This window comes from Dysgonomonas sp. 511 (genome assembly GCF_010501105.1).
Taxonomy (GTDB): Bacteria; Bacteroidota; Bacteroidia; order Bacteroidales; family Dysgonomonadaceae; genus Dysgonomonas.
This window is the reverse complement of sequence record NZ_QVMQ01000021.1, coordinates 1-57,671: the sequence shown is the minus strand read 5'-3', so window position 1 is coordinate 57,671 and position 57,671 is coordinate 1. Positions and strand designations below refer to the sequence as shown.

The 57,671-nt window shown below is 41.1% G+C and carries 42 protein-coding genes (1 of these 42 running past the window's edge); 20 read left to right on the top strand and 22 right to left on the bottom strand.

Annotated features, from left to right (window positions below; all coding sequences use genetic code 11):
* The 4 genes in view from D0T57_RS10495 to D0T57_RS10480 are tightly spaced (at most 18 nt apart) and all read right to left on the bottom strand, a layout consistent with a single transcriptional unit that may run on beyond the window.
* Positions 1 to 671, bottom strand: partial view of a DUF6044 family protein gene (locus tag D0T57_RS10495; protein WP_163273449.1) — the start only. 1,012 nt of this gene lie to the left of the window's left edge; the window shows 671 of its 1,683 coding nt (coding positions 1–671); the start codon lies at positions 669 to 671; its stop codon lies beyond the left edge, outside the window.
* Positions 672 to 1,805, bottom strand: a complete 1,134-nt coding sequence (gene rffA / locus D0T57_RS10490) for a dTDP-4-amino-4,6-dideoxygalactose transaminase (protein WP_163273448.1) — start codon at positions 1,803 to 1,805, stop codon at positions 672 to 674.
* A gap of 18 nt (positions 1,806 to 1,823) precedes the next feature.
* Positions 1,824 to 2,525 carry a GNAT family N-acetyltransferase gene (locus tag D0T57_RS10485; RefSeq protein ID WP_163273447.1) on the bottom strand — a complete coding sequence of 234 codons (702 nt, stop codon included), beginning with the start codon at positions 2,523 to 2,525 and terminating at the stop codon, positions 1,824 to 1,826.
* Positions 2,526 to 2,539: 14 nt separating this feature from the next.
* Positions 2,540 to 3,469, bottom strand: a complete 930-nt coding sequence (locus D0T57_RS10480; protein ID WP_163273446.1) for a glycosyltransferase family 2 protein — start codon at positions 3,467 to 3,469, stop codon at positions 2,540 to 2,542.
* Positions 3,470 to 3,718: 249 nt separating this feature from the next.
* Here D0T57_RS10480 and D0T57_RS10475 point away from each other — a divergent pair, with 249 nt between their 5' ends.
* Together D0T57_RS10475 and D0T57_RS10470 are read left to right on the top strand one after the other, a co-directional pair.
* Positions 3,719 to 5,998 carry a cation:proton antiporter gene (locus D0T57_RS10475; protein WP_163273445.1) on the top strand — a complete coding sequence of 760 codons (2,280 nt, stop codon included), beginning with the start codon at positions 3,719 to 3,721 and terminating at the stop codon, positions 5,996 to 5,998.
* 44 nt (positions 5,999 to 6,042) lie between these two features.
* A complete protein-coding gene (locus D0T57_RS10470) occupies positions 6,043 to 8,259 on the top strand; it encodes a lipopolysaccharide assembly protein LapB (RefSeq protein WP_163273444.1) in 2,217 nt (738 codons plus the stop codon).
* 54 nt (positions 8,260 to 8,313) lie between these two features.
* Here the strand turns inward: D0T57_RS10470 and D0T57_RS10465 are convergent, their stop codons facing one another.
* From D0T57_RS10465 to D0T57_RS10455, 3 genes are all read right to left on the bottom strand, one after another.
* On the bottom strand, positions 8,314 to 9,483 hold the full coding sequence (locus D0T57_RS10465) for a glycosyltransferase (RefSeq protein WP_163273443.1): 1,170 nt from the start codon (positions 9,481 to 9,483) through the stop codon (positions 8,314 to 8,316).
* A gap of 134 nt (positions 9,484 to 9,617) precedes the next feature.
* Complete coding sequence (gene lysA, locus D0T57_RS10460; protein WP_163273442.1) at positions 9,618 to 10,775, bottom strand: diaminopimelate decarboxylase; 1,158 nt, start codon at positions 10,773 to 10,775, stop codon at positions 9,618 to 9,620.
* A gap of 15 nt (positions 10,776 to 10,790) precedes the next feature.
* Positions 10,791 to 12,104 carry an aspartate kinase gene (locus D0T57_RS10455; RefSeq protein ID WP_163273441.1) on the bottom strand — a complete coding sequence of 438 codons (1,314 nt, stop codon included), beginning with the start codon at positions 12,102 to 12,104 and terminating at the stop codon, positions 10,791 to 10,793.
* A gap of 213 nt (positions 12,105 to 12,317) precedes the next feature.
* Between D0T57_RS10455 and D0T57_RS10450 the strand changes: the two genes are divergently transcribed.
* From D0T57_RS10450 to D0T57_RS10435, 4 genes are all read left to right on the top strand, one after another.
* Positions 12,318 to 13,487, top strand: a complete 1,170-nt coding sequence (locus D0T57_RS10450; protein ID WP_163273440.1) for a lactonase family protein — start codon at positions 12,318 to 12,320, stop codon at positions 13,485 to 13,487.
* Between the two features lie 33 nt (positions 13,488 to 13,520).
* Positions 13,521 to 14,381 (top strand): hypothetical protein, encoded by an 861-nt coding sequence (locus tag D0T57_RS10445; RefSeq protein WP_163273439.1) that lies wholly within the window; start codon positions 13,521 to 13,523, stop codon positions 14,379 to 14,381.
* Positions 14,382 to 14,746: 365 nt separating this feature from the next.
* Positions 14,747 to 16,363 (top strand): ABC-F family ATP-binding cassette domain-containing protein, encoded by a 1,617-nt coding sequence (locus D0T57_RS10440; protein ID WP_163273438.1) that lies wholly within the window; start codon positions 14,747 to 14,749, stop codon positions 16,361 to 16,363.
* 90 nt (positions 16,364 to 16,453) lie between these two features.
* Entirely contained in the window at positions 16,454 to 16,933 is a 480-nt protein-coding gene (locus D0T57_RS10435) for a hypothetical protein (protein WP_163273437.1), read from the top strand.
* An 86-nt stretch (positions 16,934 to 17,019) separates the two neighbouring features.
* Here the strand turns inward: D0T57_RS10435 and D0T57_RS10430 are convergent, their stop codons facing one another.
* From D0T57_RS10430 to mfd, 3 genes are all read right to left on the bottom strand, one after another.
* Positions 17,020 to 17,832: a hypothetical protein gene (locus D0T57_RS10430; protein WP_163273436.1), complete on the bottom strand. Its 813-nt coding sequence runs from the start codon at positions 17,830 to 17,832 to the stop codon at positions 17,020 to 17,022.
* 16 nt (positions 17,833 to 17,848) lie between these two features.
* The gene (locus D0T57_RS10425) at positions 17,849 to 18,793 is read right to left on the bottom strand and encodes a hypothetical protein (RefSeq protein WP_163273435.1); all 945 of its coding nucleotides are present in this window, start codon (positions 18,791 to 18,793) and stop codon (positions 17,849 to 17,851) included.
* Positions 18,794 to 19,092: 299 nt separating this feature from the next.
* The gene (mfd, locus tag D0T57_RS10420; protein ID WP_163273434.1) at positions 19,093 to 22,425 is read right to left on the bottom strand and encodes a transcription-repair coupling factor; all 3,333 of its coding nucleotides are present in this window, start codon (positions 22,423 to 22,425) and stop codon (positions 19,093 to 19,095) included.
* Between the two features lie 304 nt (positions 22,426 to 22,729).
* Here mfd and panB point away from each other — a divergent pair, with 304 nt between their 5' ends.
* From panB to meaB, 12 genes are all read left to right on the top strand, one after another.
* A complete protein-coding gene (gene panB / locus D0T57_RS10415; RefSeq protein ID WP_163273433.1) occupies positions 22,730 to 23,548 on the top strand; it encodes a 3-methyl-2-oxobutanoate hydroxymethyltransferase in 819 nt (272 codons plus the stop codon).
* Positions 23,549 to 23,885: 337 nt separating this feature from the next.
* On the top strand, positions 23,886 to 25,970 hold the full coding sequence (locus D0T57_RS10410) for a DNA topoisomerase 3 (RefSeq protein ID WP_163273432.1): 2,085 nt from the start codon (positions 23,886 to 23,888) through the stop codon (positions 25,968 to 25,970).
* Between the two features lie 51 nt (positions 25,971 to 26,021).
* Positions 26,022 to 27,419, top strand: a complete 1,398-nt coding sequence (locus tag D0T57_RS10405; protein ID WP_163273431.1) for a DHA2 family efflux MFS transporter permease subunit — start codon at positions 26,022 to 26,024, stop codon at positions 27,417 to 27,419.
* A 250-nt stretch (positions 27,420 to 27,669) separates the two neighbouring features.
* Positions 27,670 to 28,632, top strand: a complete 963-nt coding sequence (locus tag D0T57_RS10400; protein ID WP_163273430.1) for an ROK family protein — start codon at positions 27,670 to 27,672, stop codon at positions 28,630 to 28,632.
* 152 nt (positions 28,633 to 28,784) lie between these two features.
* Positions 28,785 to 29,417, top strand: coding sequence for a hypothetical protein (locus D0T57_RS10395; RefSeq protein WP_163273429.1), 633 nt, complete (start codon positions 28,785 to 28,787; stop codon positions 29,415 to 29,417).
* A gap of 89 nt (positions 29,418 to 29,506) precedes the next feature.
* Positions 29,507 to 30,379: a peptidoglycan DD-metalloendopeptidase family protein gene (locus D0T57_RS10390; RefSeq protein WP_163273428.1), complete on the top strand. Its 873-nt coding sequence runs from the start codon at positions 29,507 to 29,509 to the stop codon at positions 30,377 to 30,379.
* A complete protein-coding gene (locus D0T57_RS10385) occupies positions 30,376 to 31,143 on the top strand; it encodes a DUF1570 domain-containing protein (protein WP_163273427.1) in 768 nt (255 codons plus the stop codon). Before D0T57_RS10390 ends, D0T57_RS10385 begins: the two co-directional genes overlap by 4 nt.
* Positions 31,144 to 31,305: 162 nt before the next feature.
* Entirely contained in the window at positions 31,306 to 31,827 is a 522-nt protein-coding gene (locus tag D0T57_RS10380) for a shikimate kinase (protein ID WP_163273426.1), read from the top strand.
* Positions 31,824 to 33,671, top strand: coding sequence for a trypsin-like peptidase domain-containing protein (locus D0T57_RS10375; RefSeq protein ID WP_163273425.1), 1,848 nt, complete (start codon positions 31,824 to 31,826; stop codon positions 33,669 to 33,671). The genes D0T57_RS10380 and D0T57_RS10375 overlap by 4 nt, the downstream gene beginning before the upstream one ends.
* Positions 33,659 to 35,026 (top strand): DNA repair protein RadA, encoded by a 1,368-nt coding sequence (radA, locus tag D0T57_RS10370; protein WP_163273424.1) that lies wholly within the window; start codon positions 33,659 to 33,661, stop codon positions 35,024 to 35,026. Before D0T57_RS10375 ends, radA begins: the two co-directional genes overlap by 13 nt.
* Positions 35,027 to 35,177: 151 nt before the next feature.
* Complete coding sequence (locus D0T57_RS10365; RefSeq protein WP_163273423.1) at positions 35,178 to 36,464, top strand: folylpolyglutamate synthase/dihydrofolate synthase family protein; 1,287 nt, start codon at positions 35,178 to 35,180, stop codon at positions 36,462 to 36,464.
* Positions 36,465 to 36,606: 142 nt separating this feature from the next.
* On the top strand, positions 36,607 to 37,707 hold the full coding sequence (gene meaB, locus D0T57_RS10360) for a methylmalonyl Co-A mutase-associated GTPase MeaB (protein ID WP_163273422.1): 1,101 nt from the start codon (positions 36,607 to 36,609) through the stop codon (positions 37,705 to 37,707).
* Between the two features lie 84 nt (positions 37,708 to 37,791).
* Here meaB and D0T57_RS10355 read toward each other — a convergent pair whose 3' ends face one another.
* The 4 genes from D0T57_RS10355 to D0T57_RS10340 all read right to left on the bottom strand — a co-directional run bounded on the left by D0T57_RS10355 (position 37,792) and on the right by D0T57_RS10340 (position 40,823).
* Positions 37,792 to 38,430 (bottom strand): HAD family phosphatase, encoded by a 639-nt coding sequence (locus tag D0T57_RS10355; protein WP_163273421.1) that lies wholly within the window; start codon positions 38,428 to 38,430, stop codon positions 37,792 to 37,794.
* Between the two features lie 4 nt (positions 38,431 to 38,434).
* Positions 38,435 to 39,199, bottom strand: a complete 765-nt coding sequence (locus tag D0T57_RS10350; protein ID WP_163273420.1) for a porin family protein — start codon at positions 39,197 to 39,199, stop codon at positions 38,435 to 38,437.
* Between the two features lie 21 nt (positions 39,200 to 39,220).
* Positions 39,221 to 40,303: a PCMD domain-containing protein gene (locus D0T57_RS10345; RefSeq protein ID WP_163273419.1), complete on the bottom strand. Its 1,083-nt coding sequence runs from the start codon at positions 40,301 to 40,303 to the stop codon at positions 39,221 to 39,223.
* A gap of 166 nt (positions 40,304 to 40,469) precedes the next feature.
* Positions 40,470 to 40,823 carry a DUF3836 domain-containing protein gene (locus tag D0T57_RS10340; RefSeq protein WP_163273418.1) on the bottom strand — a complete coding sequence of 118 codons (354 nt, stop codon included), beginning with the start codon at positions 40,821 to 40,823 and terminating at the stop codon, positions 40,470 to 40,472.
* Between the two features lie 478 nt (positions 40,824 to 41,301).
* On the opposite strand from D0T57_RS10340, the gene D0T57_RS10335 reads away from it, so the two are divergent.
* A complete protein-coding gene (locus D0T57_RS10335) occupies positions 41,302 to 42,948 on the top strand; it encodes a diphosphate--fructose-6-phosphate 1-phosphotransferase (protein ID WP_163273417.1) in 1,647 nt (548 codons plus the stop codon).
* 185 nt (positions 42,949 to 43,133) lie between these two features.
* Here the strand turns inward: D0T57_RS10335 and D0T57_RS10330 are convergent, their stop codons facing one another.
* The 5 genes from D0T57_RS10330 to D0T57_RS10310 form a co-directional block, all read right to left on the bottom strand.
* Positions 43,134 to 44,420, bottom strand: a complete 1,287-nt coding sequence (locus D0T57_RS10330; protein WP_163273416.1) for a hypothetical protein — start codon at positions 44,418 to 44,420, stop codon at positions 43,134 to 43,136.
* Positions 44,421 to 44,453: 33 nt separating this feature from the next.
* Positions 44,454 to 47,051, bottom strand: coding sequence for a DNA gyrase subunit A (gene gyrA / locus D0T57_RS10325; RefSeq protein ID WP_163273415.1), 2,598 nt, complete (start codon positions 47,049 to 47,051; stop codon positions 44,454 to 44,456).
* A 177-nt stretch (positions 47,052 to 47,228) separates the two neighbouring features.
* A complete protein-coding gene (secA, locus tag D0T57_RS10320; RefSeq protein WP_163273414.1) occupies positions 47,229 to 50,534 on the bottom strand; it encodes a preprotein translocase subunit SecA in 3,306 nt (1,101 codons plus the stop codon).
* Positions 50,535 to 50,618: 84 nt separating this feature from the next.
* Positions 50,619 to 52,205, bottom strand: coding sequence for an alkaline phosphatase family protein (locus tag D0T57_RS10315; RefSeq protein WP_163273413.1), 1,587 nt, complete (start codon positions 52,203 to 52,205; stop codon positions 50,619 to 50,621).
* Positions 52,206 to 53,483 (bottom strand): DUF4105 domain-containing protein, encoded by a 1,278-nt coding sequence (locus D0T57_RS10310; protein WP_255490570.1) that lies wholly within the window; start codon positions 53,481 to 53,483, stop codon positions 52,206 to 52,208.
* A gap of 200 nt (positions 53,484 to 53,683) precedes the next feature.
* On the opposite strand from D0T57_RS10310, the gene D0T57_RS10305 reads away from it, so the two are divergent.
* Positions 53,684 to 54,289 carry a SagB/ThcOx family dehydrogenase gene (locus D0T57_RS10305; RefSeq protein ID WP_163273412.1) on the top strand — a complete coding sequence of 202 codons (606 nt, stop codon included), beginning with the start codon at positions 53,684 to 53,686 and terminating at the stop codon, positions 54,287 to 54,289.
* 90 nt (positions 54,290 to 54,379) lie between these two features.
* On the opposite strand, the gene D0T57_RS10300 is transcribed toward D0T57_RS10305, so the two are convergent.
* The 3 genes from D0T57_RS10300 to D0T57_RS10290 form a co-directional block, all read right to left on the bottom strand.
* Complete coding sequence (locus D0T57_RS10300; protein WP_163273411.1) at positions 54,380 to 55,291, bottom strand: dihydroorotate dehydrogenase; 912 nt, start codon at positions 55,289 to 55,291, stop codon at positions 54,380 to 54,382.
* Positions 55,279 to 56,064, bottom strand: a complete 786-nt coding sequence (locus D0T57_RS10295; protein WP_163273410.1) for a dihydroorotate dehydrogenase electron transfer subunit — start codon at positions 56,062 to 56,064, stop codon at positions 55,279 to 55,281. Before D0T57_RS10295 ends, D0T57_RS10300 begins: the two co-directional genes overlap by 13 nt.
* 204 nt (positions 56,065 to 56,268) lie before the next feature.
* Complete coding sequence (locus D0T57_RS10290) at positions 56,269 to 56,766, bottom strand: helix-turn-helix transcriptional regulator (RefSeq protein ID WP_163273409.1); 498 nt, start codon at positions 56,764 to 56,766, stop codon at positions 56,269 to 56,271.
* Positions 56,767 to 57,671: the final 905 nt, after the last annotated feature.

The window sequence follows — 57,671 nt, the reverse complement described above, 5'->3', positions numbered from 1 at the left end:
ATCAGACTCAACAAAATAATACCCATAAACAAATATTTGCTATTTTTTCTTTTCCTAATCAAGTCCCAGACCCATAAACATGACATGGTGACCAGCAAGAAAAATCCGACAAGTATTAATGAAGAATAAAAAGCATATATAATAAGAATCAGCCAGTTATAGTACCGTATGTTTCCCTGCCTAAGATTAAGGAAGGCAAAAAGAACAGCAGGTATACCGGCAATATGAGGCGAAAACGACCAAAAAGGCAATAACCCAAAAAGTACAGAAACAACAATGGAAATATATAAAGGCGTATCCTGGGGTAACATATGTTTCTTCAACAGCAAATACATACCGAAGAATCCAATCAGAGCAACCAGATATTTGCTGAAAGCATATCCCCAAAACATACCAAATATCTTGAACCACAAGTAGCTTATGTCATATACCGGACATATGGAAGATAGGGGTACTCCATCCATCATTTGGTCGATAGTTGTATCTAATGGAAGGAATGGACCACCTTGGTCTAATACCATTTTAGCCCATACGAGATTAGAATCAAGATTGTCCCAAATAGGTATATGGATGTTTTCTCCCAAAAACAGATATGGAGAGAACACAACTGTAATCAGCAGAAAACCTAATAGTAGAAGATTCTTCTCTTTTGTAAAAAAAATATGAAACATTTATATTTGCTTAATTATATTAATAACCTTGGCTATATCATTATCAGTCAATTCATAATAAAAAGGCAATCGCACCAGAGTATCAGTATATCTATCAGATTCAGATAGTATTCTGCCGTCATGTTTATCCTTGGCAAAAGGGCTAGAATGCAAACTTAGGTAATGAAAAACGCTGAGGATATCATTCGTCTTCAATCTGTTTATTATCTCTGTACGCTGTTGCAGACTTTCACAAACCATATAAAACATATGCGCATTGTTTGTAGAATAACTGGGAATGTCCGGCAATTTTATGTTATTTTTTTGAGCATAATCTTTTAGTCCCTCATGATAAGTATTCCAAATAGACTTTCTTTTGGCTTGTATGTCTTCCATGTTTTCAAGCTGCGCCCATAGGAATGCTGCTATTACTTCCGATGGCAAAAATGAACTGCCAACATCTACCCAGCCGTATTTGTCAACTTCTCCCCGGAAAAAAGCTGAACGGTTAGTCCCTTTTTCCCAGATTATCTCTGCCCTTTGCTCAAATTTCTTGTTGTTTACAACAAGCATGCCTCCCTCACCCGAAATGATGTTTTTAGTTTCATGGAACGAAAAAGCGGCAAGGTCGCCGATAGAGCCTAAAGCCCTTTTTGTTCCATCCTTACTAATATAATAGTTGTCTATAGCCTGTGCCGCATCCTCTATTACATATAAGTTATATTTACGTGCCAGTTCCATAAGCTTGTCCATATCGCATGCAAATCCTGCATAATGTACAGGAACTATCGCCTTGGTTTTGGGTGTTATCAAAGCTTCTATTTTGTCAACATCCATATTTGGATTATTTGCCATAGAGTCGGCGAATACAATCTTTGCCCCTCTCAACACAAAAGCATTTGCAGTACTTACGAATGTATATGATGGCATAATAATTTCATCACCTGGCCGGGTATCTATAAGTATAGCAGCCATTTCGAGAGCATCGGTGCAGGAAGTAGTAAGAAGGCACTTGTTGAAATTATAATGCTCTTCAAAGAAGCTTTGGCATTTTTTTGTAAAGATACCATTCCCGGAGATTTTTCCCGATGATACAGCCTGATATATATAATGGGCTTCTTTGCCTGTCAGGTAAGGCTTGTTGAAAGGTATCATAAATCCAATTATTTGTGGTTATAACCAAAAATGGTATATGTTGTTTGTCTCTTTTTCTGTTAATCCGCATTTGCGATAAAAATCACATGCATTTTTGTTATCCTTTTGTGTAGCTACCTCCCAAAAGGATATACCATTATTGTACAGATATATTTGTACAGCATTCATTAATTTTCGCCCCAGTCCTCTTTTTTGTAAAGAGCTATCAGTTGCAATAAGACCTATAGTACCAGTGTCTATGCTTTTTTTTACAGTGACCAGACCGACAATCATATTCTCTTTATTATAGGCTACAAATGTTTTGTCTGCAATTTCTTTTTTTAAAGAATTTTCTACCCATGTCCTATAAAATTTTTTAAATTCGGCTTCTGTAAAATGATAATCAGTCTTATATCGGGAATAACTGCCACTAAGGTATGCCAGATTCAATAACTCTTCGTTGACTATTGTACCTTCAAATTCTTTTATATCTGAAATATCTTTATTTGTGATATTTGTTATCCCTTTAAATATGATTTTCTGATCTACCAGCGATCCGTTAAATCTATCAAGGATAGTGTTTTCTATCAGAAGAGATTCTTTTGTAAAACAATATATAAGATTGTATCCAGACTTTCTAGCATTGTCTAATAAATCAGATAGATTTGATTTATTAGTAATGCTTATCCGTCCAATTTTTCTTTTGAAAAAGCCTGAGTCCCATTGTAAATATTCAACCATCTTCTCTAACTGGTTTAAATCTCTTTTCTGTTAATCGTTTTAGCCACTATATAAATTGGTCGCTTCTTTACACTTTCAAAAGTCTTTCCCACATAAAGCCCCACCATACCTAGTGTAATAATAATAATTCCAAATAAGAACCAAATGGAAATAATCAAGCTAGCATATCCCATCACAGTAATATTACCAGCCAGCCACATAATAAAAGTATAAAATGCAGCAAGAATGGACAACAAAGAAATTGCAACACCGACTTTTACTGTAAGGCGTACAGGTTTGTCCGAATATGCTAATATAATATCTAGGGCCAGATTTATCAGTTTCTTGAAGTTATAAGAAGTTTTTCCCTCAAATCGTGGATTATGCTCTACTTGTATCTTCGTACGCTCAAAACCTACCCAATTTATCATTGTAGGGAAGTAGCGGATAGATTCTCGCATGGAACACACTGCATCAATTACAGCTTTGCTGTAAATACCAAAATTGGCAATATCCTTATCTTGTTTTACTCCCGTAAGATAAGATAATATTTTATAGAAAATGGCAGAAGTTATTCTTTTTAATAACGTATCTTGTCGCTCGTAACGTTTGGCGAGTACTATACTATAGCCCTCCTGTGCCTTTTTGTAAAGATTTGGAATTTCTTCGGGGCGATCTTGTAAATCGCAGTCCATAACCACAATCCAGTCTCCAGTAGCATAATCCAAGCCTGCTGAAATAGCATAATGTTGCCCAAAATTACGACTTAATTTCAGCCCTATAACTTTATCGTTTTTGCTCGCGATCTGTTCTATAACCTCCCAAGAATTATCTGGTCCGCAATCCTCTACAAGTATAATCTCATAATCGCAAGTAATATTTGAGATAGACTGCTCAATTCTTTTAACTAAGACAGGTATTATTTTTTCGGCTTTATAAACAGGGCTTACAATTGATATCTTCATTAATCAAATTTATAATCGTCAAGGGTCATTTCATTTAATCATATAATTATAATTAAACAACAAAGATAACCAATTTCGACAAACTACTGAAATTTATTATTAATCCCTTACCTATTACACCTCTCCTTTTTGCAATTTTTTTGTTATTTTCTACCCTGCGCTTATACGAAACCGGCCGGTTTTAGCATTAAAAATCGTATCTTTGTTCTGGAAATCCGGAAATATATCTGAAAACTGAGAATTGAGTTTATGAAGAAATATAAAAACCTAATCTTTTATACTTCCGTTATTACGTTTTTTTCTGCCCTTATATATATTATCGCCAAACTCGGAAAGAATAATCTGGAAACAAAACAAAATGTTTATGGGTTGGCATCGCAAAATTCGGGATGGGAAAGTTTTCTTGTCCAATTGGCTGGCGATGTTGCCGAACCAATGGCTATACTGCTTTTGCAAATTGTAGTTATCCTGCTTGCTGTCAGACTATTCGGGTGGATTTGTCAGAAGATAGGGCAACCTACTGTAGTGGGAGAAATATTAGCCGGAGTTATATTAGGCCCCTCACTCTTAGGATACTATTTTCCCGGTGTCTCAGCTTTTCTTTTTCCCGAATATTCGCTCGAAACCATAGAGTTCCTTAGCCAGATAGGATTGATACTATTCATGTTTATCGTAGGACTCGAACTCAATCTCAAAACGCTGAAAAACAAGGCCAACGAAGCCCTTATAATAAGCCATACGAGTATTGTCGTGGCATTTGCATTGGGTATGGTTGTCGCCTACCAGTTGTTTGGCACATTCACATACGAAGAAACACCGTTCCTGCCCTTCGCCCTGTTTATGGGTATTGCAATGAGTATTGCCGCCTTCCCTGTGATGGCGCGTATCGTACACGAGCGAGAGATGAATAAGACGCCACTAGGGGCAATGATTATCACCTGTGCCGCCATAGATGACATTACAGCATGGTGCTTACTTGCAGCCGTTATTGCCATCGTAAAAGCCGGATCGGTGGCGAGTGCCCTTTATACCATCCTGCTGGCAGTAGCTTATGTACTGATAATGTTTAAGGTGGTACGCCCGTTTCTAAAGCGCGTGGTAGAGATGCAGTCGTCGAGCCGTATCATTAGCAAATCGGCAATTGGTATTTTTTTCTTTGTGCTGTTCCTCTCTTCCTATGCCACCGAGGTAATAGGCATACATGCCCTTGTCGGCGCATTTCTGGCAGGTGTGATTATGCCGCCGAGCCACAATTTCAGGAACCTGTTTACCGAGAAGATCGAAGATATTTCACTGGTGTTGCTTCTGCCTCTGTTTTTTGTATATACAGGATTGCGTACGCAGATCGGACTGTTGAACGATCCGGCCATGTGGATTATATGCGGAGGTATTGTCATCGTAGCCATAGTAGGTAAACTTGTGAGTAGTGCTTTCGCTTCCCGTTTTGTAGGGTACAATTGGAAAGACAGCCTGATAATAGGTTCGCTGATGAATACACGCGGACTGATACAACTGGTGGTGCTGAACATCGGCCTCGATTTAGGTATCCTTACCCCCGAAGTATTCGTAATGATGGTGGTGGTAGCCCTTACTACAACATTTATGACATCGCCCGCCCTCAGCCTTATCGAAAAAATATTCAGCAAAAGAGAAACCGGAAAAGAGCAGGTCGAAGAATCGAAATACAAGATACTCGTTTCGTTCGACAATGCCTATATAGGCCTCAAACTGCTGTTGATAGCAAACAGCCTGATACGCAAGAAACAAAACCATTCCGAACTGTCGATGTTGCATCTCTCGGAAGGAAATCTGCTTTATCAATATGGCATCGAAGAAGAAGAGGAAGAACTGTTTAAACCCGTAGATGAGGAGGCAAAAAAACTGGGACAATCTTATACCCCGATATTCAAAGTAGTGGGAGACGTAAGCACAGGCGTTGCCAAAATAGCCAACAAAGGCGAATACGACTTCCTTTTGATAGGGCATCGCGGCTCGGTTTTCTCCGACAACGTATTTGGCCGGGTATTAGGGTTCTCTAACAAACTGCTGCATATCCCCAACTATCTCCTGTCTAAACTGGGAAACCACAAAAGCTGGCAACCGATATTAGCCGCGCCCATTGACGAAGGTACACGTACCATCGTTTCGAAGAGTGATATGCCGGTTGGCATATTTATTGATAAAGGATTAAAGAATATAAGGAATATTTTTGTTCCCATACTTAGCGAAGACGACATCTTTGTTAGCGAATTTATGCAACGCCTGGCCGAAAACTCGTATGTGAGGATTACCCTATGGGATGCTATCGGGCTGGCAGACAGTTCGATGGATTTCATAAAAGCAGTGAGAGCTATCAAGGCTATCAATCCTTATTTGTTCCAATTGTGGAATAATAATATACCCGTAGATGGCGATATCCTCAAAGGGCAAGACTTGATCCTTATAGGGCTGAATAGCTGGAGGGTGCTCGAAAGCAAAAATCCGAAGCTAATGAAAGATGCGCCATCTACCTTAGTATTAACCGATTAACAAATAGTGTTTCGAAAGTGAGGCAACTGAACTAAAAAGACTTGATGAATAGCCGCGACATAATATCATTGAAAAGGGAAATCTTGCAAAACCTGTCAAAAAGGCAGTTGAAAGATGCTTTTGCCTTATTGGGTAAACTGACAATAAATACACAGGATTGGAAAATATCGGAAACTTTGAGCGAACTGGAGACTAATTATAAATTTATGCTCCATTACATGTTCGAAGGAGTAGAAGACAGTCAGCGTAAAGCTTTATATAATAAGCTTCTGCGTTCGTTGTACGAACTGACAGACGATGCTGCCGACGAACTGCTCAATACCGATTCGTCGAATGTATTTTACGAAAAATACCGGATCAATGCTTTGAAACAGCAAAGTTTGACGGATTATCACAGCGACCTGAAAGAAATTACGGCGTCTATTTCCCTTCTCGACCTGTTGGAGAATGCAGAAGAAAAAAATGCGAAAAACATTGAGTTTGCCATCCGTCGCGAGCGTCTGGCTTCCGATATGTTTACCTCAGTCTTTGTTTCGCCAAGAGCCGGCGAGAAAGATCAGGAAGAACATATTGCCTTTATAGATAATATCGACTTGCCCGTACGCGAAAAATGCCTCTTTATATCAGCCTTGTCGCTTAGCCTTTTTCACCGTTTCGATGCCCGTAAAGTACAAGTATTGATGCATACTGCTACAGCCGATAATATGCAGCTAAGAGCAAGGTCTATAGTCGGTTTGGTGATTGTTATGCAAATGTACGATATCCGTTGGGCTCTTTATCCGGAGTTGCAAGACAGGCTGGCAATCATGTCGGAAGACCCTGATTTCCGCAAAGCAGTCTTGCGTACTATAATACAGCTTATCCGTTCGCGCGAGACAGAAGAAATAACCAAGAAAATAAAAGAAGAGATACTGCCCGAAATGATGAAGCTCAACAGCCTTGCCGGGCGTAAGCTCAACATGGAAGAGCTGATGGGGGCAGACCTCGATCTTTCGGAGAAAAATCCTGAATGGAAGAAAGAACTCGAAGAATCGGATTTAGGTAAAAAATTACAGGAATACTCGCACTTGCAGATGGAAGGAGCGGATGTATTCCACTCTACATTTGCCAGCCTGAAAAGCTTTCCTTTCTTTTCGGATATGAGTAACTGGTTCCTTCCGTTCGACCCATCGTATTCGGAAGTAGCACCGCTTTTTCCCGACGATAAGACTAACAATTTGTTGAAAGCAGCGGTACTGGATTCCGGCCATATGTGCAATTCGGACAAGTATTCTTTCTGTCTTAGCCTCAAACAAATACCACAGGCGCAACGCGAAATGATGATGGGGCAAATGGGGGCAGAATCGGAAGAGGTAAAGCAACTACAGCGCGAAGCTCAAGCCATGAACCCAAGAGTGGATGAGGAAGTGGTTTCGAATCAGTATATGCAGGATTTATACCGCTTCTTCAAAGTTAATCCATATAGGAATAACTTTTTCGATATATTCAGCCTGAGCCTCAATTTCCTCAATAAACAGTCGATAGCCCCGCTTATTTCCGACAACGAGAGTATGAGGAAGATAGCACATTATTGCTTCGACAAGAATAATTTCAAAGAAGCCCTTTATATATTCGAAAAGATGATAAAGGCCGATGAGCAGAATGAAGACCTCTGGCAAAAGATTGGTTATTGCCGTCAGATGCTCAACAACAACGATGGAGCGCTGGAAGCCTACCTGCAAGCAGACCTGTTGAGGCCCGATAATTCGTGGATTATAAAGCGTATAGCCCAATTATATCGTGCACAGAAGAAAGCAGGGCTCGCACTTTCTTATTACCGGAAAGCTGCAAAACTAAACCCCGACAATATTAATATAGAGCTCAATATAGGGCACTGCCTGCTGGAAACAGGGCAATATGAAGATGCACTGAATGCCTACTTCAAAGTGGAGTTGATAGACACAAAAGGCACGAAGGCGTTGCGCCCGATAGCATGGACATCATTCCTTTTGAAAAAATATGATGTTTCGCAAAGGTATTACAAGCGTATATTGGAACGAAAAACAACAATACACGATTATCTGAATGCCGGACATGTAGAACTATGTGTAGGCAATAAGAAAGAGGCTGTGGATTTTTATCGCCAGGCAGTGTATAAGGATAATGATTTTGAGTTGTTTGCCCTACTTTTCGATGCCGATAAAGATACGTTGATCAGTCACGGAGCCGACGAACAGTTATTCCCATTCTTATTCGACCAGATAAAGTATAAAATGGAGTAATAGAAATTTATACAGATAAACCATACAGAGGGAGGCAATCCGAGAACAAAGCGATTATCTCCTTTTCTTTTTTCCTCGCAAATTCAGATTATAAAAAGGCTGTATAATATCCATCATCAATAGTGAAAGGTGGAATATTCCCGCGCGGAAATATTTCGCTGCTTTGCCTATTATTATCAGTTGGATTGTGAGCCTCAGCAGGAAAAAGAAGATAGTGATGCCAAGCAATACCCAGTTGTGAGTCGTAACACTATAAGCAGAGAGGGCTACAACCATAGCATAAAATAAGAGCCGGCTCGAAGTTTCGGCAGTACTCAGATATTTTGTCCAGCCGCGAAAATATGGCTTGGTGGCGGCATATACATCCTTGATCGTTTCCCATTGCCAACGGCGGGAAATAGTTGTTTCCACAAAGCTGTTTTCGGAAAGTGCTACAGCGGTATTATTATCTCTGATAATCTGGTTGAGGAAAACATTTTCAGCATGTTCGATATTCAGCACCGAAGCAAATCCTTTCCGGTCGAAAAATAGATTTTTGCGGAACATTACATTACAGAAAGTTCCGGTCAATCCTTGCGACCTGATAGCTGTAGACAAATATTGCAGGCTGAATAAGAGGTTGTCGAAACGTGCAACCCTGTTGTAAAAATCCTTTGTATTGGTATAAAAAGAATGTCCCAGAACCACGCCTATGTTATCGTCCAACTGGTCCACCATCGACGATATCCATCCGGTTGATATCGGTCGCGAATATGGTTCGGTGAATAACAAAACATCTCCCTTCGCGGCCTTTATTCCTATCGTCAACGCCAGTTTCCGGCAGCCATATTTCTTATCATTCGAATAGGGTACATAAGTATAATAGAGCCTGCCCGGATACATGTTCCTGAGCGATATAAGCAAGTCTTGGGTCAGGTCGTTCGAACTATTGTCCACCACTACCACTTCAAAGTCGGGATAATCCTGCTTCAGCATCGGAAGGAGGTTTTTGGCTAGGGCATCGGCCTCGTTTTCGGCGGTAATGATTACCGATACTTTTGGTACCGGTTTGTTTTGTCCGGCACTGCCATTGTCGTCGCCGCTATTTCTTCTAGCCCGCGAATAAGGTGCTTTGTAATAGAAAAAATAGATATAAACCTGTACTATAAAGAGAATGGACAGGAGTACTAGAAGTATAATTTCTATTTCACTGAAAACGAAGTAAGACAATATTTTATCGAGCATACCAGCGTAATTTGTGCATTTTTCTATATGTTGTGAGCCGTATCATAAGATACGACTCACCGGTTTATTGCTAAATATTTATTCTAAACTCTATGCACATCCGTGCTTCTTTTCTCCAACCTTCCGGATCGTTTTCATATCTTATCCGAGAAATGCGCTTTAGGCAGGTCGCGGCAATTGTATTGCATAGCCATTATCTCGCCATATGCACCGGCCGAACGCAGAATGAGTATATCTCCACGCTTGGTTTCGGGAAGCATATAGTCTTTTACAAACACGTCAGACGATTCGCAGATAGGGCCTACCACGTCATATTTTACTTCCGGCATATCCGACGAAATGTTTTCGACCTTGTGGTACGCCTGATAGAGAGCCGGACGGATAAGGTCACTCATGCCAGCATCTACTATAACAAAATCTTTCACTTCTCCATGTTTGATATAAACAGCACGTGTAACCAATGTTCCTGTTTGCCCTACTATAGAGCGTCCCAGTTCGAAATGAACGAGTTGTCCGCTCCTCAATTTCAGGTTTTTATGGAATAGTTCAAAATATGAAGCAAAGTCGGGGATAGGGTTAGCATCGGGGTCTTCGTAATCTATACCTAGTCCGCCGCCTACGTTGATGTTTTCCAGTCTTATTTCTTTTTGTTCGAAATAATCCTGCAATTCGTTTATACGCATACATAGTGGCTCGAATACTTCGATATTTTCTATTTGCGAACCTATATGGAAATGCAGGCCTATAAGCTTAATGTTTTTCAGCGATTTAAGTAGTTCTATAGCATCGTCGATATGCGCCATGCTGAACCCGAATTTGTTTTCGCTGAGCCCTGTGGTTATATATTCGTGTGTATGTGCATCTACATTGGGGTTGATACGCAAAGCTACCTGTGCTATCTTGCCTTTTTTGCATGCCAGTTCGTTTATAACTGATAGTTCGGGCAACGATTCCACATTGAAGCAAAAGATATTAAGGTCGAGGGCTAGATTTATTTCCTTATCGGTTTTGCCTACTCCGGCAAAGACAATTTTCGAAGCCGGGAAACCTGCATTGACAGCAGCTTTTACTTCGTTTCCGCTTACACAATCGGCTCCAAATCCTTCGGATGCGATAAGGCTCAAAATACGGCTGTTGGCATTTGCTTTTACTGCATAATGCTGTTGGTAGCCATATTTTTTAGTTTCTTCTTTTACTATTTTGAGCGTCTTTTTCAGTAGCTCCATATCGTAATAGTAGTAAGGAGTTTCTATGCCTTTCAGTTTCTCAAGAGGAAAATTTCCTTTTGTCATCAGATAATAAAAAAATTAATTAAACAATTTATCATTCAATATTTGCAGTGCCTTTTCCTTATACTGTTTGTCGATAAGGAATGAGAAGTTGTATCTGCTACCTCCGTACGAAATCATAGATACTGGGATCTCTTTCACAGCATCGAGTATATCCGATGCAAACCGCGAGTTGTCCGATTCCAGATTTCCTATAACAGATATTATCACCATGCCGGTATCGGCAGACACTGTTCCATATTTTTTCAGGTCGTTTACTATCAGCTCTAGTTTACGGTTGTCGTCGATAGTGAGCGAGACTCCTATTTCGGATGTCGTCAGCATATCTATCGCAGTCTGGTAGTTTTCGAATACTTCGGCCACGCGGCGAAGAAATCCGTGAGCCAGAAGCATACGTCCTGAGGTTATTTTTACCGCTGTAATATCATCTTTGGCAGCCACCGCTTTTATGGTGCTGTCTGTTGTTTTGTTCGAAATGAGCGTGCCCGGTGCATCGGGGTATTGCGTATTTTTCAGGCAAACCGCTATGTCGGCAAGCTTAGCGGGAAGTACGCTCGACGGATGCAGTATCTTTGTGCCGAAGTACGCCAGTTCGGCAGCTTCGTCGAAGTTGAGCAACGGTATGGCTTTTGTTCCTTTCACGTAGCGCGGGTCGTTGTTCTGCATGGCGTCTACATCTGCCCATATCTGTATTTCTTTGGCATCTACAGCCACCCCGACAAGCGAAGCTGTATAGTCGCTACCTCCTTTGCGCAGGTCGTCTATTTCGCCATAAGCGTTGCGGGTGATATAGCCTTGTGTAATGTATATATCTGCATCTTTAGCCTCATCGAGCAATGCCTGGAGTTTTTCCTTGATATACACTGGGTCGGGCGTACCGTTTTTGTCAGTCCGCATAAAATCAAGTGCTGCGATAAGTGTCGATTTCATACCTCTCTCCTGCATATAGAGATGGAATATTTCCGAACTCAACAGTTCCGACTGAGCAAGCACCGACCGTTCTTCAAACAAGGTGAACAAGTCTTTGGTAAAAGTCCTGATATAGCTGAACTTTTCGGTTACCACTGCTATTGCCTTTTCGCCGAATGATGCATCCGAAAACAGGTCGCCGACAAGCTGCCTGTAATCTTTTTCCAGCTTGTTGATGATTTCGATGGCACCTTCCTGGTTCTTTTTATAAAGATAGTCCGAGACTTCGGCCAATGCTTCTGCCGTGCCACGTATCGAAGACAAGACAATGATATTGCCTTTTCCCTTTTCTACGATAGCTGCTACCTGCTTTATTTTATCGGCTGTAGCTATAGATGCGCTGCCAAATTTGAGTACCTTCATAATCTTTATTGTTTTCAGACGAAATGCAAAATTAAGAAAAATTTCGGGCTTTGATTTCAGACTATGGATATATATTTTACTTTCGACAGTATTTTTTATATACAAAACACAAAATGACCACTTTGGGTTTTCTATTGAAGCAACTTTTTCTTTAATTTGTATTTTTATGAAATTTAAACAGGCTCTAAGAAGCAAATCACTTAAAATATTGTTATGAAAAAATATGTCTTTTTTATATTTCTGTCTTTGATTATGGTGTCGTGCAACAATAAAAAGAAGAGGAGTAATACGGATCTGGATGATATTGAGATGGCTGTTGCGGCAGAGTCGTCCATGTTCCTGCTTGTGGGTACGTATACCGATACAGGTAGCGAGGGGATTTATGTCTATAGGTTCGATACCATATCGGGAAATAGCGAGCTGAAAAGTTTGGCAAGGCAAGACAATCCATCTTACCTGAACCTGAGCAACGACGAGCGTTTTGTATATGCCGTGTCGGAAGGTGAGGGGGATAGGGCCGTTGTTGCAGCTTACAGTTTCGATAAAGGAGGAGATTCTTTAAGGCTGATGAATACAATGCCCACCGGTGGCGATGCCCCGTGCTATGTGGTTGCCGATAAGGACAATCGTTACCTGGTGACTGCAAATTATAGTGGTGCTAGTATTTCCCTCTTCCCTTTGGTGGCAGATGGTTCTATTGGCGGCGAGCCGAAGATCTTTGGTTTCGAAGGGAAAGGTATTCATCCCGAAAGGCAGAAAAGACCACATTTGCATTGTGTTCAGTTTTCTCCCGATGACAGATATCTGTATGCTACCGATTTGGGGACAGATAGAATATATAAGTTTCAAACAAGAGATTCTGGGGGGGGATTCCTGATGAAAGGTGAACCTGAATCTTTTAAAGTAGCCGATGGTTCGGGTCCCCGTCACCTCACATTCCATCCTGACGGAAAATTCGCTTACCTGATCAATGAAATAGGCGGAACGGTAATCGGTTTCAATTATAATGAAGAAACCGGTGACCTCTCAGAATTTCAGACAATAGTAGCCGACACGCTCCATGCGCAGGGTAGTGGCGATATCCATGTTTCGCCCGATGGTAAGTTTTTATATGCTTCTAACCGTTTGCAAGGCGATGGTATCGCTATTTTTTCTATCGACCGGAATACTGGCAAATTGGAAAATGCAGGTTACCAGCCTACAGGGATACATCCACGCAACTTCGTAATATCGCCTAACGGAAAATACCTGCTGGTAGCCAACCGCGATAGTAATATGATACAGGTATTTCTACGCAACAAAGCAACAGGATTGCTTGAAACCACTGGGCTGAATATAGAGTTGGACAAGCCTGTGTGCCTTAAATTTGCTCATTCGTATTAATCACAGAGTTACTCAGTTTAAGAATAGTATCTATTGAAAACAAGATTATTTATTGTGACAATCATATCCTTGTTGGTTGCCACCAATGTTTTGGCGCAAACAAGAACGGATTTAACCGGGATGTATTCTCCCGAAAAAGGCAGTGGCGATCCTCACGGCTTTGTCAATTTGCTGGTCAGCCCCGAACATACATACGGAATTGTGTTTTTCGGAGGGGCTGTGGTGGGTACATGGAAAGAATTAGATGAATACCTGATTCTTGAGCCGGATACTACCTACAACGATGATTTTTATATGTATGCCCTATACAACGATGTGCAAAAAAACATTTCTATCCAGTTCGATGGTTTTGGCGATGAAGATGCTTTATACTCATTCGATGATGACGCAGTTATGCATCCGGTATTCAATGAAAACCCAAATTGTTTCAACTACCCCTATACTAAATCTGTAAAGAAAGGGGCGTATAAAGAAATACATCTGGCAATAAAGGCGGATAAAAGTTATGGGCAAAAAGATGCTTCTATAGAAGCACTTGTCTATACATTTGCCCTGGATGCAGGGTATAATGATTTTAAAATTGTGCTGAACGAACTAAAGCAGGAAAAAATGTATCCGATGCTGGGTGTGTCGAAAGGTAACAAGTTGATAATAGAACACAAGGCTTTTGCTAAACGAAGCTCGTGGGACGAAATATCAGATGATGATAAGCATGGGATACGAATGCTGACTTCCCATATTGGCAAGCCCATAGAAGGGCGTCCCTTTGGCGAAATGGTGGACGAAATGTGGATAGAGACATTTTATCCTGTAGTTCCTTATATAAGAAAGGAGTATAAAATGGTTCGTTCCGACACGAACAATCTGTTTGACGCTGAATGTAAAGATAGGTGATGTGGATACTGTACTCCGTTTGTGTGTTTTGCCACATTTGAAAAGATTTCTCATAAAAGCAGATAATAATGTTAAATATTGACATTCTGAAAGAGGTGCGCAATAAGTGTGTGATTTTTTTTATAATTTTGAGCGATAAGAATTGATACGATGAAAGTCTGGGCTTAGCTGGTCAGCATACCTATAGGCTTACGAGCGGTTTTCTCAAAAACGAGCGATAAACAAACAGTGAAATTGAACTAAGCAGGTAATATGCCTGCATTTCCGGACAATATATGAGAATGTGTTGTCCGGATTATTTTTTATGCCTGATAATAACTTTTTCCTACCTTTGCACCTCAAAAAAACAAAAAACAGAAAGATAAATGCTGATTGTAGAAAGCCTTAAAGTAGAAATGGGCGACCGTATGTTGTTCGACAACATCAGTTATATAATAAACGAGAAAGACAAGATTGCCCTTGTGGGGAAAAACGGAGCAGGCAAAAGCACCATGCTTAAAATATTGGCAGGGGTGAACACACATTATAAGGGAACAGTAACCAGCCCCGATGGCTCCACTGTGGGCTACTTGCCACAGGTGATGAAGATAGTAGACGGGCGCACTGTGCGCGAAGAGGCTTCACAGGCCTTTTCTCACATCTTCGAACTGCAAGAGAAAATCGAAGATATGAACCGCCAGTTGGAAACTCGTACAGACTACGAATCTGACGATTATGCCAAACTGATCGACGATTTTACGCAGGCTCACGAACGCTTGGCCTCGGTAGAAGATGTAAACTTCGAGGGCGAAGTGGAGAAAACATTGCTCGGACTGGGGTTTAAACGTACCGACCTCGATCGTCCCACAAGCGAGTTTAGCGGTGGATGGCGTATGCGTATCGAACTGGCTAAACTATTGCTGAGCAGCCCCGACATCATGCTGCTCGATGAGCCTACCAACCATCTGGATATAGAGTCGATAGAATGGCTCGAAAACTTTATCAAGACACAAGCAAAGGCCGTAGTATTGATCTCGCACGACCGTGCCTTTATCGACGCTGTTACTACCCGCACCATCGAATTGACATTGGGGCGTATCTACGATTATAAAGTCAATTACTCCAAATATCTGGAACTCCGGCAGGAACGTCGCCAGCAACAGATTCATGCCTGGGAAGCACAGCAGAAGCAAATAGCCGAGATGGAAGAGTTTATCGAACGCTTCCGTGCACAGGCTGCAAAGGCCGTACTGGTGCAAAGCCGTGTGCGCCAACTGGAAAAAATGGAGCGTGTGGAAATAGACGAAGAAGATAAGTCGAGTGTACGCATTCGCTTCCAGCCGGCTACGCGTTCGGGCAACTATCCATTGACGGTGGATATGGTGACCAAGAAATATGACGATTACCTAGTGTTCGAAAATGCCAGCCTGATGATAGAGCGCGGCGAAAAGGTTGCCCTTGCCGGAAAGAATGGGGAAGGAAAATCTACCTTCGTAAAATGTGTGATGGGGGAGACTCCCTTCGAAGGCGATATTATGCTGGGACATAATGTTGAGGTCGGTTATTTTGCCCAAAACCAAGCCGACCTGCTCGATGAAGACCTTACCGTATTCGAAACCATTGACCGTGTGGCCGAAGGCGATATCCGCACCCAGATACGCAATATATTAGGTGCATTTATGTTCAATAAAGAAGACTCGGATAAGAAAGTGAAAGTGCTGTCGGGAGGAGAGCGCACGCGGTTGGCAATGATAAAACTGCTGCTCGAACCGGTAAACCTGCTTATTCTCGATGAGCCTACCAACCATCTCGACTTGAAAACCAAGGAAGTATTGAAAAATGCCTTGCTCGATTACGACGGCACAATCATTCTTGTGTCGCACGACCGCGATTTTCTCGATGGGTTGGTAACTAAAGTCTTCGAGTTTTCGGACAAGAGGGTAAAAGAGCATATCGGTGGAATAAAAGACTTTTTGGTTAAAAAGAGGCCTTTGTCGTCGTGAGTTCTTGCTAATTTGTTTTTTTTAATTATTTTTGCATAAAATTGTAGAATTTCTGTCAATATCATAAACTAATTAAACAAACTTTTAAACATGAAAAAAGTATTATTTTCTTTGATCGCCGTTGCTACATTTTTCGTAGCTTGTGGACCTAGCCCAGTAGCATTCAACGATGCAATCGTAAACGCTAACACAAACATCACAAAAATCGGTGAAGATTACCAAAACGAAGTTTCTAAATCTATGCAAAACAGCAATTTTGCAGACGTTGCAGCTCAAACTGACAGCGCTCTTGTAAAAATCAATGCAGAAATAGATAAAGTAAAAGCACTTGAAGTGCCTAAAGGTGGCGATGCTTTCAAAGAAGCTGCTGTTAATACATACGAAAGTTTGAGAGACATGGTGGAAATAGGTCGCAAATTTGGCACTCTTACTGCTGAATCGGATGCAAGCGAACTAAACAAAATCGTTGACGAATACAATGCAAAGATGGAAGAGTACACAAAACACTTCAATGATCTTTCTCAAGCTCAAATGGATTTCGCAGAAGAATCTAACTACGAAGTACGCTAATAAGCTATCTGTTTAAAATATAAGTAATAAGGCTGTCTTTCCGGACAGCCTTATTCTTTTTTTTGATATATATTCGAATAAAGTAACTATTTGTCCGTAATAGTTATTTTATTCTTTTTTAAATTGTATTTCAGGTACTTACCCATTGCTGTAGAATACACCATAAATTCCTGCATGTTGTGAAACGGAGCATATAAGCGGAATGTACAGATGTCGGTAGCTGTAACCAACGGTGTAGTCTTCAAGTGGCTATGAACGGGCATTATAACTGTTTCGCCGTTAGGGCCTACAGTTTCTATAGGAATAAGTCGCGAATGGAATTTGCTCCACTCTTCTATCTCCCCGTTTTCGTTAGCCACAAAAAGGTAATCGTTGCCGAAGGGTATAACATCCGAACGGGAGGTTCCGGTGATAATATATAATTTGTATTGTACATCGCCGGGAATCAGTATTATATTCAGGCTAAACCCGTCAGGAACCGTCAGCTTATACTTCGGGTCGGAAAGTTGTTGCAAGATAGCGGTTCTGGTTTTAATCAGTTTCTTTTCTTCCTGTGTCAGTCGCCGTCTGTCAACGATAACTTCCTCAGGAGCATCGAAGTTCTTTCCGAAAACATATTCGGCTACGCAGTCTTCCGTATTCTCGTCGAATATAATGCCTTTTATCTTCTTTCCGTCCTGATAAACGAAATAGCCACTATAATATTTCTTTACAAACTCATTCGAATTGGCATAGTCGGTAGAGCTCCAGGCGGCTCTTTCGTATTTATACAAGAGTTCTCCTTCTCGCAATATAGAGTCGAGCTTCTGTTCGAGTACCTTCTCATCGTAAGTCACTGTCTGCGCAGTGGCAGACAAACAATAAATAATAAAAACCGGTAATAGATAAAGAATCCTCATTGCAGTATTCGCCTTATTATTTCTCCTCTTGTTTTTGGAGAGTCCATTTTCCTGTAGATTTATTTTTAACCCATTTTTTATATTCAGGGGTAAAGTTTCCGGTCTTCCAGTCGCGATCGAATTTCCATCCACCGAAGTTAAAATAATGATTTGTTATTGACTTTGTAGTAGCTTTGATCATATTGCCGTCATGATGCGACACGAATGTGTATTCGTACGGAATAGTTTGTAAGATTTCTACCATCTGCTTACCATCTTTTTCATATACACCCAAAAGCAAAGCTCCGTAATAGCCGTTGTTTTTGCACATTATTGCCCAGCATCCTGTTTTATTCCAGTATTCGGGATCGGACAGCACTCTGTATTCCTGCGCTTCGTGAAGCATTTTTCCTTGCACAAATATCTGCTGGCGATATGAGTTAGGTTTCGGTTTTATCTCGAACCTTCCGTCGGGAGTAACCAGGCTACTGAGGTATTCGGCTTGTTCGGAGGCTTTTGCCTGTGCCATTTTTTCGGGATTGAATACCCGGTCTTTGTCGAAAAAGTCGTGGCTTGCCGTTTCAACTTTCACTTCAACAGACAGGTTGTTTTCAGAGAAATACTTTGGCGGGCTATCTTTAGTAGCTTGTGTCATTATAGTGCCGTCTACTGTCGAAGCTTTATAAAAATTACGGCGACCACCCAATTTTACCTGTTTGCCATTGCGGTCTAATACACAGAAATCCCCATTTTCGGTTTCGGCAACGAAGTATTTTCCTGTAGAGGTATCGAAATTCACCCAATATTTTGTTACAACGGGTATCAATACCTCTCCATCTATTTCGAGCCCTGCGTATTTTCCTTCTTTTATTACATAAGCATTACCTTTGAGGGCTACGCGAGCCTGTTGAGCAAAAACGGCAGGAGCGGCAACGAAAGCGCAAAATGCGATAAGTGCAATTTTTTTAATTATCAGTTTCATATTTGTATTATATTTAGAGTCTATGATTAAAAAAATTCGTATAATTCTGCTTACTCCGCAGTTGTCGCAGGGCAAACGCATGGAATTTATCCAAACTCAATTCTGAGCTTTGTAGGGGCGAATTATTTTTCGCCCGCAGATTTTTTCTATTTCGGGCGAAGATAATTGATTTCGTCGATTTTCAATTCGCCCTACAGTAGTCAAAACTGTAAATATCATTTTTTATGCGTTTGCCCTGATCGTTGTCGCGAATAAGCTCTTAATATGCAATATAATACAAGCTTTTTAAATAACCAAATTTACCCGTTTATTTCGTTCAGTATCATACAGGCGGTTTCTATATTCGGCACTTGTTTTATGCTTACCGACCGCCGTCCGTTCCGTTCTTTCAATTCGCATTTCCGCGGGTTGTTTTGTATGTAACCAAGCAGCTTGTCGAAGGCTTGCGACTGGTAGTATGGCGAATCGGGATTGGCAATGAGGAAAAGGCTCATCTTTTCGCCTTTCATCACCACTTTTTCTATACCGAGCGTTTTGGCTAGCGAGCGCAGGCGGACTACCATTATCAACTCGCGCCCTTCTTTCGGAATCTTGCCAAACCTGTCTTCCAATTTCTTTGTAAATTCGAGTACTTCTGTTTCAGACTCCATCTGGTCTAGCTCCCTGTAGAGGGTAATCCTTTCCGAATCGTTTGGTATGTAGGTGGCTGCGAACAGCAGTTCGAGGTCGCTCTCTATCTGCACATCGTCTACAAACCTGTCTCCGGCTATTTTCTCACCATCTTTTTTTTCGTAATAGATATCTGCAAATTCATCGTTTTTCAGCTCGTTGACGGCTTCGGTCAATATCTTTTGATAAACCTCATACCCCAAGTCGGCTATGAACCCGCTTTGTTCTGCACCCAGCAAGTTTCCTGCGCCGCGGATATCCAAATCCTGCATGGCGATGTGGAAACCGTGTCCCAGTTCCGAGAAGTTTTCTATAGCCTGCAAACGTCTGCGGGCCTCAGGTGTCAGGCTGTGGAGTGGGGGAGCAAGCAGGTATGCAAATGCCTTTTTGTTGCTTCGCCCAACACGGCCACGCAATTGGTGCAGGTCGCTCAGCCCGAAGTTTTGGGCATCGTTTACTATTATTGTATTGGCATTCGGTATATCTATACCCGATTCTACAATCGAAGTGGCGATAAGCACATCGTACTCGTAGTTGACAAAATCGATGATGATGGATTCGAGCTTAGCCGGTTCCATCTGCCCGTGCCCTATGGCGATACGTGCATCGGGAACTTCGCGGCGTACAAGGTCAGCCAGTTCGTAGATATTTTTTATGCGGTTGTTTATAAAGAAAATCTGGCCGTTGCGGCTCATTTCAAATTCGATAGCTTCGCGGATTATGCGCGGATCGGACGTATGCACCTCGGTCTGTATAGGGTAACGGTTGGGCGGAGGCGTATTTATAGCCGACAAGTCGCGCGCACCCATCAGCGAAAACTGCAAGGTACGCGGTATCGGGGTAGCTGTAAGGGTCAGTGTATCTACATTTGTTTTCATCTGTTTCAGCTTCTCTTTCACCGCCACTCCGAATTTCTGTTCCTCATCTATTATCAACAGCCCCAAATCTTTGAAAGCGACATCCTTGCTCACCAGCCGGTGTGTACCTATCAGTATGTTTACCTTGCCTTCTTTCAGGTCGTTCAGTGTCTCCTTTATTTGATGGCTGGTACGTGCGCGGCTGATATAATCCACCCTGCACGGAAACTCTTTGAGCCTGTCTTTGAATGTCTGGTAATGCTGATATGCCAGCACTGTGGTAGGCACAAGTACAGCAACTTGCTTATTGTCGGTCACAGCCTTGAAGGCGGCACGTATGGCGACTTCTGTTTTGCCGAAGCCCACATCGCCGCAGACAAGCCTGTCCATCGGCTTGATGTTTTGCATATCCTGCTTTACATCGTTGGTAACTTTCAACTGGTCGGGTGTATCTTCGTATATGAACGAGGCTTCGAGTTCGTGTTGCAGAAACGAGTCGGGCGAGAACTGGAATCCTTTTTCCTCGCGACGTTTGGCATATAGCTTTATCAGGTCGCGCGCTATGTCTTTTACCTTGCCTTTTGTCTTTTCCTTTACGTTGTTCCACGCATTCGAGCCAAGCTTGTTTATCCGTGGCGATTCGCCTTCTTTGCCCCGGTATTTCGATATCTTGTGCAGCGAATGGAGCGAGACGAATATAGAGTCGTTGTTTAGGTAGATAAGCTTTATAAGCTCTTGCATCTTCCCGTTCATATCCGAGCGTACCAATCCGCCAAACTGCCCTACGCCGTGGTCGATGTGCACGATGTAATCGCCTATCTGGAACTGCTGCAATTCTTTCAGCGACATGGCAAATTTACCCGAACGCACCCTGTCGGATTTCAGGTTGTACTTGTGGTAGCGGTCGAACAATTGGTGGTCGGTAAAACAGCATATTTTGAGCAGTTCGTCTACAAATCCTTCCGACAATGTTTTGTCTATAGGGATGAAGTGTATATCGTCGCCCCGGTCTTCGAATATGGTTTCGAGACGCCTGTGCTGTTTGTCGCTGTCGCTGAGAATGTATATTTTGTAACCATCGTCCTGATATTGTTTAAAAGTTTCGCTTATCAGGTCGAAATTCTTATGGAAAGGAGGTTGCTTGGTTGTTTTAAATTCGATAGTAGTATCGGGTACATCGTAAGCCCTGTTTCCGAAATGGAAGAGCCGGAATTTGGCAATGAGTTCCGTATATTCGTCCACAGTGGTAAGCCTGCTCTGGATATTCTTTTCGTGCTCAGGATTGTCGAGCACCGGAAAATCGGTATAAATAAACTCTACGACCTCACTAGCCCTCTCGTAATCTTTAAAGCCTATTATCGTATCTTTGGGAAGAAGTTTGAGGAACGACTCCCTGTCTAGTTCCCCCTTTTGCATATCGGGGATTACCTGTATTTCTTTCAGTTGCTCTTTCGACAATTGTGTTTCTATATCGAATGTGCGGATAGAGCTTACTTCATCGCCGAAAAAGTCGATACGGTAAGGCAATTCGTACGAAAACGAGAATACATCCAATATGCTACCGCGAATGGCGTATTGCCCCGGCTCGTACACATAGTCTACATATTCGAAGCCGAAAGTGTCGAGCATATCGGAAACGAAGTTGCGGTCTATCTCTTCACCTGCCTTGATATGTATAGTATTCTTGCGGAGTATATCTTCCGATACTACTTTTTCCGACAAGGCTTCGGGATAGGATACGATGATAAAGTTGCGCTCATCGTTCTGCATTTTTCCCAGCACTTCGGTGCGGAGTATCTCGTTTGCCGCGTCTATTTGCCCATATTTCACCGCCCGTTTGTAGGCAGAGGGGAAGAACAGCACATTTTCGGTGCCTAATATCTGGGTGAGGTCGTGATAGAAATAGCTTGCATCTTCCTGATTGTCGATAACATACAGGTAGCAGTTTCTTTTTTTGTGGAAAAGGGCAGTTGCAAACATGGCTACGGCCGAACCTAGCAATCCTTTGATATAAGTATTCTTATATCTATTGTCGGATAAGACGGCAGCTGTAGCCGCAATATTGCTATCGGTTTCGAAAACTTTTTGTAAATCAAGTAGTTTCAATGTAGTATCTTTTTTTATTCAGAGCCGGATAGTTGAGGCTGCAAAATTAATAAAAAGATACAACAAATAATATGCCGGAAATGATATATTGAGGTTAAAAAAACGGTCTTTAATCTTTTACCTTCCCTGCTGATCGCCGGGTAAGATGATACAGATAAAATTTCTCTTTACCAATACCACGATGGCTAACAAAAGGTTGCACGCTGGCTGTAAAATCATTTTGCGAAACAGTCTCCTTATTTTCCCCTTAAATTGTATCTTTGCAACCTGTGAACTAGTTTTTTAATCTAAAAACAAAGAAAATATGTCTACTTATACAGAAAATATCCGTAAGATTACGGTACGCCATCTGGCTGAAATGAAGCAGCTTGGCGAAAAAATAACCATGCTTACCGCTTACGATTATACGATGGCTTCGATTATCGACCAGGCGGGGATGGATGTTGTCCTTATTGGCGATTCGGCATCGAATGTTATGGCCGGAAACCTTACAACCCTGCCTATGACGCTCGACCAGATGATATATCACGGACGTTCTGTTGTAAACGGGGTAAAACATGCGATGGTAATTGTAGATATGCCATTCGGTACGGTGTCGGGCAATCCGATGAAATCGCTTGAGGCAGCTATACGCATGATAAAAGAAACCGGTGCTGACGCCCTTAAAATAGAAGGTGGTGAAGAGATAATAGAAGATATAAGGAAGATAGTGAACGCCGGTATTCCTGTAATGGGACACCTCGGGCTTATGCCTCAATCCGTAAATAAGTATGGGGGCTATGCTATCAGGGCAAAGGATACGGCAGAAGCCGATAAATTGCTTCGCGATGTACAACTGCTGCAAGAGGCAGGCTGCTTTGGCGTGGTGCTTGAAAAGATTCCGGCAGAACTGGCTAAGAAAGCTACTGCGCAAACCACTATGGCTACTATAGGAATAGGCGCAGGTGCCGATACCGACGGACAGGTGCTTGTGGTGCAGGATATGCTGGGTATGAACAAGGGGTTTGCACCGAAGTTCCTTCGCAAGTATGCCGATATACATACTGTAATGACCGAGGCTGTGCAAGGATACATCAAGGATGTAAAAGCTGTGGATTTCCCTAACAAGGAGGAGAGCTACTAAGCAATAAGCTACTCTATTTTGCCATTGCCTTTTTTATATCAGATAAACAGGGTGTTACATTGAGAAAAATAAAAAGTAACACCCTGCATCTTATCCCGATAACTTTATCTGTATAGTGCAGGTAATAGGCGTATTTGTCCGGGAAAAGGTAACAATAAAAAAGATATGAAAATGTGTTACAAGTGTTACTTTTTTTAGCCCCTCCAACCTCCCCGGGGGAGGCTTAAAGCGAAGCCACGAAAATAAAAAGTAACATTCGAAAAATATAAAATATGTGTTACATGTGTTACTTTTTTTAATAATATTATTGATTATCAATTATATAATAAAATACTAAATGAAAGTCTGCATAGCCGAAAAACCAAGCGTAGCACGCGAAATAGCCGCCATCCTGGGAGCAACTGCCCGCAGGGATGGTTATTTCGAGGGCAATGGCTATCAGGTGACATGGACTTTCGGGCATTTCTGCACATTGAAAGAGCCACACGAATATTCGCCGCAATGGAAATCGTGGTCGTTGGCAGTGCTGCCGATGATACCGCCCCGCTTCGGCATCAGGCTGATAGAAAACGAGGGCGTAAAGAAGCAATTTGCAGTAATAGAGAAGCTGCTTTCCCAGGCCGACGAGGTAATCAATTGCGGTGATGCCGGGCAAGAGGGCGAGCTGATACAGCGATGGGTGATGCAAAAAGCCCAGAACAAAGCACCTGTAAAACGCCTGTGGATATCGTCGCTCACCGAAGAATCGATGCGCGAAGGCTTTAGCAACCTTAAAGACCAGGCTGCGTTTGACAAGCTTTACGAAGCCGGGCTATCGCGCGCTATCGGCGACTGGTTGCTGGGTATGAATGCCACACGGCTCTATACGGTGAAATACGGGCAGAATAAGTCGGTACTGTCTATCGGCAGGGTGCAGACACCTACATTAGCTCTTATCGTAAACCGTCAACTGGAAATAGAAAACTTCACCCCCGAGCCATATTGGGAACTGAAGACCGTATATAGGGAAACTACCTTCTCGGCAACAAAAGGACGCTTCACCAAGAAGGAGGAAGGTGAGAAATTCCTCGAAGAAATAAAGGGTTCGGAATTTGAGGTAACAGATGTTTCGATCAAGAAAGGGGAGGAAGCCCCGCCACGGCTGTTCGACCTTACGGCTTTGCAGGTGGAATGCAACAAGAAGTTTGCTTTCTCGGCAGAAGATACCCTGAAAACGATACAGTCGTTGTACGAAAAGAAACTTACCACCTATCCGCGTGTAGATACTACTTACCTGAGCGACGATATGTATCCTAAAGTGCCTGCCATATTGCGTGGGCTTGCCGGATACGAAGAACTGGCGAAACCCGTACTGGCGGCGGCAAAGATACCTAAGTCGAAAAAAGTATTCGACAACAGCAAGGTTACCGACCACCATGCCATCATCCCTACAGGAGTGAGGGCGAATAATATATCGGCAGACGAACGCAAGGTGTACGACCTGATAACACGCCGTTTTATAGCGGTATTTTACCCCAATTGCAAAATCTCTACCACTACTGTATTGGGCGAAGCGGCAAAGGTGGAATTTAAGGTTACGGGCAAGCAAATACTCGAACCCGGTTGGCGTGTAGTGTTCGAAAAACAGGCAGATACAACCAATAGCCCCAACAAGGAGGAGGAAGAAAACGACAAGGACGAGAGCGGTATCCTTCCATCCTTCACCAAAGGCGAGAAAGGTCCTCACGAACCTGCTTTGAACGAGAAATGGACACAGCCGCCCAAGTATTATACCGAAGCTACCCTGCTGAGGGCGATGGAAACGGCGGGAAAGCTTGTAGAGGATGATGAATTGCGCGATGCCCTCAAAGAGAATGGGATAGGACGTCCCTCCACCCGTGCCGCCGTTATCGAAACCCTGTTTAAGCGGAACTATATCCGCAAGGAGCGTAAGAACCTGCATGCAACAAAGACGGGAGTAGAGCTGATAGGTACTATTAAGGAAGAATTGCTCAAATCGGCAGAACTGACCGGTATATGGGAGAAGAAGCTTCGCCAGATAGAGAAAAATGAGTACGATCCGCGCCAGTTTATCGAAGAACTGAAAGAAATGCTTGGGCAGATAGTGGTAAACGTGAAAAACGATTGGGGTAATACTATTACAATAGAAGAAACGCCTAAAGTGGTGGAAGAGAAGCCAAAAAAGAAAGCTGCTAAACCCAAAGACCCCAATGCACCGAAGAAACCAAGGGCGAAGAAGGAAAAAGAGCCAAAACCGAAGACAGCCGAACCTTTGATATGCCCTCTGTGTAAAAAAGGGACAGTGCTGAAAGGTAAAGCAGCTTACGGGTGTTCTGAATGGAAAGCGGGCTGTGTGTTTAGGTTATCCTTTGAGGATGTTGGTAATATGGATTTGAAAACGCTTATCGAAGAAAAGTTTTAATAAATTGGTATTTACTGAACTAAAGAGATTTCACCTTGTTTTTAAGGTCATATGAAAATAGACAAGGCATATACCGTTCCGCTTATCGTAGCCATTGCATTTTTTATGCAGGGGTTGGATACTACTGCCGTCAATACGGCTATCCCGTCTATGGCGCGAACTTTCGATACCGATGTGATACATCTCAGTGCGGGAGTAACATCGTACCTTATCGCCCTTGCTATTTTTATACCTGTCAGTGGATGGATTGCCGACCGTTACGGCACGCGTAAGGTCTTTTGTTCTGCCATCATACTCTTTGTATTGGCATCGGCATTATGCGGTACGGCGCAAAACCTTTCACAGTTTGTCATCTTCCGTATCTTTCAGGGGATGGCAGGGGCAATGATGACCCCTGTAGGGCGGTTGGCAGTCTTGAAAGTTACACCCAAAGAAAACTTGGTGACAGCTATGGCATATATCACATGGCCGGCACTGATAGCCCCTATTCTGGGGCCTTTGGTTGGTGGATACCTTACTACTTTCTGGTCGTGGCACTGGATATTCTATCTCAATATACCCATCAGTATAATCTGTGTATTGCTGGCATGGCACTATATACCCGAAGAAAAAGACGATAAACAGCCAAAGAGGCGGTTCGATGCTGTAGGCTTTGTCCTTAGCGGGTTGGCTCTGGCTGGCTTTATGTATGGATTCGAGTTGTTGAGCCGTACGGAAGTCCCTTATTATGTTTCGGCAATACTGATACTGGTAAGTATAGGGCTGCTGACATTCAATATCATCTATTCGCGCCATATCTCCAACCCGCTGATAGACTATTCCGTAATAAAGATACCGACTTATAAGGTGACAATCTTTACAGGCTCGTTGTCGCGTATGGTAATCGGCGTGACTCCTTACCTCGTCCCCCTGATGTTTCAGGAAGGTTTCGGGCTTAGCCCCCTTGAATCGGGTACGCTTTTCCTTGCCACTATGGCGGGCAATCTTGCGATGAAACCGGCTACTATCTGGATTATGAGGCATTACAATTTCCGGACAGTACTTATAGTCAACGGGCTTTTGGTGGCATTGTTCACATTCTTTACTGCCTTGTTGCTACCTACTACTCCTACCATCCTTATAGTAGCAGTTATGTTTACATCGGGTTTGTTCCGCTCTATGCAGTTCAGCGCTATCACTACACTGGCCTTTGCAGATATACCTCAGCAGCAAATGACTCCGGCCAATACGTTGTACAGTACCATACAGCAGATTTCCATTGGTATGGGTATTGCTATGGGGGCGGTAGCACTGCGGTTTTCGAATATGATAAACGGAGGTACGGAGCATTATACTGTTGCCGATTTCCGCCTGTCGTTTATTATAATTGCTGTTATAGGCGTAATGTCATTGTATGGCTTTACCAAACTGACGCCTACCGCCGGCAATGCAGTAAGGGTGAAGAAATGAAATGCATGAATATTACAATAAGGACTATGTAGACATATATGGAAAAGGGGATTATAGGAATGGCTCGAAGCCTGGTCGTGATACTGTCTTTGTATGAAAATATGATATAGAAAAAAATATCAGATTTCTATATGTTAAATTCACATTATTCGCATTGGCAAGAACCTGTTTTTTTCGTGGAATTAATTATATTTGCAGACACTAATACGGAATTATAATTTCATTGTAAAATTAACATTATATTAAAATCATGGAAAAACCATATGCTATCGGAATCGACATTGGCGGCACCAATTCGGTTTTCGGTGTTGTAGACAAAAGAGGCCATATACTGAACCAAGGCTCGATCAAAACCAGTGCTTACAAAGAAATCGACAGTTATGTAACTCATCTGGCTGCCGGTGTACAGGAGATTATCGACCAGGTAGGCGGAGCCGGAAACATCAAGGGTATCGGAGTTGGCGCACCAAACGGAAACTACTTCACCGGATGTATCGAATTTGCACCCAACCTTCCGTGGAAAGGCGTAATTCCGTTGGCACAGATGCTTTCTGATAAGTTGAACATCCCCGTATCGCTTACCAACGATGCCAACGCTGCAGCTATCGGTGAAATGACCTATGGTGCTGCACGCGGGATGAAAGATTTTATCGTTATTACACTTGGTACGGGCGTAGGTAGCGGCATCGTTGTCAACGGCCAACTAGTGTATGGGCACGATGGTTTTGCCGGAGAACTGGGGCATACTACAGCTATTGCCGGTGGACGTGTTTGCGGTTGCGGCAAAAAAGGATGTCTCGAAACTTACAGTTCTGCTACAGGTGTAGCACGTACAGCGCGCGAATATCTGGAAACAAGAAAAGAACCAAGCTTGCTGAGAGAACTTGATGTGGAAGAAATCACATCGAAAGATGTTCACGAAGCAGCCGTGAAAGGCGATAAGCTTGCACAGGAAATCTTTGAATTTACAGGTAAAATATTAGGAGGATCGTTTGCCGACTTCGTAGCATTCTCCAGCCCTGAGGCTATTATCCTGTTCGGAGGACTGACCAAATCGGGCGATTATATACTCAATCCGGTACACAAGCATATGGAAGAGAATATGTTGCCGATCTACCGTAACAAGATAAAGATATTGGTTTCGGAACTTAAAGAAAGCGATGCTGCCGTACTTGGAGCAAGTGCTCTGGGTTGGGAAGTAAAGGATTACTAACAGTTACTTAGACTAACACCGCAAATATGAAGAAGGTGTCCTAAAAGTAATAAAGGACATCTTCTTTATTATAATCAACGACTTAATATTGCAATTATAATAATCCTTTTTTATCTATATTTGCCCCATAAACTTAACAAACTAAAAGAAATATGAAAAAACTATCAATTTTTGTAATTTTTATTTTTATCTGCTCTGTTATAGTTATGCTTTTTAGCTCTTGTTCGGGGTGTGTGAAGAAAGTATCGAAAACTATAGCTGAAACAGGTTTGGATGTGGTAGAAGGAGTTGCCGAAGCCGTGGATGAACATGGTGAGCGCGTTAGTGAAAAAGCTACAGATGCCGCCGGGAAAGTTGCCGTTGGGGTAGGGCGCAGTGTCGACCGCCTGCTAGACGCCCATGCCGAAAAAGTAGCTTCTGTTGCAGGCCGTACAGTAGTACAGACAGTCGATGGATTTGTAGACGGTTTCAACGAAGAGGTTGAGACTCATTATGATGAATTGCCTTATACTGCCAATTTCTGCTCGGGTGTTTCTCTCGATTATTTTGCTAAATATAAAGAAACTCCGGTTGTAGATGCTTATTTCATTATTATGGAAGAAGGCACTTACAAATGTAAGTTCGAGTGTAGCAACTCTACAGGCAAAGTATTCCTGATAAAGAATGCAACAATAGACAAGATAAAGGGAGAACGCAAATACTCTTTGGTTAGTTTCGCGTTGAATCCGGAAGAGTTGACCGCATTTAGTGATATCAAGAATGTGAAAATCACTGTCACTAAATAAAAATACAGTTACTTAGCTCCAACTGCCAGTAAGTGGGTGGTTGGAGTTTCCTTATCTATACCAGATGTTCTTTAAAATAGCATACGAATATGAAAAATGTTATCCTGTTAATCTTACTCGCACTATCATCATCCGTATTGCTTGCCCAGCAGCATACAAGGGCTATTTCATTCAAAAGTGAACGCGATAAGAACGGAAATATAGTTATAACAGCAAAAAATGAAGATTTCTGCGATTACTATATCAGCCTGAACATAGAAGGAGATTATGAGGTAAGAGGAAACTTCAGGGGGCAGGTAATATCCCGCAAAAGCGATAAGATAGTAGCAACATTGGTAAAAAATGGCCTTTCAAGCGGAGGCTACAACTATTCGTCGAGAACATACAGGGGTTCCCTAAATAAGAAAATAAACCCCGGCCATGTTTATGCTTTGCCGGTAAAGCCCGGAGACAGCATACAATATATTCCGGCACGAAACAGGGCGTTTACATCGGTGTTTAACCTGAAATTTGCGGGCGATACCGTTTATGCATGCCGGGGCGGAGTGGTATGCGACGACCGGTTGACCGATACCGCAAACAGAACATTGTCGAAAGACGATAAGATAATCATATACCATGAGGATGGAACTTTTGGCCAATATTCTAAATTTCAGAAAGTGTTGGTATATCCCGGCGAATCGGTTTCGGTAGGCCAACCTATAGCCATTGTAAAACCAGGCGACAATGAGAGAAAACTAATACACTTCTCAGTTTTCTTTCTCGACAAAAACATGGTAAACAACGATGAAACCGGCATTAAGCATAGCAACCTGGTTCCTGTATTTCATTCGTTGAATAGTGGCGATGGCAAGTTGGAGGAAAAAACGACATATGTAAGCGAACTGACCGACGAGCTTATAATGCAGGATATGAGCAAAAAAGAACGTGCAAAGTACCTGAAAAAGAAAGAACAGAAATGAGAAAGATATATATTGCATTTCTCCTGTTGCTGATAGCGGATATTGCATGCGCCCAATATGCAATAAAAGACAATGATAAGGTGCTTGACAAAAAAGAACAGAAAGTATTGGAACAGGTTATCAGCCATCAGCTCGAATTTTACAATAAGGTATTGCCCGATTCGGCAATAAATAGTACAGATGTCAGGCTTGTTATCTTTTCCAAGTATGGCGATTACCTGATGTACCAGAAAGAGCAGACAAATACGACCCACCACCGCTCGATGGGCTTCTATTCGCGAAAGAATAAAGAGGCAGTAGTATGCAAAGATCGGCACGAAAATGGGTTTTTAAGCACCTGTTATCACGAGCTTAGCCATTTCTTTGTCAATACCTATTTTGGCTCAGTTCCTATATGGCTCAATGAGGGGTTGGCTGTGTATTTTGGCAATACAAAGGCAGGAAAAACTGTAAAGCACCAGCCTCACAATACATTTTTCATGCGTGTGAAAACAATGGTTGACACCCAGGATATAAATATAGAGGAGTTTTTGGACTGGAGCCACAAGCAGTTTTCGAAAAAATCCTTTACACACGAAAATTACGGATATGCTTTGGGCTATTCCATTGTACAATTCCTGATGCAGAAAGACCCGCAAATCGTAATTAATATAATAAGGGAAATAAAGGATGGAAAGAATAGCCGCGAGGCTATAGAAGTGTCGTACGGTGGAGGTTTTTCGCGTTTCGAAAGCGATTTCTTTGAATATATATCTAAGGTATAATTTTACACCTTGTTATCTATCGCGGCAAAGCCTATACTTGAGAATATATTAATCAATAAAAACAACCTTTTATATTTTATTCTTACATTTGTATGTCACGCACAAATCGAATGACTTAGGCAGTCTGTAATACAATTTGATAGGAGCGATAATTATTAAAAGATGAAAAAGATATTCCTTATAGGATATATGGGTGCCGGAAAAACAACTGCCGGACGCGAATTGGCAAAAAAGATGGGACTTGACTTTATCGACCTCGACCATTTTATACAAGGGCGATACCAGAAGACAGTCGGGCAGCTTTTTCAGGAATCGGGCGAAGAAGGTTTCCGCAATATCGAGCGAAATATGCTTCACGAAGTAGGTGAATTTGAGAATGTTGTAATTTCGGCGGGAGGGGGGACCCCTTGCTTTTTCGACAATATGGATTACATGAATGCTGTGGGTACTACGGTGTACCTCAAAGCAAGCCCCGAAGCATTATCGGCTCGGCTGAATACATGCAAGGATAAACGTCCCTTGATAAAAGATAAAAACGAAGACGAACTTTATACATTTGTCTGTGAAACACTCAGCAAGCGTGAGCCGTTCTATTTGCAGGCCGCCATTATTTTCGAGATGGAAGAACTTGTTTGCCGCGACGATATTCACAAATACATTGACAAACTGATAGATAGATTATGATTAGAAAAATCACCAGAAGATTATTGGCAGCTATAACCTTGTTTATGCCATCCATTTTGCTCTTGGCTCAGAATCCACAATATTCTTATAATAAAGACAAATCGGAGATATCTGTAATAGTGGAGCCTGAAACAAAGTTTACTGTTGCCGATATCATCGACAGGCGTGTCGGGCATCCGCTGGCCGAAGCCAAGATGTATAAGCTGGGAATCAGTTCGGATACAGTTGGTGTGTGGACCCGGTTGGCAGGCAAAAATGTATGGCAGCTAATAATCAACGTGCCAGGCGCAAAGGGATTCTTTATTAGTTTCGATAATTTTTATTTGCCACAGGGAGCCGAACTCTATGTATATAATAAGGAGAATATGACCGATGCAATTGTGTATCGCCACAACGACAATCCGCATAAAGGGGCATACTCGATCGAAAACCTGGCGGGTGATAATGCCATACTCGAATATGTTTCGCCCGACAATAAGAAACCGGAATTGCTGATAAATGGGGTAGGGTATAAGTATTCCACCGAAACAGGGTATTTATCGGGATTCAGGTCTTCGCTCTCGTGTATGGTAAACATCAACTGTGTAGACGACGAACAATGGCAGACAATAAAGAAAGGTGTTGTCCATCTCAGAATGGAAAAGAGTGATGGAAAAACATATCTTTGCTCCGGTTCGCTGGTGAATAATACCGCTAACGATAAGAAACCATATATACTGACAGCGAATCACTGTTTCGAGAATATGACAGCTGCCCAAGTAGGTGCTAATACATCATTCTTTTTCGAATACGAATCGCCATCTTGTGCAAATGCAGCGCCTCCGGGATATAAGTTTCACAAGGGCTCGCAGCTCAGAGTTATCAATCCGCTGGGTATGGGGGGCGATGTCGCCTTACTCGAACTCTCGGAAGCTATACCCGGCGACTGGGATGTATATTTCAACGGTTGGGACAGGGAAAATACTGCCGCTAACATAAAAAATGGAAAGGTTATACATCATCCCCGGGGAGATGTGAAGAAGATTTCGTCGTATGCCAGCTCCCCAGCACATGGTAAATGGGAGGATATAGGCACCAATAATAATTACTGGGTGGTAGGATACAGCGATGTAGGTACACAAGGAGGCTCTTCGGGAGCTCCTATGCTCAACAACAACGGCTTGATTGTAGGAACTCTTTCGGGTGGAGATGCTTTCGATTGCAGTGCTTCCGATCGGTACAGAACAGATGTCTACGGTAAATTCTGGTACAACTGGAATCAATATATCGGGGCTAACGTTTTTCAGGGCATAGATACCAAACTGGCGACATACCTCGATCCTGAAGGACAGGATGTGAAAGCCTTGAGCGGATTGTATAATATAGAGAATGTTGAGAATGAATTAGTTCTTGATAAGGCAGATGTAAGCCTGCTGATTAATACTTCGGCTAAAGTGAAAATATTATCGGGGAATGGCAACTATACGGTAACTTCGGCCGATAATACAATTGCTTCGGCGACCGTAACAGACGATGAAATAGAGATTATTTCATATAAAAGGGGCAATACGACTATCAAAGTAACCGATAAGCGAGGCAAAGAAAAAGAAATACAGGCTACTGTATATAAGAACATAGAAATAGCAAGCAAGGATGCCAGTATAATTATAAATGTTTATGGCGATGATATAGTGCCCCAGATAAGGCTTATAAATCTCGACGCCGACGTATTGTATGATAGAAAGAACGTGAAAGATTTTCCTCATACAATAGATATGTCGCCGTTCAACAAAGGGGTGTATGTTATACAAATTAAGACTCAAAACAAGGGGACTCAGACCGAAAAAATATTATGGCAAAAGTAAAATCGGTATATGTTTGCAGCAATTGTGGCAACGACTCGCCCAAATGGCTTGGCAAATGCCCCGTTTGCGGCGAATGGAACACATATGTAGAAGAATTGGTAAGTAAGGAAAAGTCGCCGTCGAAAGGAGGTTTGACAGCCTTCGAAACATCGAAAGCAAAACCCTTGTTGCTGAAAAACGTAGAGACAGGCGAAGAACCCCGTATAGACCTGCTCGATGGCGAACTCAACCGGGTTTTGGGGGGCGGTATGGTTCCCGGCTCTCTGGTATTGATTGGCGGCGAACCGGGTATTGGCAAATCGACACTTATTTTACAGACGGTATTGAATCTCAAAAGCCTGAAAACGCTTTATGTATCGGGCGAGGAGAGTGCTCGCCAATTGAAACTGCGTGCCGACCGTATAAATCCGGCGAATGACAACTGCTATATCGTTTGCGAAACCAATCTGGAACAGATATTTGTGCATATACAGAATGTAAATCCCGGTTTAGTTATCGTAGACTCTATACAGACCATATACACCGATGCGGTGGAATCGTCTCCGGGAAGCGTATCTCAAGTGCGCGAATGTTCTGCAGCTATACTTAAATTTGCCAAGGAAACCAATACGCCTGTCGTAGTAATCGGGCATATCAATAAAGAAGGCAGCATTGCCGGGCCTAAGGTATTGGAACACATTGTAGATACAGTGTTGCAGTTCGAAGGCGACCAACACTACATGTACCGTATCCTGCGCAGCATTAAAAACCGTTTTGGCAGTACGGCAGAGCTGGGTATTTACGAAATGCGGCAGAATGGGCTGCGCGAGGTCAGCAACCCTTCCGAATTGCTTCTGACTCAAAACCATGAAGGGCTGAGCGGGGTGTCGATTGCTGCGGCAATAGAGGGTGTACGCCCATTTCTCATCGAAACTCAGGCCTTGGTGAGTACTGCTGCCTATGGTACGCCACAACGTTCGGCAACAGGCTTCGACCTGCGCCGGATGAATATGTTGCTGGCTGTATTGGAAAAACGTGCCGGCTTTAAGCTTATCCAGAAGGATGTATTCCTGAATATAGCCGGCGGACTGAAGGTCAACGATCCGGCGATGGATCTGGCTGTTATCAGTGCTGTATTATCATCAAGCCTCGATCTTTCTATCGAAAAGCATGTTTGCATGACGGGCGAAGTCGGGCTATCGGGAGAAATTCGTCCAGTAAACCGTATCGAACAACGTGTTTTGGAAGCTGAAAAACTTGGGTTTACCAAGATTCTTATCCCGCAAAACAACCTGAAAGGCTTTACATCTAAGGTCAATATCGAGATTGTTCAGGTACGAAAAGTAGAAGAAGCATTCAGGCAATTGTTCGGATAAATCGAAGAAACTGTTAGTAAATATCACGAAAACGATTCTGAAAATAAACGAAAACTTCCGTTTTTTTAGATGAAAACCGATTTGTGATATTTCCTAATTGTTACTTACAGTTATTAAGGATATTATGTACCTTTGTAAAAAATGAAAGGAGATGAATTACGAGGAAACACTGGAGTATTTATATAACCAATTGCCGGTATATCAAAAAGTAGGAGGAATAGCATACAAAGAAGGTCTTGACAATAGCTTGGCTCTCGATAAATATTTCGGTTATCCACATAAAAAATACAAAACCATTCATGTTGCCGGAACCAATGGAAAAGGTTCTACATCGCACCTATTAGCAGCTATATTGCAGGAGGCCGGACTCAAGGTCGGATTATATACATCGCCCCATCTGGTAGATTTTAGAGAACGTATCCGTGTGAATGGAGGAAAAATTGAGAAGGATTATATTACAGACTTTGTGCAACGCCATCGCGAATATTTTGAGCCGATACAACCATCATTTTTCGAGTTGACAATGATGATGGCTTTTAGTTATTTTGCCGATATGCAGGTCGATGTGGCTATTATAGAGGTCGGACTGGGCGGACGCCTCGATAGTACAAACATTATTACACCACAACTGAGCATAATAACCAACATCAGTTTCGATCATATGCAATTTCTAGGCGACACATTACCTAAAATAGCAGCAGAGAAGGCTGGAATAATAAAACCGGGCGTACCTGTAGTTATTGGTGAAGCCTCGGGCGAAGTTCGCGAAGTATTTGAGCAAACTGCCGAAAGGGTAGGGGCGCCTATCGTTTTTGCTGAAGATGAGAATATTATTTATTCAAGCCTGAAAACTGCAAGCGGATGGCTTTTCGACACTAAATACCATCTCCACTTGAAGGGAGAATTATCGGGTTATGCACAGGTTAAAAATGCAGCTACCGTATTATGTGCTGTTCATCAATTGCACCTATTAGGATATACTATTCCATCGAAAGCCGTTTATAGTGGTTTTGCCTATGTAAATGAACTGACAGGATTGATGGGACGCTGGCAGATAATACAAGACCTGAACCCCAAGATAGTATGCGATACCGGGCACAACCTGGCAGGAATGGAATATATTGCCAAGCAACTGCAGGACGAAAGATACAACACTTTGCATATCGTTTTGGGCATGGTAAATGATAAAGACATATCGTCCGTACTCGCGCTTTTGCCCAAGAATGCTATTTACTACTTTACGCGAGCGTCTATCGCACGAGCGATGAACGAGAGGGAATTGCAGGCTTTGGGGCAAAAAAAGGGACTGATGGGTTATTCATATTCCACTGTAGCCGAAGCTGTAAATGCTGCCCGTGATTGGGCTTTACCTTCAGACTTTATATTTATTGGAGGAAGTAATTTTGTAGTTGCAGAGGCTTTGGAAGTATTTGCCTGAAAATAATATCTTGATCGCGAATCTATGAAAAAATGTTCATTTGTTATGTAATTCGTATTATGTTTAATTCTGAACTTTAAACCCAGAATATGGACTCCCATTTTACTATATTTCCTATCTTTACAAAAAAATAAATCGCAATATGGAACATGTAGAAAATGATGAACAATTTCAAGGTTTACGTGTCAACAAAGGCATTTCAGAACAGCCTACAGTAAATCCTTATCTAAATAATTTCAAGAAGTTTAAAAGAAAAATATATACAGTTTCGGAATATGTAGAAGGAATTTTAAAAGGTGATATATCCCTTCTAGGACAAGCTGTGACCCTTATTGAAAGTTCAAAGCCTGAACATCAGGCTGTAGCACAAGAAGTTATCGAAAAATGCCTCCCCTATACAGGTAATTCTATCCGCATAGGCATAACAGGGGTTCCAGGTGCCGGAAAAAGCACATCAATCGACTCTTTTGGCATGCAGATACTAAAAGAAGGAAACAAGCTCGCCGTACTTGCCATCGACCCTTCCAGCGAAGTGACCAAGGGCAGTATTCTTGGCGATAAAACACGCATGGAACGTCTTTCTACTCAGGATAATGCGTTTATACGCCCCTCTCCTTCTGCCGGATCGCTTGGTGGTGTTGCACGCAAAACCCGCGAAACGATTATACTTTGCGAAGCTGCCGGATTTAACCGCATTATTGTAGAAACAGTTGGTGTAGGCCAATCTGAAACGGCAGTACATTCGATGGTCGACTTCTTCCTATTGATCCAATTGGCAGGAACAGGCGATGAATTGCAAGGTATCAAGCGCGGTATTATGGAAATGGCCGATGGCATCGTTATCAATAAAGCCGATGGCAATAATATAGAGAAGGCTCGTCTGGCACAATCCCATTTTCAGAATGCTTTGCATCTTTTTCCCCTGCCCGACTCCGGCTGGGCTCCACGAGTATTAACATATTCGGGTTATTATGATCTGGGTATTGAGGAGGTGTTGGGTATGATTGATGAATATATCGCTTTTGTGAAAGAAAACGGATATTTTGAGCATCGCAGAAATAGCCAATCGAGATATTGGATGTATGAGACTATAAATGAAAAACTTAAAAGTAATTTCTACAATAATCAGCACATTCAGAAAGAGTTGAAGATATGTGAAAATCAGGTTTTAGATGCTAAAATAAGCTCTTTCGCTGCTGCGAATAAGGTATTGGATATCTATATGAAGGATTTGATGAAATAATGCAGCAAAAAGAAATACACATATTTGGTAATAAGCACTATTGCCAAATATGTGTTGTAAAATCCCTCTTAGATTAATGGATGTCTAGTTAAAAAAAGCAACTATCGATTTCAATTCAGAAAAATCGGGAATAGTATAATCAGTTTTATCTTTCAACTCGTCTTCCGACAACGTTGTAGTAACCCCTACTACCATCATTCCGGCATCGCGTCCAGCCTTTACTCCGTGAAACGAGTCTTCGAACACAATGCAATCTTCCGGCTTCGAACCCAAATCGTCGGCAGCCAACAAAAAACACATCGGATTGGGTTTCCCTTGGGTAATCCTAGAGGCTGTAACTATCGTATCGAATGTATGTTCCATTTCCAAAAGTTGCAATGCCCTTTTCATCTTAGCCTCACTCGAACTGGTTACTAATCCTATTTTGTATCCATTGGTTTTCAGATAACTGATAAATTCAGATATTCCCTCTACAAGAGGAAAATCCATAATGAGTTCAAAGTTATCAAGGTCGTTTATTATCTGTTGTTGCTCTTCCTGAGGCAGATGATCGAAGTATTTCTTTACTAAGTTGGGGGTTGTTGTGCCTTTCACCTGTCGGGCAAAGTCTTTTATACCGAGATTGTATTTTTCGCCCAATGCCTCAATGTAGATGTCATATTGAGGTTCTGTGTTGGCTATTACGCCATCGAAATCGAATAGGATTGTTGTAATTTTCGACATTATTTTATTTATTTATGCGATAATTTATACCAAATGTGCCGTAAATATTATACATATCGTACCCTAGCCCCTTGAATGATGAAGGAAAAATGGGAACAAAACCCCATGATAAATTAACGAAGGCTCCGAATCTTCTATTTATAGAGTATTCGCCGCCTAAATGCACGCCAAAATCGAATGAACGCATATCTTCTCCGAAGTTAAATTCCGCTAAGTCTATATCTGCTCTTTCGCCTATCGGACTTCCTTCCCTTATATATCCATCTGTTACATTCCCTGTAAATTCGGAACTATATTTATACGATACATATGCCCCGGCTTTTACATCCCATTTTTCATTTATTTTATAAGAAGCAAACAATGGTATAGTTACATATGCACTTTTTATTTCCGTTTTATTTTTTCCGGTAAAATAACCGTCTATTTTTTCAATTTTATCACCTGATATTACATCAACTATCGTATGCAATGATTTAACTTTTGCCTTAACCCCCATGCCCTTATAGTCTAACAGTATTCCTGTACCTATTCCCCAGTTGCTGGGAAAGCGATACACAACATTGTATCCTAGTTGGGGGGTAAATTGCGGCCAATATGATTCTACCGACCGGATTTCCCGGGGAAGAGGAACCGGAGCAGTAGCTCCTACATTAAATCCTGCTACAATGCGATGTTCCAGATTGGATAAAAAAGAAGTATTCTCCTGCGCATATATAAATGAACTAAAACAAAGGAAAAAGAATACGGTTATAATATATTTAAAATTCATTTTATAGTACTTATTAATAGGTTAATTATCAAAATCTTCGCAAGTAACTTTTACTTCATCTATATATAATCTACTGCCTGGGGCACCTTCGTAAAAATCGCCGTACTTACTTGACGAAAACACTATAGCAAATCTATAATCATACTCATCATAATCAATTTTTCCTTTATATTCAAAACTTAAATTGAAATAAGTGTATCCTTCTCTATCAGTGCAGTCTTTCAAGTCGGCAATAGCAACTACCCTGTCGGAGTTTAATATATCATCTTTTCCGGTAAGAAGAGCGTTAGTTAGTGCTGAACCGGATAGGTTCTTTGGCATAGAATAGAGAAACGCACGGATAGTACATTCGTCTGTACGGTCTTTTTCTTCCTCTCCCACACTATTAAGGAATGTTTCGCCAGCCTTATATTTATAGTATCCGGTAAAGCGGATAGGCCTGCCTTTCTCAATAGGATGCGGATGCCCAAATCTCACCCCCTTAGGTGGATCACTCATGACTAAACCAAATGATCCATAATAAATTGATCCGGAAAGTATAGAATAAAAGTTATTCCATATTACTTTACCTTTTTGAGTTTCCAACAATATGGCTTTTTCTCCAAATCGACTATCTTCTGTGGAACGTGTTGGAAAATTATTTCTTTCTCCGGAAAGAAATATCCCGGAGTTCCCCGATTTCCACAAACCTCCCTTTAATTCCGGATAGTTTGTTTCTTTAGGAGGCACCTCCCAATTTGTCCATTCTTCAAAATCAAAATAATAATCATTTTCGAAAACAGAAACCTCATATGTTTTAGAATATTGCTTATCTTCTGATGTTACTGTAAATTTCAAATTATTGGTAAAATCATAGTTAACATCTGGCGAAGGGGTAACAACCGCACCCGGCGTCACCTCTATTTTAGGCGATATAGAAGTTATATCTGCACCTTTATTTACAAATAATATAACTTGTTTATTAGAGATCATTGCTTCTCCGAAAGTTACTTCATCGGGCAATTCAAAAGACAATATATCAGCTTCACTATTCCGTGCTTCGTCTTTTATACAAGAAGTAAAAAAGTAAGATATGATAAGTAAAAATAGTAGTTTGATTTTCATTAGTGCATTTCTTTTATTATTTGATGCAAAAATACGCAATATCTTTTACTTTATTGTCTAAGAATATGAAAGATGGAATATTATTACAACAAAAATGAGCACCCTTTTAACCAAAAGGATGCTCAATATTTAATTTTACCGTCTTGTGTTATATAAAAGCCTTTGCTTATTTCGATTTATCTGCCCAACATTTATTTTTCTTGTCCCATTTCGAAAACGTTGGAGACAATAGTTGGTTATCTTCGCTGTAGTTATACTGATATTTTTGAGTACCAACCCATCCCATATTGCTATTCCATTCATACAATGTTTTTTCGAGCAGGCGTCCGTCTGCATCGTAGTTATATACAGTCTTCAATAAAGGAGCATTGGTATATTTATTGCAATGCAGAATTTCCTTTACGCTTCCATTTTCAGTTTTCTCCACATTACTAAATGTTATAGTCTCGCGGGAATCGGCATGAATACTGGCTGTGAAGCCCAATATCATTACAAACAAGAAGAAAAATTTAGCTTTCATGATATATCTGTTTAAAATTAAGATTTAATACTACAAATGTAAAGCATTAATTTGACATTTTGAAATTATATACTATCAAATTGATAGCAAAAATGGTTAATTATAATTAATTCAAGTGCGTGAACTATATACAATACATAGAAAACACCTTCATAAATATCAAAATGTCATTTTTCCTTATTTTAAATCATAAACAATTTCGAAATATTTTATCTATATACAAAGCTTACATTTTTCGAAGCGAAATGTAACATAAAAAAAGACTGGAATGATGTTACTTTTGTTACTTTTTAAGGAGTTTGCCCAATCAATAAAACAGGTGTTGATAAATATGATTTGATCGGCAGTCATTTTGTTGAAAAAATATAGACGAATGTTACCTATATACCGATGTGTCTATTTTATATGTCAAAAAAAATAACGAAATTTGCGGTTCTGGAAAGCTTATTTTTCGAACTAATATAAAAACGTAGAATTAATGAAAAAAAGTGCATTGCAAGTGGCCAGAGCCACTTACCAGCCTAAGATGCCGAAAGCCCTTTACGGTTCGGTAAAAATAGAAGAAGGTGCTGCAACCCAATCTGTAGCCGATCAGGAAAAAGTAAAAGAACTGTTTCCTAACACCTACGGGATGCCTACTCTCAAATTTGTTGAATCGGGCGAAAAAAACGATTATCCTGCCATCAATGTAGGGGTTATACTTTCGGGCGGACAAGCTCCTGGTGGACACAATGTTATCGCTGGAATTTTTGATGGTATAAAAAAACAAAACGCTGGCAGCAAGCTTTATGGTTTCCTTATGGGACCGGGTGGACTCGTTGACCATAATTATAAAGAGCTTACAGCTGATATAATTGACGAATACCGCAATACAGGAGGTTTCGATATCATTGGCTCGGGACGTACCAAACTGGAGGCAAAAGAACAGTTTGACAAAGGCCTTGAAATACTAAAAAAACTGGACATCAAAGCATTGGTTATTATTGGCGGCGACGACTCTAATACAAATGCTTGTGTTTTAGCAGAATACTACAAACAAATAAATGCCGGAGTACAGGTTATCGGTTGTCCTAAGACTATCGACGGCGACTTGAAAAACGAAATGATAGAAACATCATTCGGCTTCGACACTGCATGTAAAGTATATTCTGAGGTTATAGGCAATATACAACGCGACTGTAATTCGGCGCGTAAATACTGGCATTTCATCAAACTGATGGGACGCTCGGCTTCTCATATCGGCCTTGAGTGCGCTTTGCAGGTACAACCTAATATGTGTATTATCTCGGAAGAAGTGGAAGCTAAAAAACTATCGCTCGATGATATAGTAACCGATATAGCTAATGTGGTAGCAAAACGTGCTGCAAATGGAAACAACTTCGGTACTGTACTTATTCCTGAAGGACTTATCGAATTTATTCCGGCGATGAAAGCTTTGATTTCGGAACTTAACGACTTTCTGGCTCATCATCAGGAAGAGTTCAATGCAATACCAAAAGACGATCAATTGGAATATATAAAGAAAAATCTTTCTGCCGAAAATGCAAAAGTATTTGCAAGCCTTCCGGCAGGAGTTGCCCGCCAGTTGACTCTCGACCGCGACCCTCACGGAAATGTGCAGGTTTCGCTTATCGAAACAGAAAAGCTTCTTGCCGAAATGGTTGGCAATAAACTTGCTGAAATGAAAAAAGATGGAAAATATAGCGGAAAATTCGCTTCTCAGGTACACTTCTTCGGATATGAAGGCCGTTGTGCTGCTCCATCGAACTTCGATGCAGATTATTGTTATTCATTGGGTTATACGGCGGCTGCTCTTATTGGTGCTGGCAAGACAGGATATATGTCGTCGGTACGCAATACTACAGCTCCTGCTGCCGAATGGATTGCTGGCGGTGTACCGGTAACAATGATGATGAATATGGAACGTCGCCACGGTGAAATGAAGCCTGTTATCCGTAAGGCTTTGGTCGAACTGGATGGTGCACCATTCAAATACTTCGCTGCTAACCGCGAAGCGTGGGCTATAGGTACTGAATTTGTTTATCCTGGTCCGATACAATATTTCGGTCCAACAGAGGTATGCGATCAGCCTACGGTAACTCTTAAGTTGGAGCAAGGAAAGTAAGATTAATAGATAATATTGACTATTATAATCCTAAAAAGGCCGTTACAGGTTTAATTAAGGGTAAAAACATGAGATAGTTGTCGAGCTTAGCTTGGCAACTATTTTTGTTATATCAGAATCAGACAAATTACAAAAAAGGCTGCCCCAAAAACTTTGAAGCAGCCCCTTCTGTATTACGATTGAACTTATTTTATACGTTCCAATTCTTTATCTATAGCATCCAATTCTGCCGACTTATCAACATTCAGTAGACTAAGATTATAGTAAACATTTTGCAACTTCATCAAAGCTGGTTTCAACTCAGCAGTATCAGCGTTTCGGGCTTTCAGTAAGTTACGGTATTTTTCTAAAAAAGGAAGAGCTTTTTGGTAAAGATCTGTTGTAGCCTTATCCAATTCAGCTTGCTCTCTTCTATTTGTTGTTTGCCCTGCTTTTTCCTTAAAGTCCTGAGCTTGCAACACATATAACACGCCAATACCCTCAAGGGCTCTTTCGCAGTTTCCATCAGTATTTATGGCTGCCAGGTATGCCGGTTCTGCTTGATCGTATTGTTTTTGTTCTGCATACAAAGAAGCTTTTACGCTCATCAGGTCGCAAGAATTTACAGGATCGTTTGATATTGCCTGATCCAAATATTTGATAGCTTCCCCTGTTTGTCCTGCTCTGATAAATTCATTAACCAGGTTTGGTATAAAATATTTATTTGTAGGGAACTTACGCGCGCCTTCGTTAAGTGTAGCAATAAAGTTTGCTGTATCTTTAGCTTGCTGATATTCGTTTGCCAATAATTCGTAAACATCACTTTCTTTGTATGTGCTGTTTTGAACGTATGGTTCGGATATCATTTTCTTCATCAATCTGATAGCGCGAGAGTGATCTTTTGCCTGTATAGATGTGATTACAGCATAATATTTAATAGTTTGATATGTAGAATCCTGTAGGTTGAATCCATCTTCATCTTCAGCGAAGATAGGCAAAGTTGGCAATTCCCAATATCTTTCGAAGAAATCGGCAGCTTTTTTGTATTCTTGCTTATCGTTGTAATATATACCACCATTGATATAGAAATGATGCCCATCTCTCAGGTTCTTTATTATGTCTTTTCTGTATTTATTTTTCACTTTTCCTTTTTCATCGGGTATTTGTCCCAATTCATCGGCTTTTATATAAGGGTCGTACATGTTATACAGACCTGTGTACATAACTCCTTCATTTCCGCTTTTACCAGTGATTCCTTTTTGCATTTCAATGGTACGCTCATCGTCAAAAGCTTTGTATTCAATATCCCCTGCTGTTTTCCATGTTTCAGGATCGTTTGCCGTTTCGGGGTCGGTTAATGCTGGTTTAATCAGGTTTCTAGCTTCAGAAATGTTATTTTTCATTGCCGACTTTGCATCCTTTACAGCTTTCTTTTGAGCAAAAGATAAGCTTGCTAGCATACATAGCGATGTTACTAATAGAACTTTTTTCATATTGCTAATTTTTAATTATAAGTTATTTTTATTCTATTCGTTTGTATTTATTGTATCGTCGTTATCGTTACCTGTCGTGTTTTGGCCTAATTCTGCGTTATCTGCAATCTCCTCTTCTTCTTGTTCTGATTCAACTTTACAAACAGACGCAATTTCATCGTTTCGTTTTCCTAAATTAATGAGTCTTACGCCTTGCGTAGCGCGTCCCATAACGCGAATATCTGAAACTTTTAGACGAATAGCCACACCAGACTTGTTAATAATCATTAAATCGTTGTCGTTTGTAACACTATTGATAGATACCAATTTACCTGTTTTGTCTGTTATATTCATCGTTTTCACACCTTTACCGCCACGGCTGGTGATACGGTAAACAGGCACGATATTACCATTTTCATCGAGAATAAGGTTTCCTTCATCGTCTTTATCATTCAGGTTGGTTCGTTTGCCATACCCTTGTTCTGAGACTACCATTATAGTTTCTTGTTGCTGAGCCTCTTTACTCATTGCCAACATACCTATTACTTCGTCTTGTCCGTCTTCTTCGATACGCATACCGCGTACCCCTGTTGCAGTACGTCCCATGATGCGTACTTCCGATTCGTGGAAACGGATTGCCCGGCCATTGCGGTTAGCCATCAATATTTCGCAATCCCCGTCGGTCATCAGTACTTCTATCACTTTGTCGTCTTCACGTATTGTGATAGCATTTACACCGTTTTGGCGAGGACGCGAATATGCATCTAGGCAAGTTTTCTTTATTACACCTTGTTTGGTACAGAACACCAGATAGTGGCTCTTAATATATTCTGTATCTTTGAATCCTCTGACTCTTACAAATGCTGTAACTTTATCATCAGACTCTATATTCAACAGGTTTTGAATAGCCCTACCTTTCGAGTTTTTAGTACCTTCCGGTATATCGAATACGCGTAGCCAATAGCATCTGCCTTTTTGTGTAAACAGAAGCATATAATTATGCATAGATGCAGGGTATATATATTCAATGAAATCAGCATCGCGCGTATCAGAGCCTTTTGCTCCCACTCCGCCCCTGTTTTGAGATCTGAACTCTGACAGTGGGGTGCGTTTGATGTATCCAAGATGCGAAATGGTGAGGATCATCTCATCATTTGCATAGAAGTCTTCCGGATTCAGTTCTTCCGAAGCATATACAATTTCGGTACGGCGTTCGTCACCATATTTATCTTTTATCTCGATAAGTTCGTCTTTGATAACGGTCATACGAAGCTCCTCGTTCGATAGTATTTCATTCAAATAAGCTATCAGTTTCTGCACATCTTCATATTCGTTGCGAAGTTTATCCTGTTCCAGTCCTGTCAATTGGCGCAGACGCATTTCTACGATTGCACGTGCTTGTATTTCTGTCAGGCTAAACCGTTCCATCAGGCTATCAATAGCTTCCTGAGGAGATTTAGAACCTCTTATTATCGCGATTACTTCGTCTATATTGTCAGATGCGATGATCAAACCTTCCAATATGTGTGCGCGTTCTTCGGCTTTCCTCAAATCGAATTTCGTCCTGCGGATAACCACATCGATACGGTGTTCAACAAAGTAGGAAATCATATCTTTCAGGTTCAACGTGCGTGGACGTCCTTTGACCAAAGCGATATTGTTTACACTGAACGACGATTGGAGTGCAGTAAGCTTATAAAGTTTGTTGAGAACTACATTGGCATTGGCATCACGCTTAACATCAACTACGATGCGCATACCCTGACGGTCCGATTCATCATTTACATTGCTGATACCATCCAATCGTTTTTCTCCGACCAGGTCGGCTATATGTTTGATTAGCTCAGCTTTATTTACAAGGTATGGAATTTCGGAAATTATAATTTTTTCATGATTTCCTTCCATTTCTATTTCGGCACGTCCACGCATGATAACACGTCCGCGGCCTGTTTCGAATGCATCTTTTACTCCCTGATAACCATATATATACCCACCGGATGGAAAATCCGGCGCTTTTATATAATGCATCAGCCCTTCTGTGTCTATTTCCTTATCGTCAATGTAGGCAATAGTTGCATTTATGGCCTCTGTCATATTGTGAGGAGGCATATTTGTAGCCATACCTACAGCGATACCAGATGCTCCATTGATAAGCAAATTCGGGATCCTTGTTGGTAGTACAGTCGGTTCTTTTAGCGTATCGTCGAAGTTCAACTGAAAGTCGACAGTTTCTTTGTCGATATCTTTCAGCATTTCTTCTGCCAGACGGCTAAGGCGGGCTTCGGTATAACGCATAGCTGCGGGGCTGTCACCATCGACACTACCCATATTACCTTGCCCATCGACCAACATATAACGCATACTCCATTCCTGAGCCATGCGCACCATAGCAAAATAAACGGAAGAGTCGCCATGAGGGTGATATTTACCCAGTACTTCCCCGACTATTCTGGCCGATTTCTTATGCGGCTTGTTCGAAGTGTTTCCTAATTCGCTCATTCCGTATAAAATACGGCGGTGAACAGGTTTAAACCCGTCTCTTACATCGGGTAAGGCACGAGATACGATTACCGACATTGAATAGTCGATATAGGCCGATTTCATCTCGTCCTCGATGTTGATTTTAATAATTCTATCTTCTGCTTCTGCCATTATATTTTAATGATAAAATTTTTATTTTCAAATAGTTTGTAAAAGGCATTTTTTGCCTGTCAAAAATCATGCTAAGATAGCAATTTTCTTTGTATTAAGGAAATATAATATAGACAAAAAGCCCGATAAACACTAAATTTATCGGGCTTTTATATGGCAAATCTGCTTTATTATTTTTTATTGGTTTTTACCGTGGCATTGTTTGTATTTTTTGCCGCTGCCACAAAAACAAGGGTCGTTGCGTCCGGGTTTTTTATCTACATGTACAGGCATCTTTTCCGGATTTGGTTGTCCCTGCGGAGGTCTTTGTTCACCACCTTGCGGTTGGGGCATATCGCTCTTTTCTGTACGATAGCGGCTATAATCTGTTTTTTTCTCTGGTGCAGCCTGGCGCACTTCTTCCGGTTCGCGCATTGGTATCTGTCCGCGCATAAGGGTGCTTGTTGCTTTAGAGTTTACTGCATTGAGCATTGTCTTAAACAGGTTGAAAGACTCCAGTTTATAAATCAATAGCGGATCTTTTTGCTCATAACTTGCATTTTGCACCGACTGGCGAAGTTCGTCCATTTGTAGCAAATGCCCTTTCCATTCATCGTCGATAGTGAGTAGTATGATCGCTTTTTCGAACGATCTTATTATGTCTTTCGATTCGGTTTGGTAAGCTTCTTTCAGGTTGCAAGAAATATTGAATACTCTTTTGCCGTCGGTAATAGGGATCAATATATTTTCGAATTTGCTTCCCTGCTCTTCGTAAACCTGCTTGATAACAGGATTGGCTACTTCTGCCAGTCGATCCATTTTCAGCTTGAAGCTGTCTACAGCTGCTTCATATATGGCATTTATCAGATTATCTGATTTAGACGAACGGAATGTAGCTTCGTCAAATGGAACTTCGATGGCAAACAGCCGTAAGCAATCAATTTTCAGTCCTTCGTAATCGTTGTTGTCGGCGTATTGCTCTATCAGGTTTACCGATGCATCGTAGAACATATTTACAATATCAATTCCGATACGTTCTCCCATAAGGGCATGGCGACGGCGTTTATAGATTACCTCACGTTGTGAGTTCATCACGTCATCGTATTCCAACAGGCGTTTGCGGATACCGAAGTTGTTTTCTTCTACTTTCTTCTGCGCACGTTCTACCGATTTGCTAAGCATGTTGTGCTCAAGCATTTCGCCTTCTTTGAATCCCATACGGTCCATCATTCCGGCAATACGTTCGGAAGCAAATAGGCGCATCAAATCGTCTTCCAGCGAGATGTAGAATACCGATGATCCCGGGTCACCCTGACGTCCGGCACGACCACGAAGCTGACGGTCTACACGGCGCGATTCGTGGCGCTCTGTACCTATTATGGCCAATCCTCCTGCTTCTTTTACACTTGGTGCAAGCTTGATGTCGGTACCACGGCCGGCCATATTAGTAGCAATGGTTACGGCTCCCGGCTGTCCGGCTAGGGCTACAACTTCAGCTTCGCGCTGGTGAAGCTTAGCATTCAGTACATTATGCTTGATCTTACGCATGGTAAGCATTTTGCTCAATAGCTCGGATATTTCGACAGATGTAGTACCAACCAATACGGCACGCCCTTGACCGACAAGTTCGACTATCTCGTCGATGACTGCATTGTATTTTTCACGTTTTGTCTTATATATGCGGTCGTTCATATCGTTGCGCGCAATAGGCCTGTTGGTAGGAATAACGACTACATCGAGTTTATATATATTCCACAACTCACCTGCTTCTGTTTCCGCTGTACCTGTCATACCTGCCAGTTTATTATACATACGGAAGTAGTTTTGAAGGGTGACTGTTGCAAATGTCTGTGTAGCAGCTTCTACTTTTACACGTTCCTTTGCTTCGATGGCCTGGTGCAATCCGTCGGAATAACGGCGACCATCCATAATACGCCCTGTTTGTTCGTCTACAATCATCACCTTGTTGTCGATAACTACGTATTCATCGTCTTTCTCGAACAAGGTATATGCCTTAAGCAACTGGTTTACTGTATGCACACGCTCAGATTTGATAGAGTAGTTTTGCATAAACTCATCTTTCTTCTGTGCTTTTTCACTGTCGCTTATACCTTCGTTCTCCAGTTCCGACAATTGCGAACCTATATCTGGCAACACGAAGAATTGAGGGTCGCCAGAGTTTCCTGTAAGCAGGTCTATACCTTTGTCGGTAAGTTCGATACTGTTATTTTTCTCGTCGATAACAAAATACAGGTCATCGGTAACTTCGTGCATACGGCGCATCTGTTCCGACATGTATTCTTCTTCGGTTTTCAGCATCGAAGCTTTTATACCCGGCTCACTAAGGAATTTGATGAGTGGTTTATTTTTAGGCAATCCTTTAAATGACTGATAAAGGATGAAACTTCCTTCTTTTTGTGTTTCTTTATTATCCGAAGCCATTTTCACTTTAGCTTCGGCCAGTTTTTTTGTACACAGATCGCGTTGTGCCTTGACAATGATTTCTACGCGTGGACGAAATTCCTCAAACAATTGTTGATCGCCTTTCGATGTAGGCCCTGAAATAATCAGAGGCGTACGGGCATCGTCTATCAATACAGAGTCTACCTCGTCGACAATAGCGAAATTGTGTTTGCGCTGCACAAGGTCTGAAGGGTTAATAGCCATATTATCACGCAGGTAGTCGAAGCCGAACTCGTTGTTCGTCCCAAATGTGATATCTGCAAGATATGCCTGGCGGCGTCCTTCGGAGTTTGGCTGGTGCTTGTCGATACAGTCAACAGACAATCCGTTGAACATATACAAAGGTCCCATCCATTCCGAGTCGCGTTTTGCCAGATAGTCGTTTACGGTTACTACATGTACTCCGTTGCCAGTCAGCGCATTGAGGAATACCGGCAGTGTACCTACAAGGGTTTTACCTTCCCCTGTAGCCATTTCGGCTATCTTACCTTTATGGAGCACAACACCACCAAATAGCTGCACATCGTAGTGGATCATATCCCATACAATCTCATTACCGCCGGCAAGCCAGTGGTTTTGGAAAATGGCTTTATCGCCTTCGATACGTACAAAATCTTTTGTAACAGCCAATTCGCGGTCGAAATCGGTTGCTGTAACTACAATTTCTTCGTTTTGGGTAAAACGACGAGCTGTATCTTTCACTATCGAAAATACTTCGGGAAGAACCTTCTCTAGTATTTCCTCATATTTTTCAGTGACAACTTTCTCTAGTTTGTCTACCTCTGCCCATATTTCTTCGCGTCTCTCAATATCAATATTTTCGATATCGTTTTTTAGTTCAGCAATTTTATTCTTTTCATCGGCGACATAGTCTTGAATCTGTTGCCTTATTTCTGCCGTTTTTGCACGCAATTCATCGTGCGACAAGCGTTCTATTTCCGGATAAACGACTTTGATACGCTCTACGTACGGATTAATCTCTTTTAAGTCGCGCTGAGATTTATTTCCGAACAGTGATGTTAAAAATTCAACGAATCCCATATATTTAGTTTTTTATTTTTTCTTCGAGTCTGTTTTAATTTTATAGCAAATCTTTTTATAGCTATTTTTAGATGGATTTCTTATTTAAAGTAATTCCGATAATGCTTCTTCTTTAGCTGCATTCGGCGATCTTATCCGCATAATATATGATACGGTGGGAGCTATTTCGGTCGCTTTTATCGTCCTTTTCACTTTTTGCGGCTTAATTCCATTTCCGAAAAATATAACAGGGCAGACTACTGCATTGTTCCTGACTTGTTTTTCTTTGAATGATGTATCCTGATCATTTACCATTTTGAAGCCGGGTTGCAATTCGACGAATAAATCGCCAGAAGTCTCGCGGGTATAGGCATTCCGGTAATATTCCATCACGGGGTTCCATTGTCCGTGTTGCAACTGGAATGAGGTGTAAACTTCCTGCACTCCTGTAAATTCGAAAACAAATTCGGCTGCTTTGCTTTGTATTTCCTGTAACGAAATTTCTTTTTGTTTTATAAGCTCCCTGTTAAGGTATATTTGGCCGTTGTGGAATTTATCTACCCATTTGCCATCCTTGCCATAGATGGCCATGAGATACATATTCAGTAGGGCTTCGCAACGGTTTATATAGAATTTCTTTTCTGGAATTGTTTGTTCCGGCTTATATTCTGCTTCGTTCGAATTATAATAGCCCGTGGAAGCGAGGAATATAAGTGTATTTTTCAGTCCTACTGTTTTTTCTATTTCATCGAGCAGTTTTTCTATTTCCCTGTCGAGACGGGCGTAGGCGTCTTGTATTTCGATAGAATAATCAGCTGTATTATTGAAATTTCCCGCATAAAATGTAACAGACAAGAAATCAGGGCTGATACGTTTTCCAAGCTCGGCCTTGGTCAGAAGTTTCAAAGCTGTATTTCTTACATTCTCATTTACAGACGGAGTTTGTTTAGCCTGTATGTAAGCATCTTTATCTACACCTATATAGTGGGCAAACGGTGCTACTCCCTGTAGGAAAGGAAAAGCCTTGTATGCTTTTATATCCAACAACGGCGACCAGCGCATACCGCGTGCATTGGCTGAAAAATCTGTCCCGCTGCGGTTTTCCTGATCTACAGCCCAATAAAAGTTTTTGTAGAATGTGCTCGAAGCCCACTTGCCGGTATAGTCGTCTACCCAATATGCCGTATTGCCATATACTCCGGCTGTGATCAGGGCTTGGCCCAGATTGGGCGCAAAAGAATAAACATCGGACGAACCGCGCGAAGCTACTTTGAGTTCATCGGTGATTGTAGATGTTTTTATTGCAAGTGGAGAAACATTATCCTGAGTATAGTTTCCAAGAAAAGATGGGTCGTCGAAAGTTGGGACTTCCTTCTGTTTTATTGCAAGATATTTTTTGTTACCGGTTATTCCATGATAGAACGGAACGGTTCCTGTGTAAATGGTAGCAATGGCCGAAGCATCGTCGATATTTGGAAAATCGTACCTGATATTCTGATATACCAGACCTTCGCTCAGCAAGCGTTTAAAGCCTCTTTCGGTAAAAGTTTGTTGAAAAAGTTCGAGATAGTCGCCACGCAATTGGTCGATTGTTATTCCTACAACCAATTTAGGTGTTTCGCGCGCAGTTTGTTGCGCCTGAACCGAACCTATTGTAAATACTGCAACTAAAGAGGTTAGTATCCTTATCATTTATCTTGCTCTCTTTGGTAAGCTGTAATCAGCTCTTTTCTTTGTTTTTTTCTGCGATGTAATATTCATTAACGATCTTACCATCAGTGATAAGATGTAAGGAATAAACACGATTTCCAATTGTTGTGGGATCAAAGACCATGCCAAAAGGAATGCTAAAAGCACCACAAAGTTAATAAAATGATAGACATTTAATAATTTTGATAAGGATTTTACAAAGAATAAAAGGGCAAACACTAACTGTAAAGGGTTTAGCCAAGCAATATTCCAGTTGGGATTGGTACACGGATGCTCGGAAAAGAACATCAGGAAGAATATGATGCAGCCTGCCAATCCGGCAATAAGGAATAGAAGCGTATCATATATTTTGCCTAATACTACCCATTTGTTTATATATACGATAAAAGATACAAGCAAAGTGATAAATAATAAGATGCAGCCTGCTACGAACGGAGAATTGACTGGCGAGTATTCATTTACACCTGTAGGATGCAATGAGCTTTTAGCGGGTTCGAGCAAGTGATTTGTAGATAGCAACAAACCTCGCTGTATTGTATCATTTTGCACAATAGCCCCTTCATAAGCATTCATCAGGTAGAGAGGAAGAAAATCTTTTTGCCTGTCGGTTATTACTTTATCGGCATCTGCTCCGATAACCAGATCTATACCAAATTGCGACCAGGGCTGAGCTTTTGAGTGTTCGTGCACAAGGTCGCGATATGTCTGTTTTTTATTTGTAGGAGTATATTCAATTTTCCCTTTTATACATTTTTCTACAATATCGCGCGGACGGGTAGAACAGTTGTCGTAAAAGTAATTGTAGCGGTAAACCCTGTTTTCGGGTAAAGAATTAATAACCAAAGCGTCGAATATGGCTTGTTTTTCTTCTTGGGTTAGGTTAAATACTTGTTCGACAACACCTACGCCCCTGCTTTTATATTCTTCGAGGTAATATTCATAATGTACAGGCAGTACAATGTAATCTGTTTCGCCTTTCACAAAACGGTATAAAAAATTAGGCGCATTAAAATTGAATACGCCATAATTATATACTAAATCTATATTTTGGATTGTATCGTTGACCCTGATGGCTGTATGTCCGTACAAAGCGTATATGGCTCCATTCCAGGGAGTGCTGGTCAGCAGGCTTACCTGAGCCGAGTCGCTTAATGGGGTTATGCCCATCATTATAGGGGTGTTATTATCGGCTTGGATGTTAGATTGCAGGATAAAACTTGAGGTAAATAATAATATGATTAATAGCTTAAGTTTATGCATCTGTGTAATTGAGTATTTTATTATTCTAGTAAATAGGGAACATTTATCTTACAAAGATAAGATTATATGCCGAAATTAGCTTAAAATAGGAATAATGAATGTTGAATTATGTTGTGAATTTTACTTAAAATGACTACTTTTTACAGGCTCGGAACATTCAAAAACCTTATTTTTGCTTATTATTTTAAATGATTATCCGTATGAAAAATTTAGCTATTCTTACATTATTATCCTTATTATCAGTACTTAATATGTCGGCTCAGGACGTAAAACTGGTTGCACCTCAAAAAACTGGAGGAAAACCTCTGATGGAAGTTTTGAACGAAAGGCAGTCGAACCGGAAATTCGTAAAGAAAGAATTGCCAGTACAAACTTTGTCTAACTTGCTGTGGGTTGCCAATGGTTTCAATCGTGAAGATAAGCGTACTGTGCCTACATCGCAAAACAGGCAGGAAATGGATGTATATGTAATGACCGAAAACGGTGTTTATTTTTATGATGCGCAGGCAAATATCTTGCGGCAAACGGTAAAGGGCGATCTGCGGGAAGCATTGGGACAACCCAATATTACAGAAAACGCATCTCTTACACTTATTCTTGTTGCAAATATAGATAAGGCATCGAACCGTGAAGCCGGTTTTATTGATAGTGGTTTTATCGGACAAAATATTTACCTGTATTGTGCTTCCGAAGGTTTGGGAACTGTGGTGCGTGCGTCGTTCAAACGTCCGGATTTGCATCAGGCTCTAAACCTGACGGATAAACAGGAAATCACAATTGTACAACCTGTAGGCTATTTGGAATAAAATATTTTGAAATAATATTGCTATATGCCAAGAAAGCTGCTCGTCCGGTTGCGAAGAGCAGCTTTTTTATATGATTTGAACAGTAGGTTTCTATACTTGCAAAGCTCCTACAAGTTCCTGCACAGAACCAATATTATTTTTATCAAGATATTCTTTTATTCCGTCTACTACTTTTACCGAAATAGCCGGGTCTACGAAATTATGCGTACCGATCTGGATGGCAGAAGAACCAGCCAGGATAAATTCGATTGCATCTTGCCAGCATGCTATGCCACCCATGCCGATTATCGGAATTTTCACGGCATTGTAGGTTTGCCATACCATTCTGAGTGCAACAGGTTTTACACAAGGGCCTGACAATCCGCCTGTAACGGTAGATAACACCGGACGCTTCTTGTTTATATCGATAGCCATTCCCAAAAGGGTGTTGATAAGCGAAACGGCATCGGCACCTTCGGCTTCTACAGCTTTTGCAATCTCCGTAATATCGGTTACATTGGGCGAGAGCTTAACAATCAAAGTCTTATCCCAAACTTTACGTACAGCTTTGGTTACTTCGGCAGCCGAATCGGGGCATACCCCAAAAGCCATGCCGCCTTCTTTCACATTAGGGCACGAAATGTTTAATTCTATAGCCGGAATTTTATCCAATCCAAGCAGTTTTTCGGTACATTCCACATAGTCGTCGATGGTAGAACCTGATACATTTACAATTACATTTGTATCAATATCTTTTATCTCAGGATAAATATTGGATACGAAGTAATCGACACCCTTATTTTGCAGTCCTACAGCGTTTAACATCCCCGCGGAGGTTTCTGCCATACGTGGATAATTGTTGCCTTTCCGTTCCCGGATAGTAGTTCCTTTTACAAAAACACCACCTATCCGCGACAGGTCTATAAAATCGGCATATTCTTTCCCATACCCAAAGGTTCCCGAAGCTGTCATTACGGGATTCTTCAAATGTAATTTACCTATGTTTACTGCTAACTTGTCCATGTCAGATTTTTTATATTAAATACCGGACCTTCTGTACACACACATACATGATTACCATCGTGCGTTTTTTCTACACAGCACAGACATACTCCGAATCCGCAGGCCATCATGTTCTCCAGCGATACCTCGCAAGGTATATCTTTGCTGTTGGCATACTTGGCCACAGCCATCATCATTGGCTTAGGGCCACAGGTGTATATTCCGGTAAAGCTGGCTGTTTTCAGTATCGAGTGGTCTGTTACATATCCTTTTTCTCCGTAAGTGCCATCTTCGGTGGTACAATACAGTTCTCCAAATTTGCGAAAATCGTCAAGTTGCAACAAATCTTTTTCCGACCGTGCTCCTAACAAGAATTTGGGCGTAATTCCCTTAGCTTTCAGGCATGCACCTAAGAAAAGCATTGGAGCTGTACCCACACCACCTCCAATAAGGAGCAGTTCTTGCCCTTCGCTATTTTCGGGGATAGAGAATGTATTGCCCAGAGGCAGGAGCAGATTTACAATGTCTCCTTTCTGATAATTGTACATTATCCGTGTGCCATCGCCGATAGCCTGCACCAGAAGCCAAAGCTCATTTTTCTCTTTATCGAGATAATTTACCGATATGGGACGACGCAGGTAAGTAGAGGGTGAACCATCTACTTTCACTTCGACGAATTGCCCCGGAAGCATATCCGGCAATAGGGAATTATCTGTAGTAGTGAGTTTAATGAGGCAATAACTTTGGTTTAGTTGGTTATTCTCGGTGACAACTAAATCCATCATTTTTTTCATTCAGCCTTATTTTTTAGATATGAAGTTCTGTTTTTCGGATAACAAAGTTAATAAAGAATATGCTGATAATAAAATACTGGAAGCATATTAATGCTTATTATATTTTATAATTAAAATGTTAAGGAAGAATATTTACAGCCACAAAGTTTATCAATAAAGCACAACCGGACCAAAATCCCGATCAGTTCTTTGTATTATTGATAATTATAGCGGATTATTATCCGGATGGAATATCTCAAAGGTATTATCGGTGTAATAAATGATTATTTTGTTTATTTTCCTAATAGGTGCTTCTTTGTATATAACTGTCTGTTTTTCTGCGATTTCATCGCTGTTTTTAGGCTGTTCAACTATGATTTCCTTGCGATATTCGCCGTTCGCCTGGGGAATGGGCGTAGAAATATTATTCTGAGAGAATAAATCCGGTGGATTTTGAGATTGAGATAAAGTTGTTCCCTGATTTTGTTGCGATGGTGCATTTACTGGCGGTTGGCCTTTTAGCATATTACCGCTTCCTGTCAACAGCCATTCGGGATTGATGTTATTCATCTTCGACAGAATGCGGGTTACCACATCCAGACTGGGATTGTTGCGTCCATTCAGTATATGGGAGACAACAGCGCGTCCCAGTTGCAGCTTATCGGCAAAGGCTGACGGAGAAAGCTGCTCATAGTCCATTATTTGTTTTATACGGTTTTTCATCAAATGTAAATTGCTGTAAGCACAAATGTAAATAATAAATTGAACAAATGCAAATAATCTGAGTTTACAATTGTTCGATACAAAGGTAAACACCGAATCCAGAAGTAAACTATAGAATTGTAAATAGCTATCATAGTTGTTTAAGTTAAACTTTATATAATAGATATAAAATATTAGATAATAGTTGATTAAAGCATATAATAACCTCTCAAATCAAAGATAACCCTCCCCTAACCCATTATTTGAATATATTTATTGAACTTTAGGTTTACATAATTCGATTAATTCGCTAGTTTTAAGTGTTTTATATAGTACAAATAATGTGATTTAGGCATAGAAACATTTGTATATTGTGCTATCTGTAAACAAACAATACAATTGGAATACACTACTTATAAAAGAGTATGCAAATAAACAAATATACATAAGGATTATATTGTTGTTCTATTGCATTATACATTATATCAAAACACATGTAAATCAATTATTTAATAATAAATCGAAATTTTGATAAAGAATCATTATGCTACTATAGCCTATCTAGGAGTATTGATTAAAGAGAATATCTGGCTTTTTATATATAAACGATTATAGCCATAATCTAAGTTGTATATTGCATATAAACCTCTGTGTTTAAAGGCAAATCATCACAATCGGCCACTATATACAATTGTAATTTATGCATCTTTATGTTGCTATTTACTTTTGTTTATAGACATTCTGTTCCCAATCTCCCCTTGTTGTATACTTTTGTAAATTGCAGATATTATACCTATGTATATTTATTAATCCCATTCTATTATTACAAATTATTGCTGTCCGGTAAAACTCTCTAAAGATAAAAAAATATTGCTCGGCTACTGATTTTCAGCAGTCGAGTTTTGTTTTTCTTATTCCAAGCCCCC

Coding starts and splice junctions, on each gene's coding strand:
- D0T57_RS10455 (WP_163273441.1), bottom strand. CDS start 12,104: ATGAAGGTACTCAAATTTGGCAGCGCATCTATAGCTACAGCCGATAAA.
- D0T57_RS10380 (WP_163273426.1), top strand. CDS start 31,306: ATGAAAAAGATATTCCTTATAGGATATATGGGTGCCGGAAAAACAACT.
- gyrA (WP_163273415.1), bottom strand. CDS start 47,051: ATGGCAGAAGCAGAAGATAGAATTATTAAAATCAACATCGAGGACGAG.
- D0T57_RS10385 (WP_163273427.1), top strand. CDS start 30,376: ATGAGAAAGATATATATTGCATTTCTCCTGTTGCTGATAGCGGATATT.
- D0T57_RS10465 (WP_163273443.1), bottom strand. CDS start 9,483: ATGCTCGATAAAATATTGTCTTACTTCGTTTTCAGTGAAATAGAAATT.
- D0T57_RS10305 (WP_163273412.1), top strand. CDS start 53,684: ATGAAAAATTTAGCTATTCTTACATTATTATCCTTATTATCAGTACTT.
- D0T57_RS10375 (WP_163273425.1), top strand. CDS start 31,824: ATGATTAGAAAAATCACCAGAAGATTATTGGCAGCTATAACCTTGTTT.
- D0T57_RS10330 (WP_163273416.1), bottom strand. CDS start 44,420: ATGAAAAAAGTTCTATTAGTAACATCGCTATGTATGCTAGCAAGCTTA.
- D0T57_RS10475 (WP_163273445.1), top strand. CDS start 3,719: ATGAAGAAATATAAAAACCTAATCTTTTATACTTCCGTTATTACGTTT.
- rffA (WP_163273448.1), bottom strand. CDS start 1,805: ATGATACCTTTCAACAAGCCTTACCTGACAGGCAAAGAAGCCCATTAT.
- D0T57_RS10295 (WP_163273410.1), bottom strand. CDS start 56,064: ATGAAAAAAATGATGGATTTAGTTGTCACCGAGAATAACCAACTAAAC.
- D0T57_RS10365 (WP_163273423.1), top strand. CDS start 35,178: ATGAATTACGAGGAAACACTGGAGTATTTATATAACCAATTGCCGGTA.
- D0T57_RS10390 (WP_163273428.1), top strand. CDS start 29,507: ATGAAAAATGTTATCCTGTTAATCTTACTCGCACTATCATCATCCGTA.
- meaB (WP_163273422.1), top strand. CDS start 36,607: ATGGAACATGTAGAAAATGATGAACAATTTCAAGGTTTACGTGTCAAC.
- D0T57_RS10340 (WP_163273418.1), bottom strand. CDS start 40,823: ATGAAAGCTAAATTTTTCTTCTTGTTTGTAATGATATTGGGCTTCACA.
- D0T57_RS10355 (WP_163273421.1), bottom strand. CDS start 38,430: ATGTCGAAAATTACAACAATCCTATTCGATTTCGATGGCGTAATAGCC.
- D0T57_RS10290 (WP_163273409.1), bottom strand. CDS start 56,766: ATGAAAAACCGTATAAAACAAATAATGGACTATGAGCAGCTTTCTCCG.
- D0T57_RS10435 (WP_163273437.1), top strand. CDS start 16,454: ATGAAAAAAGTATTATTTTCTTTGATCGCCGTTGCTACATTTTTCGTA.
- D0T57_RS10470 (WP_163273444.1), top strand. CDS start 6,043: ATGAATAGCCGCGACATAATATCATTGAAAAGGGAAATCTTGCAAAAC.
- D0T57_RS10410 (WP_163273432.1), top strand. CDS start 23,886: ATGAAAGTCTGCATAGCCGAAAAACCAAGCGTAGCACGCGAAATAGCC.
- D0T57_RS10480 (WP_163273446.1), bottom strand. CDS start 3,469: ATGAAGATATCAATTGTAAGCCCTGTTTATAAAGCCGAAAAAATAATA.
- D0T57_RS10345 (WP_163273419.1), bottom strand. CDS start 40,303: ATGAAAATCAAACTACTATTTTTACTTATCATATCTTACTTTTTTACT.
- D0T57_RS10310 (WP_255490570.1), bottom strand. CDS start 53,483: ATGCATAAACTTAAGCTATTAATCATATTATTATTTACCTCAAGTTTT.
- secA (WP_163273414.1), bottom strand. CDS start 50,534: ATGGGATTCGTTGAATTTTTAACATCACTGTTCGGAAATAAATCTCAG.
- D0T57_RS10485 (WP_163273447.1), bottom strand. CDS start 2,525: ATGGTTGAATATTTACAATGGGACTCAGGCTTTTTCAAAAGAAAAATT.
- lysA (WP_163273442.1), bottom strand. CDS start 10,775: ATGACAAAAGGAAATTTTCCTCTTGAGAAACTGAAAGGCATAGAAACT.
- D0T57_RS10430 (WP_163273436.1), bottom strand. CDS start 17,832: ATGAGGATTCTTTATCTATTACCGGTTTTTATTATTTATTGTTTGTCT.
- D0T57_RS10440 (WP_163273438.1), top strand. CDS start 14,747: ATGCTGATTGTAGAAAGCCTTAAAGTAGAAATGGGCGACCGTATGTTG.
- D0T57_RS10450 (WP_163273440.1), top strand. CDS start 12,318: ATGAAAAAATATGTCTTTTTTATATTTCTGTCTTTGATTATGGTGTCG.
- D0T57_RS10395 (WP_163273429.1), top strand. CDS start 28,785: ATGAAAAAACTATCAATTTTTGTAATTTTTATTTTTATCTGCTCTGTT.
- radA (WP_163273424.1), top strand. CDS start 33,659: ATGGCAAAAGTAAAATCGGTATATGTTTGCAGCAATTGTGGCAACGAC.
- D0T57_RS10315 (WP_163273413.1), bottom strand. CDS start 52,205: ATGATAAGGATACTAACCTCTTTAGTTGCAGTATTTACAATAGGTTCG.
- D0T57_RS10400 (WP_163273430.1), top strand. CDS start 27,670: ATGGAAAAACCATATGCTATCGGAATCGACATTGGCGGCACCAATTCG.
- D0T57_RS10405 (WP_163273431.1), top strand. CDS start 26,022: ATGAAAATAGACAAGGCATATACCGTTCCGCTTATCGTAGCCATTGCA.
- D0T57_RS10350 (WP_163273420.1), bottom strand. CDS start 39,199: ATGAATTTTAAATATATTATAACCGTATTCTTTTTCCTTTGTTTTAGT.
- D0T57_RS10300 (WP_163273411.1), bottom strand. CDS start 55,291: ATGGACAAGTTAGCAGTAAACATAGGTAAATTACATTTGAAGAATCCC.
- panB (WP_163273433.1), top strand. CDS start 22,730: ATGTCTACTTATACAGAAAATATCCGTAAGATTACGGTACGCCATCTG.
- D0T57_RS10425 (WP_163273435.1), bottom strand. CDS start 18,793: ATGAAACTGATAATTAAAAAAATTGCACTTATCGCATTTTGCGCTTTC.
- D0T57_RS10335 (WP_163273417.1), top strand. CDS start 41,302: ATGAAAAAAAGTGCATTGCAAGTGGCCAGAGCCACTTACCAGCCTAAG.